This is a genomic window from Granulicella cerasi (genome assembly GCF_025685575.1).
Taxonomy (GTDB): domain Bacteria; phylum Acidobacteriota; class Terriglobia; order Terriglobales; family Acidobacteriaceae; genus Granulicella; species Granulicella cerasi.
In genome coordinates this window covers 286,757-344,427 of record NZ_JAGSYD010000004.1, presented here as the reverse complement: position 1 = coordinate 344,427, position 57,671 = coordinate 286,757, and the positions used below count along the sequence as shown (strand labels likewise).

Here is a 57,671-nt window from a genome sequence, read left to right as displayed (position 1 = left end):
ACTGCAGATGCTGCGCTTCCCTGGGATCAAGGTGTACCTTGCGGAACGCCTTCAACTCAAGTGCAGGACGCTTGATCGAAGCGCTCGGATCGCTGACGTAAACCTGCACGGCTTCGCCGCCGGAGTGTGTGCCGGTGTTCTTGACATCAACACTGACCTGCACGCCCTGCGGAGTCTTGTCGACGTGCAAGTGCGCGAAGGTAAAGCTCGTGTAGGAGAGTCCGAAGCCGAAGGGGAAGAGCGGCTTCACCCCGCTGGTCGCGTAGGCGCGATAGCCGAGCATGACGCCTTCGCTGAGAGTGATACGCGGCTGCGTCGGCGTCGATCCGGCACCGGGGAAGTAGCTGTCATGGGCCGGGTTCTCGGCGAAGCTATGTTCAATGCTGATGGGAAGATGACCCTCGGGCGACTGCTTGCCGCTGAGAATCTCAGCCAGCGCAGGGGCACCTTCTTCGCCACCGTACCAGAGATGCAGCACCGCAGGGACGCTCTCAATCCACGGCGTCATCGCAACGCCGCCGCCTGCGTTGATGGCGACGGTTGTCTTCTTGTTGAGCGCGCTCACCGCAGCGATCAACTCCTCCTGCCCGCCAGGAAGTTCGAAGCTGCGGTCGAAGCCTTCACCTTCCGTGCTGGCATCGAAGCCGACGTTCAGCAAGACTGCGTCGGCCTTTGCGGCGAGCGCGGTTGCGCTCTTGCTGACGAGCGTCTTGAGCGAAGTCACGCCCAGACCTATGCCGTCGGGTCCTTGTGTTACCTGCCCGGTGAGGTCGAGATGCAGCGTAGCGTTTGCGTCCAGATCGACGATCGCGCTGAGAACGGTATGGCCCTCCGGGGCACGCACGCGCAGCAGCTCTTTGCCATTGGCGATGAGAGTCAGATCATCCTGATAGCCGGCCTGCAGCACGACGAGCTGCTTGCCCGGCGTGGAGGGCTTGAAGTCCGCGACATAGTGCACGGAGTGAATGGGGGAACCCTTCTCCTGCTTCGCAAGGGGGACGAGGTGCTCAGCCGAGCTGCTCCTGGCAGTACCGCTTTCATCCTTGCTTGTGAACTGCTCGAGACGCACGCCGTGCACAAAGCTCGTCGAGGCGAAGACCTCTTTGCTGTCGGGCACGCCGGCCTCGTACTGCACGCCGGGGCAGTGATCGTGCGCGGGGAATGTTGCCCGCAAAGCCTCGACGAGACTTAGCGCTGCGGTCGGTTTGACGAGGGAACTGCCGCCGCCGCCAACCTGCGCCTCATTCGCGTGGGGGCCGATGACTGCGAGCGTGCAGATGCTCGCCGGATCCAGCGGAAGCAGGGCATCGCGGTTCTTCAACATCACCACGGACTCGAGCGCTGCGCGATGCGCCACGGCGCGACTTGCCGGATCGTCCGCGGGTGCACTCGAGGCTTGCTCATGATCGAGCCAGCCCATCTTCACGGCGACTCGCAGCAGGCGGCGAACCTTATCGTCGATGATCTCTTGCGAGACCTTGCCGTTCAGGTTTGCAGGGGACATGAACTTCGCCGAGGGCATCTCGAGATCCAGTCCGGCGTTTGCAGCGGCGACGCCGTCGTACGTCGAGTTCCAGTCCGACATGATGATGCCATCGAACTTCCAGTCATGCTTGGCCAGCTGGTTATTCAGGAAATTGCTCTGAGTGGCGTGCTCGCCGTTCACCAGGTTGTAAGAGTTCATGATGGCGGCGACGTGAGCTTCTTTCACCGCAGCCTCAAAGGCAGGCAGATAGATCTCGTGCAGGGTGCGCTCATCGACCACCGCGTTGATGCGGTGACGGTCATACTCTTCGTTGTTCAGCGCAAAGTGTTTGACGGTCGCGGCAACGCCCTGGGACTGCACGCCCTGGATGTATCCCACGGCAAGACGCGAGGCCAGGAACGGATCCTCGCCAAAGTATTCAAAATTGCGTCCGTTGAGCGGGGCGCGATAAATGTTGACGCCCGGCCCGAGGAGGAAGTGAACACCGCGCGATTTTGCGTCGCGGCCGAGCGCGGAACCCTCCGCGAAGGCGAGTTCGGCGTCAAAGGTCGCAGCGAGTGCGATGCCTGCGGGGTAGGCCGTGGATGGGCCCGGATTGCGGATGCCCATGGGGCCATCGGCCATGCGCAACGCAGGCAGGCCAATCGAAGGCTCCGCGTGCGTGTAGAAACCGTTCACACCACCCAGCAGTTCAAGCTTCTGCTCGGGTGTCAGCTTTGCGAGAAGCTGCGTAACGCGTGCTTCCAAAGCCTCATCGTTTGGCTTGGCGACGGCTTGCGCACGCAGGGTGGGAGCTGCAAGCAAGCAAAGAGGCAACAGAGCGGCAATGGTCGTACGGAGGGCAATACGCATGGATACCTTCAGATCGAAGAAGCACGCGGGACCATCGTGGTGGTCCCGCGTGCGGTTTACTGTTTGGCCAGTACGGTGAGGTTTACCGTGGCCGTCTTGGTCGCACCAGTCGCGGAGTCCTTCACCGTCACGGTGACCGCTGTCGTGCCCAGCGGCGTGTTGTAAACCGGGCTCTGCGAGTTGCCGCATCCGGTCATCGATGTGACCGTGAGGGCCATGAGGATCGCGATCGTCGCAGCACCAAGGCGCGATGCCAGACGCTTGCGGCGCAACAGGCCGAGGAGTGCGAGCGGAGTACCGAACAACCATGCGAGCACCGTGCTGCTATGTGACTTCGGCGCGGTCGAGGCAAGGTTCGGATCGATGCCGACGAAGAACTGGACCGGCAGTACCGCGCTCTGAGTGGTGCTGGAGAGCGTTACCGAGTTGATCGGCGTGTAGCGGCAGACAGCATTGGCTGGCAAGCCGGCGCACTGCGCCGTCAGCGTCCCGGTGTATCCGCCGTAGGAGCTCAGCACGAGGTTCGCGTAAGCCTGCGCACCTTGTGCCACGGAGAGATTGATGACGGGGTCGTTGATGTAGAAGTCCGTCGCAATGGTCACGGGCGAGGACGTCGAGGTGAGGTAGTTGCCATCTCCATTCGGCGTCGTGGTGGACGCCCCCGCGTAGACTGCGTAGAAGCTGGTGCTGGTTAGCGTGCTCTGCGCCACGGTGAGCGTGGCAACACCCGCAGCGTTGAGGATAGCCGCGCTCGTGCCCGAGGGAACCACTTTTGTGCCGCTGCTGGTGTAGAAGATCACGCTGCCCGTAGGTACCGGGCCCGAGCCCGAAGCCGCAGCCACGGTGGCCACCAGCGAGAGGTTCGAGGTCGTGGATCCTCCATTGACGCCGGTACCGGTAATGCTCGGGATGAGCGCAAGCGTCGTCACAGACGCGACGCGCAACGTTGAGAGTGTTCCTTGAGCGCTAGCGCTTGTCGCATAGTAGGCGTCGCCTGAGTAAACTGCGCTGAAAGTGTGGGAGCCATCCGCCGCAGGGAAGACGTTTACCGAAGCTTGACCGTTGGTGATCGCCACCGCAGCTTGCGCTTTGCCGTCCACGGTGAAGATCACGGTTCCAGAAGGCGCAGCAGTCGCCTGCGATGCGGCCGTGATGGTTGCAGTGACCGTGAGACCTGCACCGGTCTGAGCGCCCGTCACGACGGTCGACGTTGCGATGTGATTGAAGACGAAGATTTGCGTAGCCGTAGTCTGCGCCGTGTAAGCCGCATCGCCGCTATAGGCTGCGCTGTAGGCATGTGAGCCATCTGTCAGCGTTTTGGTGAAAACTGCCGTGCCACCTGTCAGATTCACCGCTGTGCTCGCGACGCCATCTACCGTGAACGTCACCGTTCCCGTCGGAGCCTGCGTGCTCGTTGTTGGAGTCACGGTGGCGGTGAAAGTATACGAGTTGTTCGTCGGCCCGTAGGCTGCCGTGGCACTCAGGGTGGCGGCGAGTCCTGTGACGGTGACAGTGGTCTGAGCGCTGGTTGCACCGTAGAGCGTGTCGCCGCTGTAGCTGACGCCGATGGTGTGCGTGCCCACCTTCAACGCTCCCGAGTTGAAGGTGAACGTGTAGGGGCCCGCGCCGGAAACGCTTTGAGTAGGCGTTTGCGCAACGCCATCGATGAGGAACGTAACCGTGCCCGTCGGCGTGCTTGCACCTGTTTGTGATGCTGCAAGCGTTGCGGTGAACGTCGCGCCGTTGTTGCCGTAGGTCAGCGTGGTGTTCGCGGGGGTGATGGCGATGGTGGACGTGGTGGAGATGAGATTGGTCGCGAGGCCGGTGAAGGTGATCGCTGCACTCTGCCCAGTCGTCGCGGCAAATGTCGTCGTGGAACTCTGCGTGCCCGTGACCGTTGGCGTAAAGGTGAAGCTGTCGACGCACGAAGCGCCGCCGCCAAGCGACTGCGCCGCTGCGCAGCCCGCGGTGCCGGAAATCGGGAACGCCGCGGATGTACCGCTCTGGCTGTACGGCGGCGTGGCGAGTGTGGCTGCCGCGTTGCCGAAGTTTGAAACTGTCACCGCTGTGGGGAGGCTCGATTGGCCCAGGTTCGTCGTGGGAAATGTGTAGCTGCTAGCGTTCGTGTTGTATGCCACCGCGGAGGTGGCGCCGCTGTCGCTCACGAAGAGATTGCCGGATGGGCCAACGGCGATGCCGGTCAGCGTGGTGAAGCCGCTGATGAGCGTCGTGGTGGCGCTGGCTCCAGCGGAAAGTGAGAGGACCGATTGCGTACCGCTGTCCGCGATGAACAAGGTGCCGGAGAGATCAGAGGCGACCGCCACAGGGGCAACGGATGTAGGCAAGGCAACTGCAGTTGCGGGGCCCGTGATGGGGAGTTCGACGAGCTTCGCCGTGCCTGCGTTCACGATGTAAACATCGCCCGCTGCATCGATGTAGAGACTCGAGGGGGAACTCAGCGCGACCAGTCCTGTCGAAACGGTCGACTGCGCGCCGTTCACCATGTTGAGGTACAGCAAGCGATTGTTGGCGGTGTCGGCGATGTAAAGGTTGTTGTAGCGATCGACGGCCACACCCTGCGGCGCGTTCAATCCCGTACCGAGTGTGACTTGCGCGCCACTCGCAGTGAGTTCGACCACGGCATTCTTGCTCGAGTCTGCAACGAAGAGGTTGCCAGCAGAATCCACCGCAGACTGACGTGGCGCGGTGAGGCCGGTGAGAACAGCGGTGCCTGCGCCGCCTGCCACGGTGCTGCGAAGTACTCGGCCGCCGGTCGCATCGGAAACGTAGACGTTGCCGAGCTTGTCGGTGCTGACACCGCTGGGCTTGATGTTCGTGCCGATCGTGGCCCTGGTACCAGGCATGATCGTAAGCAGGGGAGCGACGCCTACGCCGACGAGTGGTTCCGTCGCGACGGTTCCTGTAGCGTCCGTCAGCGTGTAGACGGCGGCGCGCGAGCCTGCTGTGCTGGGCTTGAACGTCACGCTATTCACGCAGACGATTGCGGCTGCGATGCTCGTGTTGACGGTGCAGTTGTCGGGTGTGGGGTTGGTGGTGAACTCCGTCGATGCACTACCGCCGCTCGTGATGCTCTTCGCCAGCAGCGTCGTACCCGCAGAGAGATAGAACGCCTGGTTCTGCGTGGTGCTGGAGCCGACCGCAGTAGACGGGAACACGTTGTTCCACGTCAGCTTGCGTATGACGTTGTTCATGCGGTCCGCGACGTATGCATTGCCTTGCGCATCGAACGCGACGGGGCCTTGCGGGGTGTTGAGGTTGCCGAGCGGGGCGGGGCAGCCATCACCGATGGCATTGGTCGATGTTAGACCTGCGCAGGTGTACGCAACAGTGCTGGTCGTGCCGCTGCCTGCAAGAATGAGCAGGCCGCCGGTCGTCGGATCGATGCGATAGATGTGATTGCCGCCGCTGCTGCCGCTGCGATACTCCGTCGCATACACGTAGCCCGCCTGATCGATTGCGACGCCATAGATGAACTGGAAGGTCGCCTTCTGCGCTGCAGTCGCGGTGCTCGCCGTACTTGCGCCACCCGCATAGGTGTAGATGTTTCCAACGACGGGGCTCGTGATGCCGGGGAGCGTTCCGCCTGCATAGACCACGCGAACTCGACCGGGAACTGTTGTTGAGCCGCCTTCTGCGATGAAGAGGTTGCCGTTGGAGTCGATCGCTACAGCGTAAGGCTGATAGATGTTGACCGACGCATCGGTTGCGGCTGCACCATCACCACTTGTTGCGGTAGCTGTACAGGTGATTGCGCCGCTCGTCGGGTTCTTTACCTGAATGCAATGACCAGCAATGGTGGATAGAACTCCGGTCGTTCCATCGATACGACGAACAACATTGTTGAGGTTATCTGCGAAGTAGACATTCTCACTTCCATCGATCACAAATCCGCGCGGCGTGTTGACGGATGCTGCACTCCCTATTGAACCATCGCCTGCGTAGCTGGACGAGGTCGTTCCAGCGATTGCATAAACATAACCAGCTTGCGGCGACGTTGCCTTCGCATTGCCATTCGTAATTAGTGTTTTGACAGCTGTTCCTGCGATGTAGACCACACGTACGGCTGAAGCACCTGCAACACTGCCGAAGAAAATATTGCCATCCGCATCGAGTCCAAGACCGCGAGGTTGAATGTATGCCTGAATGCCCGGGCAGCCATCGAGTGTGGAGTTGAGTCCAACTGCACCACTCGCGCCGTTGCAGTAGTAAGGCGATGCAGCGACTGCGGAACGGCTTCCGACGAGCGTATAGATGTTGCCCTTCGTCGGTGTAAGGCCTGTCGTCTGCACGTTCGCAGCAACGATGGCTGCAGCCATGTCTGTGCCACCGTTGTAGACCACGCGAATGGAGTTGTGCGTCTGGTCCGCAATGATGAGGTTGCCGTACTTGTCGACGAGCGTGCTGATCGGTGCAGAGAGTACGGCCTGCGTTGAAAGGCAACCATCGCCGTAGTTGCTGCCCGTGCCAGAGGTCGAGAAGACAGGAATCCCCGTTGTGCACGAGGACGAGATCGTTGAGGTTGACCCATTGCCCGCAGCCGTGGAGATGAAGGGGACGGGCGTGCCGTTGGTCTGCGCGGAGGCGGTCTGGATGCCGAGGCCTGTTACAAGCGCGAGTGCGATGCCGAAGAGTTTCATGATGCTATCCCGGGAAACGATAGAGGAACGGAGATGACGAGTTTGCATGAGATCGATCCTTTCCGTTCCGATTTAGAAGTACTGAATGAAGCCGAACTGAATGCGGCGTGAAGCGTTCTGGCCAGAGGCGTTGATCGAACCAAAGGTCGTGGCCTGTGCGGACGAAGCGCTGTAGGTCGCGCGTGGGTTGCCGAGATTCACCGTGTTGAAGAGATTGAAGACTTCAAGGCGAATCTGCGAGCGCATGCCCTTGCGGATGCCGTCTTCGCGAATGCTCTTCGCCAGTGACATCTGGATGTTCGTGTAGGCCGGACCCACCATCGAGTTGCGGCCGATGTTGCCAAACGTGAAAGCAGCGGGTTTGCTGAAGGCCGCAGTGTTGAACCACTGCTTGATCTTGTCCGCACGGTGACGGTTGCTCGGAAGGAAGGGGCTGACGCCCGGCGTGAGATACACACGCTGCGGCTGCTCGTCCGTACCCGACTCGTCACCACCGAAGGTGAGGTTGAACGGGTGTCCGCTGCGCAGGTTGTACATGCCGTTCAGCGACCAGTTATTCACGATGTTCTTCACCCATGCGGAGCCGCGACGCGCGTTCGGGAAGGTGAGGCGGTAGCCCACGTTGAGGATATGCGTGGCGTTCTGTGAGGACGGACCGTAATCGAATCCGATATTGTCCGGCTGCGAAAGCTGGTTGCTTGTGCCTAGCGTCGATGCAATATCCATCGTGCGCGAGTACGAGTAGTTCGCGGTGACGGTGAGATTCTTGAAGGTGCGCTGCTGATAGACCACCTGCAGTGCGTTGTAGTTCGATGTTGCCGCAGAGGTGAGTCGGACTACGCCTTGACCGCCGTAGTTAAATCCGGGGTAACGCGAACGCAGCGGATACTGCGCGGAAAGAATCGCCGTAGGGCAGTAGAGCGAGGGGTTCGACGCGTAGTACGAGCCGGAGCAGTCGATGATCGAAGGATTCTGATCTTCGGGGATAAGCAGCTTACGACCAAGGCGACCGATGTACAGCACCTCGATCGTGCTGCCGCTGCTGACCTGCTGCTGTACGCCGAGGTTGAACGCGTAGGTGTAACCGTTCTTGAAGTTCGGGTCAGGGTAGATGATGGATGCAAGACCCGGGAAGCTGGCGTTGCCCTTCGTGAAGTCCGCAGGGATAGCAGGCAGGCCCGCCAGTGGATTCGTGATGCTGCCAGCTGGGTTCTGGTAGAAAGCGCGGTAGGTGTAAGGCTGCGTGAGGCCGACCACGGTTGCGGGGATCGCGTCGTAGAAACTGCCAAAGCCTGCACGCACTGCGGTGCGACCGTTGCCGAAGACGTCGTATGCAATGCCGATACGCGGCGAGACGTTGCTGTAGTCCGTGCTGACCAGCGAGTCGGGCACTCCGCGATCGCCGACGAAGGCGATACCCGCCGGGGCGTTGGGGAAGACCTGCGATTGATAGCCGCGGATAAAGGTCGCCGATTCACCCTTCGGCTGACGCCACATGAAGGGCAGTTCGTAGCGGACGCCGAGCGACAGCGTGAGGCGCGGCAGGATGCGCCAGGTGTCCTGGCCGTATCCGTAGATCGCGTTCTGTACACCCGCGATCGTCTGTCCGTTGCCCACGCTCATCGAGTAGATGAGGCCCATCATGAAGTCGGCTGCCTGTGATCCCGTGTAGCCGGGATTGCCCTCGAAGGTGAAGCTGCCGACGTTGTCGCGATGGTTGAGGTACTGGAGGTAGAGGTAGTTGACGCCGAACTGGAAGTTATGGCGGCCCTTCTGCCAGGAGACATCGTCGCGGAACTCGGTGTTCTCGTTGACGCTTTGTGTGTAGGCGTTTTGCGAATTGCCGAGATGCACGCGTGTCTCGATGTTCATGTACGGCATGGAGTGATGTCCCGGGCGCGAGAAGAGCGAGCCGAAGGTTCCGAGGTCGCTCGAGTCAGCGGGCAGCACGCTGTAGTCGTAGCGCTTGTAGCCAAGCGTTGCAGTGTTGAGCAGGTTCGGGGTCACGATGAGCGTGTGGCTCACGGAGCCTGCCGTGATGATGGCTCCATTCTGGTCGCGCTCGTAGTTCGGCACGCCATACGAGCTGTCGTTGGCGCCGATCGAGGTGTAGTCCGAGTTCTCCGTGCGGTAGAAGCGGAAGACCATCTGCTGACGCGCGGAGAGGTTGTAATCCACACGCGCGAAGCCGCCGTACTCATGCTGCGGACGCGGAACGATAAGGCTCGAGTAAAGAAACTGCGATGTACCCAGCACGGTGTCGGGCAGGGGCATGTAGCCTGCCTTCAAGATGCGCTGGATGGTCGGATCCAGGCATTCCGAAGGAATCTGCGCGCCCGGCAGATAGCCTCCGATGGAGCTCGTCATCGCTTGGAGGATGCCGATGCAAGGGTTCGTTCCACTATTGCCTTGTGCCGCCCACGTCGAGTTCAACTGCGAGATCGCGGTCGTCGGGTTTGTGCCCACCGACGTGGTGGGGGACGTGTAGACCGGGTTCACGATGAGAGCGTTGACGTTACCGCCGCTCTTCACATCGCCGGAGAAATCCGCGCAGGTGTCGCCAGCTGGGATCCCTGTTGCAGGGGTGCAAAGGTGAGGTGTTCCGTCGACATTGAGGCCACGGTCCGCGAGCGAGAGCGTGGCGGCGTTGCCTTGCAGCGGGCTATTGCCCACGTAGCTTTGATATTCAAGCTCGTAGAAGAGCTTGTCGCGAATGATCGGTCCGCCGACCGCACCACCGAACTGATACGTCTCTTGTGGCGGACGCTTGTGCGAAAAGTAGTCCGACGCGTCGGTCACCGAGTTATGCACATGGAAAAAGAGTTCGCCATGGACGAGGTTGCCGCCGGACTTGGAGACAACGTTGAAGATCGAGCCTGCGTTACGGCCGTACTGCGCCGTGTAGTTGTTCAGCTGCACGCTGACCTGATTGAGCACCGCGTGGTTCGGGTAGTTCAGGCCGGTGTTCAGATAGAGGTTGTTCCAAAGAAGGCCGTCAAAGAGGTAGAGGTTTGAACCGCTGCGCGAACCGTTGGAGCTGTACGTCGCACCGCCGTTTTCATCGGTGAAGGTGGTCGGCGCGCTAACGTCCGTGACGCCGGGAAGCATGGCCGCGAGTCCGACAACATTGTTGCCGTCGAGCGGAAGGTTTTCGACGAGCTGGTTGTCGATGACCTGCTGCACGGTCGCTGATTGCGTATCCACGGCAACGGCGTCGGCATCGACCTGCACGGTGGCCTGTACGTCGCCGGGCTTGAGCTCGGCGTCCACGCGGAAGCGCGAGTCCGCGTCGATGGAGATGTGGTGCGACTCGAAGGCACTGAAGCCTTGCGCTGTCACGCGCAGCGTGTAGCTACCTACCAGGAGATCGTGGAACGCATATTGTCCCTGCGCGTTCGCCTTCGTAGTGAGCACGTTGCCCTTGTCTTCGTTCACGAGCTGCACGCTCGCGTTAGGCACGAGGGCATGGCCCTGGTCCGAGATATTGCCGCTAAGCTCGCCGGTATTCTGCGCCTGTGCGTGGAGCACCGAGGGCGCAGTGAAGGCCATCGTTGCCGTGAGGCAGAGAGCTACAGGAAGAAGGGAAAGCTTGCGACGAACGAGCCAGGTTGGGCGAAAGGGCATTGCGACTCCAGTGGTGCTAGTCAAGCGGTTGAATAATAACAATCTGTGGGACGGGAAACGTTGTAGCTATGCAGAGATAGAAATGTCAAGTGTCGAATGCGAACGCGCGAAGGCATGCAGCCTTTACGCAGGAAGAGAGGGCCTCAAGGGCCCTCTCTTATCGTTCTGACGAAGGCGTTACTGCGGGCGACCGGTCTTCACCATGGAGAGCGCCGGCCACGTTGGTGCGGCTGCGCCGATCATCTCGGTGAGATCATGGCTCGCACCCGCGACGACCCAGAGATCGCCTGAGCTGTCGATGGCGACACCACGCGGAGAGTAGATCGGTGTGGTGCTCGCCGTCGTACCGCAAACCTTGCTCACGACATAGCAGCCTTTGTAGGTGCCGAGTGCAAGTCCGTCCGCTGCATCGTAGACCGAGACGCCGCTGGCGTAGCCGCCATTGGCGTTGTCCGGGCCATAGATATAGCCGAGGCCGTCCGTCGACAGGAAGCGCGTGTAGATCGTGCTGAGCGCGGAGTTGGCGACAGGGATGGCGATCGTCGATCCAGCGCTGAGCGATGTGGAGCTGCCGCTGTTTGCCTTCGTCACCTTGTACCAGCCGTTCGTGGCGGCGGCGTAGGCGTTGTTGCTGCTGTCGACCACCAGTCCAAAGCTGCTGGCTGCCGCAGCGGCTGCCGTCACCGTCGTGCTTACGAAGGCGCTGGTATAGGCAGGCGCTGCGAAGGTGCCTGTGTTCACTGCGTAGTCGATCTTGAAACTGCTGCCAGAGGTCGACTCCTGCACATAGATGCCGAGGTTGGAGTCGAAACCGATCTGCAATGATCCACCCGGAGTGACGCCCGGTGTGAGAGCGGAGACGGTGTATGTGGGCGCTGACGGGGATCCGCTGTAGGCCGCACGACGCAAGCTGCCACCCGAAGCGTTCGAGACAAAGAATACGTTGTTGTACGGATCGACCGCCGTATTGACCGGGGTGTCGGTGGCCGTCGAGACCGACGCCACGAGCGCGCCGGCTGTCGTGCTGTTCAGGCCTGTGCCGTACACCATCAGAAAGTTTGTTGCGGCCGTCTTCGTGGTGGCGTTCGTGCCCATCACGTGACCGATGGTGTCCGTCGAGATCTGGCGAATCTGGCTGTGTGTGGAATCGTTCGCGGTCGCAAAGAGCGGCGTGCCGTCGAAGGCGAAGCCGTCGATATTGGTGAAGGTCGGCGTGCTGGAGTCTGTGTTGAGCACATAGACGTTGTCGGCGTAGTCCGTCGCCACATGGTAGGCGTAGTTGATGCCACCGCAGGTAGAGCCCGAAGCGCATCCCGTACCCACTCCATAGCCCTGCGGATAGACCACCGCAAGCGTCCAGTCCGGCGGAGCGGATGTGAGCGCGCCCACGTAGGCGCCCGAAGCGGCCGCGAGGTTGAAGAGGCAGTTCGTTGCCGTCGTCGTGCCGGACGCCGCAGCGGTGCAGGTGCTGTTCCAGGTGTTCACGGACGGGTTCGGGAAGTGAACAAGATTCAGCATCGCAGCGAGCGTGTTGGTCGGCGTTGCCGCACCTGTGGACGGAGGCGTGGTCATGCTGAAGAGCTTTCCGCAGGGGGAGCCATCATTCGCGGTGGCGGTGTTTGTGCCGGTCACGCCGTTGGAGTTGACGCAGGCCTGCAGGATGTTGCCGAGGAGATAGATTTCCGCGTCAGGGATCACTCCACCAGCGGAGCGGTTGGCGTAGTTTGCGTACGGCTGGCCGGTCGAGTTGTTGAACAGGTTCAGCGCATTGGCGAAGGCGTGAGACAGGCCTGCAGCCGATGCCGTCGTGGTCGATGCTGTCGCCGTATTGTTGGCAGGAGCACCGATGTTGACCGTGCCCCCTGTGACGGACATGAATCCACTCAGCGCATAGGCAGACATGGCGGTCGTCAGCTCATCGATCCAGAGGCCAGGGCCGTTGTAGGTGTTGACGTAGGTCGTCACGTTGTTGGCGTCCGTGCTGGCAACGGTCGTGTAATTCGCATCGCAGCTTCCGACGGGAACCATCAGCAGCGAGTTCGGGTTCGAGCTGCCCGAGCCGGTCGAACCGCTGTAGGCCGTCACGTAAGCGAACTTGCCGCTGGGGCAGGCTGCGCTCGTGGAGGGGAGCGCGAAATTGAAGAAGCCGTTGGAGTCGGTCGTCGTTGTTGAGATCACCGTAGCGGACGCGCCGTAGTCGCTGCCCGTGGTGTACAGCGTCATGGTGGCGCCGATGACCGGGTTCGGTCCGCCGTGAAGAATGCCGCTCATCAGATGGGAGCCGCTCGCGGGGCTGGAGAGGTTGGCTGCTCCGCCGAAGGCTGAACTTGCGCCACAACCAGAGAGGAGAAAACTAGATGCCACTGCCGAAAGAGCGACTGAAGCCGCTAAAAGTGCTTGCCGAGCAAACATGGGTATGTCCCTTTCACGAACGATGTGTCGTCGCGATATTCAAGCGATTGAACAGGCTTGTTTTGTTGCGACTAGCACCATCGCGTGTAAGCGGATGTTTTGTCAAGCACTTATCGAAAACCGCAGGAGCGCTACTGAAAACTCGGGGCGTTTTCATCGCGTCTGACGAACAATAGCGCGAGCAGCGAAGCCAGCGCGAGTGCAGCGGCGCACTCGAAGGTGCGCGAAAATCCGATCCGCTCGAGCATCCAGCCGGAGACCGCCGTTGTGATCGCCAAAGAGAGTTCGATGAACGCGGTGAAGACGCTCACGGCAGAAGCCTGGTTCGCCGGATCGACGGACTGTATCGCGAGCACGCAAAGCGCAGGGAAGACCAGCGAGAATCCCGAGCCGATGAGGCCCGCAGCGATCAGACCCGGAAGCGGCGATCCTGCCTGCGAAAGCAGTAGCAGACCAACGATCTGCAGTGTGAGCGAGGCAGTCGCTGTGCGGATAGGGCCGACGTTCTTCGAGAGTGGCGACGCGAAGAGTCGCATGGCAACAAAGCAGATGCCGTAGACCGTGAGTGGCAGTCCCGGATGAGCCCAGTGCCGCGAGGTGAACACGATGGTGATCAGCGAAAGGAAGCAGCCGAAGCCGGAAGCGGCGAGCGCCAGCATTCCGCCGAAGGGGAAGACGCGGCCAAAGACAGCGGCGAAGCGGAGACGCGCTCCCTGTGTCTGCGGTGCGGCCTCGACGCGCATAGAAAGCAGTGCCGCGACCGCGACAACAATCCCTGAGACGAGACCCAGCGCCAGCAGGCCGTATCGCTGCGCCAGCATCAGTCCCAGCGGTGAGCCGAGAGCGAGCGAACCGTAGGACGCGACGCCGCTCCAGGCGACGACTTGTGCGGTGTGCGACGGGCCGACGCGAGCGATGCCCCAGACTGTTCCGGCTACCGGCACCCAGCTCATCGCGAAGCCGAGGATCAATCGGCTGATGAGGATGACTCCGTAGACGGCAAGAGGGTGCCCACGCAGTAAGCCAGCTACAGCGAGTAACGCGGAACTGACGAGGCAGAGCAGCAGGCCGCCGAACATGGCTCGCTGCGGTCTAAGGCGGTCAACCGTTGCGCCGGCGAACGGGCGATTGAGCAGCGTCGCCACAAACTGCGCGCTCACCGCGATGCCCGCCCACTGAACACTCAACCCCAAACGCTGGTGCACGAAAACGGGCAATGCTGCGGCCTCCAGGCCGATCACTGCATATCCGGCGAAGATCAGCGCCGTGGTCGGGATCAGTGCGCGGTGGGGCGAAGTTTCGTGTTGAGACTTGCGTAGGGAAGGCTGTTGCACGTTGTCGAGCTTACCGCAGCGGAAAAACATCGCGCAGGAAGTCGCCTGTGGCTGCTATTCTCAGTCGCGAAGCTATTGCCGTCATGAAATCGAAGTCTGAAACATCGAGCCGCAAGCCCATTAGCCAGAAGGCGCTGGCGGAGTATCTGAAGTTGTCGCCCAGCACCGTCTCTCTGGTGATGAACGACGCGCCGCGTGCGCAACTCATCCCGGAGGCGACACGGCGACGGATTCTCGATGCGGCCGCTGAGTTCGACTATAGGCCAGACTTCTATGCGCGCTACCTCTACTCGAAGCGCAGTTACACGGTGGCGGTGGTCTTGCCCTCCGTCGGCGAGCAGTGGGCCGCCGCGATCCTCGCCGGTGTCGACCGCAAGCTGAATGAGGCTGGGTATCTTTATTTCACGGCGAACCATCATGGCGACACCAAGCTGATTCACGATCTGCCGCGCCGTCTGCTGGAGCGCGCGGTCGAAGGCTTCCTCTTCATCAACACCGATGTGGACAGCAACGTAGGCAAGCCCGCGATGATGATCGGCAGCCAGGCGAGCGGTGACGGAACGCCACGTCTTGCTCTGAACAACCGCCGAGGCGGTGAGCTGGCCTTTGAACATCTTTACGAACTTGGACATCGCAAGATCGCCGTCGTGAAGGGACACCCCTGGCGCAATGCAGCGATGGATCGCTTCGAGGGCATCCAGAACGCGGCCTCGCGGCTTGGTGCGAAGATTCGCCCGGAACTGGTCCGCGAGCTTCGCAGCGGAAACTCTCCGCAAGAGCCGACAGCGCATGAAGAAGGCTATGCGTGTGCGAAATCGCTCATCGATTCAGGCGAAAGCTTCACGGCCTTGATCTGCTTCAACGACTCCACCGCGTTGGGTGCGATGCGAGCGTTTCAGGAGCAGGGCCGCAAGATCCCGGACGATATCTCCATCGTTGGCTTCGATGATGTGGAGAGCGCGGCGTACGTTATGCCGAGCCTGTCCACGCTTCGTCAGCCCTTCATGGAGATGGGCGAAGCTGCGGCAGCGGGTCTGCTCGACCTCATCGAGGGCCGCGAGGCACCGCCAGCCGATCGCCGGCTCGATCCTGTGCTGATCCAGCGTGAATCGACGCGTGCGCCGAAGCGCTAAGTAGATTGTCTCAAGGGAGTTTATGGCGGACAGACAGGGATTCGAACCCTGGATACCTTGCGGTATACACGCTTTCCAAGCGTGCGCCTTCAGCCACTCGGCCATCTGTCCGCACGTACGGGCCACGCACTGACGCAAGGCAACCGACTTACTGAGAGTACCACAACTAACGGTGCTGACCGGGTGGTTGCACGCGCGCCTCTGCGGAAATCAGAGGCGCTTCAGATACTCTCGCGCCAGATCGAGTTCGGGGAAGAGTCGCTCATCGGCCTGGAACTCGCGCGAGTGCACGCAACGCCGTCCAGCCCGCACGCTCACCGGATGCTTGAGGTGCAGCATCTCGTGATACAGCAGGTATTCGATCGCGTAACGCGGCGTGCCAGGACGATCGAAGATGCGGCTGATCATGATCGTGTTGTGCGCCGCGTCATAGTGTCCCAACATGCGGCGCGCGGCATGTTCACTCCACGTCAGCGTGGGGCGCCCGAGCAGGCCATGAAAGAACTGTCGGTTGATCGTCTCGAAGACTTCATCGAGGTCCCAAACATGACCTTTGGAAGTGGTGATGCGCTTGCGCCCACGCGTCTGGCGAATGTGTTCCGCTTGCCTGGAGACCGCGTCCGATTGCGTGTAGCGACGATAGCGGTCTGACGCAGCCGCAGAAATCGGCTTACGGTAGAGCTTTGCGAGCAGGATGTGCGCGATCGACGTCAGTACACTCTCCGGCGCATAGATCAGGAGGTCAGAAAGCCGCACATGCAGCTTGCCCTCACGCAGGCGGATCGTGGTGTTAAGGCTGGTGAAGCGACGAAATTTGATCTCGATCGGCGGCACTGGCGTGCGCGGACGAAGCTCGCGGAACTCACGCTCAAACGTTGCGATCAATTCAGCCGACGCAGTCGGCAAAGGTGTCACAGCCACAGTCTTTCCAGTGTATCGCTCAAGGCCGTGAATCGCCCGCTAGCGTTCGTGCTGCAGCGCGACGAGACGATGACGCGCCTGAAATTCTTCAGTCGGATACTTGCCGTTCGCCACCGCAAGAAACGCCTTATAAAGCCTCACCGCATCATCCCGCTTGTGTAGAGAATCGTTGGCAGTCGCGGAGAGGAACAACGTGGACGCCGTGTCCGGCAGAATGGTGCCGCGCGCTGCCAGAGCCTGCAGTGTGAGCTGGGGATGGTTGTTGCGCGAAGCCGCAAACGCGAGATGCGTCGCCGCCTCGGCCCACAGCTTGTCGTCGTGAAAAGCCGCGCGCTCGCTGGCGGCTTTCGCCAGCAGACTTTCTGCTTCAGCGAACTTCGCCTGGCGCACGAGGCTCGATCCCAGCGCATCGAGCAGAATAGGATCACTCGGATGCTGCGCCAGCTGACTGCGATACAACGCCTCAGCTTTCGCGGGCTGATCGCTGGCGTCGTAGAGATGTGCAAGCATGTTCGCCAGTGTGGCATCTTGCGCAGCTTGCGGGTTCGCCGCACGCAGTTGCTCCAGCAGCGGAATGGCCTCGGCGGCTTTATCTTCAGCAAGCAACACCGATGCAAGCTGTGTGATCAAGCGAAGATCATCGGGCTGTGACTTCAGGCCGGTGCGAAGAACATCTTCAGCTTCGCTGCTTCGACCCTGCTGCTTCATCGCATGAGCGAGACCCACTCGCGCATCGATGCTTTCGGGATTTGCCGCCAGGGCCTTCACGTAGGACTGCTCCGCATGTGGCAAATCACCACTGCGCTCCGCGAGTTCTCCTGTGAGTTGCAGGTCGGCGGGGTGCTCGCCGTCGAGGTCGATGGCCTTCAACAACTCATCGCTTGCGTCTGCAGGGTGATCTTCAGCATCAAGTTGCGCCAGCGCGCGATAGGCCTTTGCACGCAGCTTCGGCGGCGCTGTCGGTATGTCCGCTGCAGCTGCGAGCGATGCATGAGCTGCGATGCTCTGACCGCTACGAGCTTGCAGCAGTCCCAGAGCGATGCGAGGCTCAGCCATCTTCGCGTCAGCTTTCGCTGCTGCCGCATAGGAGTTTGCTGCAGCGTCGTCTTTGCCGTTACGCTCCTGCGCGAAGCCGAGATCGTAAAGCACCTGCGCGTTTGCGGGTTGTTGCTGCGAGAGCGGAAGGAGCAGAGTCTCGGCAGTGGCAAAGTCGCCCTTCTCGAGCGCAGCTTCCGCGTCTTTCATCGATGCCGTTTGCGCTTGAGCAAACGAGCAGGGCGCTGCGAGCAACGCGGCGGCTAGCGCGATGGTCTTCATCGTTCGCATGGCTAAACCTTGCCTTCGAGCACCGGAGCGAGCCAGTGGCCGGTATGCGATGCCGTCGTTGCGGCGATCTCTTCGGGCGTTCCGACGGCGACCACTTGCCCTCCGCCAGAACCACCCTCGGGACCCATGTCGATGATCCAGTCCGCGCACTTGATCACGTCGAGGTTATGTTCGATCACGAGCAGAGAGCCGCCGCCATCGATCAGCTTATTGAACGCAGCCAGTAGCTTGGCCACGTCTTCGAAGTGGAGACCGGTGGTTGGCTCGTCGAGGATGTACAGCACGCGACTCGCTGCACGCTTCGCCTCGCCGCGTACGCCGCCCGCTCCGCCGGAAGATCCGCTGCGTGCCTGTGCGAGATGCATGGCGAGCTTGACGCGCTGCGCTTCGCCGCCTGAAAGCGTCGTCGCGCTTTGGCCGAGACGGACATAGCCGAGGCCCACTTCATCCAGCACGGCCAGACGATCCACGATCTTCGAATGTCCCGCGAAGTACACGAGCGCTTCACGCACCGTCATGCCAAGCACCTCGTGGATGCTGCGGCCCTTGTACTTCACTTCGAGCACCTGCGTCTTGTAGCGCGTGCCGTTGCATTCCTCGCACGGCAACTCGACGTCGGCGAGGAACTGCATCTCGACCGTGACTGTGCCATCGCCTTCGCAGGTGTCGCAGCGCCCGCCGGGGATGTTGAACGAGAACGAACCCGCAGTGAGTCCGCGGCGTTTCGCATCCGGCTGCGACGAGAACAGCTCGCGGATCGGGTCGAATGCTTTGATGTAGGTGACAGGGTTCGAGCGCGGCGTGCGACCGATCGGCGATTGATCAACGAGCACGACATCGTTGAGGTGTTGCGCGCCAGAAAGCTCTCGATAGAGATGAGCCGGATCGGAGCCTTCGCTCTGACCGAGCGACTGCATCAGCGCCTTGTAGAGCACCTGATGCACCATCGTTGACTTGCCCGAGCCACTGACACCGGTGACGCAGCAGAGCAGGCCGAGCGGAATCGTTACATCCACGCCCTTGAGGTTATGAATGCGAGCGCCCTTCAGCACCAGCTTCTCGCGGCCCGGTTCGCGACGATGCTTCGGCACAACGATCTGCGAGCGCCCGCTCAGATAGCGCCCGGTGAGGGAGTTCGGGTTCTCCTTCACCTCGTCGATTGTGCCCGCGGCAAGCAGCTTGCCACCGAGTTCGCCCGCGCCCGGTCCAAGATCGAGCAGGCGGTCAGCTGCTCGAATGACATCGGGATCATGCTCTACGACGAGGATCGTATTGCCGAGGTCGCGCAGCTCTTTCATGATGCGAATCAGCTTCGCGGTGTCGCGTGTATGCAGACCGATCGACGGCTCATCGAGCACATAGAGCGCGCCTACAAGACGCGAACCCAGCGAGGTTGCCAACTGAATACGCTGTGATTCGCCGCCGCTCAACGTTGCGCTCAGACGATCAAGCGTCAGGTACTCCAGGCCCACTTCGAGCAGAAAGCCGACACGCTGGCGGACCTCTTCAAGCACCTTGCCGGCGACCTCCGCCTGCGCAGGCGAGAGCTCAAGGCCGTTGAGGAAACTGCGCGCATCGGTGATCGTCAGCGCACAGGTCTCGCAGATGTTTCTGCCATTCAACAGCACCGCACGGGCCTCAGCGCGCAGACGCTGACCGCGGCAATCGGGACAGGTCGCATAGCCGCGATAGCGTGAAAGAAACACGCGGACATGCAGCTTGTACTTCTTGCGCTCGAGTTCGTTGAAGAAGCCGCGAATGCCTACCCATGTGCCGCGTCCTTCCCAGATGAACTCCTGCTGCGCTTCGGTGAGATCGAACCAAGGCACATTCGTCGGGATGCCCTCAGACTTCGCCGCACGCTTCATTTCGGCATGCCACGGCGAGCGGTACTTCGGCTTCGTCCACGGATCGATCGCACCATCATCGAGCGACTTGGAGCGGTCGGGGATGATCAACCCGGGGTCGAAGTCAATCGTGTTGCCGAAGCCCTGGCAACGGGGACATGCGCCGAACGGATTGTTGAAGGAGAAGAGCCGTGGCTCCGGCTCGCGATACGCGCGGTGGCAGTTCTCACATTCAAACGCTGCGGAGAATCGCTGCTCGACAGCGGCTTCATGTTCTTCACGAGGGACGGTGCGGAAGAGGATCTCGCCAGCCTCGCGGTAGCCCGTCTCGATCGCATCGACAAGACGCGATCGCACGTCAGCCGACAGAGCAAGGCGATCTGCGAGAACGAAGATCGGCTCGGAAAAATCGAGTTCAAGCAGCGATTCGGGTGTCGAAAATTCGACGATCTTCCCGGCAGCTCCATCGTCCTGCCAAAGGCGGTTGTAGCCACGACCGCGAAGCTCTCCAAGCCGTGCTTTCAGCGCATCGCTCGCCGCTTCGATGGAGGCCTTTGCGGCCTTTGCGGAGACCTTCTTTGCCGCGACTTTCTTCGCAGGCTTGGCCGTTTCTTCACTGACGGCTTCCGTCATCGACTCCAGCTTGATCTCGCGGCGCATCGTGGGGAACAGCGCGTAGACGCGGGTTCCTTCAGGCTGCGAGAGCACGCGTGTAACGATTTCATCGACCGTGTCGTGACGCACCACGCCGCCGCAATGCAGACACGTTACCGTGCCGCAGCGGGCATAGAGCAGGCGGAGGTAATCGTAGATCTCCGTGGCGGTCGCAACGGTCGAACGAGGATTACGCGTTTGGTTCTTCTGCTTGATCGCAATCGCGGGCGCGAGTCCGTCCATGTGGTCGACGTCCGGCTTTTCGATGCGCTCAAGAAACTGCCGCGCATACGCGGAGAGCGACTCCACGTATCGACGTTGCCCCTCGGCATAGACCGTATCGAACGCGAGCGAACTCTTGCCCGAGCCAGACACGCCGCTCACGACGGTCAGCTTGCCGTGAGGGATGTCGACATCAATGCCCTTGAGGTTATGAGTGCGCGCGCCGCGAATTGTGATCTGGTCGTTCATGCTCTTGTCTGATGCGTGGGCCTAGCGAGAGTTCTTCTGCGGCAAAAATGCTTCGAGCAGCAGAAGGCACGCTCCGACGACGATGGCCGAGTCGGCGATGTTGAAGTCCGGCCAGTGGTATGAGCCGATATGAACTTCGAGGAAGTCAACGACATGCTGCAGTCGGATGCGGTCGTAGAGGTTGCCGATGGCACCACCGAGAATCAATGCCAGCGAGAAGCTCGTCAGCGAAAAGCGCTTTCCCCAGCGGAGAATCAGAACCAACACCACGAGGCAGGCAAGCGTCGAGAATGCGATGAGCATGTTGCGTACAACGTTCGGCGAAGTGGATTCCGCAAACATGCTGAAGGCCGCGCCGAAGTTGAGCACATGCGTGAGACGGAAGACGTGCGGAATGATGGTGATCGCCGACCCGGCCTTGATGTGGGCCACAACCCACAGCTTCGACCAGCGATCCACCACGATGACGACGATCGCAAGCAGGAAGCAGATCCAGCGAGCATCGCGCAGAGAACCACGAACGGCGGCCATTTATGCAGCCTCCGTCGGTGCGTAACCGATGGCTTCGAGCGCATCCGCGCAGCGCGCGCAGACTTCAGGCCAGCGAGCATCGCTGCCGGTGTCCGGCACGACGCGCCAGCAACGTCCGCACTTGGTTCCTTCCGCAACGGAGGCTTCGATGAGCGCAATCTGCTCGCTCTTCGTATCGCCCACGACCTGTACGCTGGCTTGCGAAACGTTGAGGAACTCCGCCAGCGAGCCTTCGTACTTCTTCAGCACAAGGGCCTCCTCCGAAGCTTCGGTGGTGATCACGCGAACGCTCGCTTCGAGTGCCTTACCGATCTGCTTGGCGTTACGCAGCGCTTCGAGTTCGATGTTTACGAGCGTGCGCACGGCGAAGAGCTTCTCCCACTCCGCGATCAGGCGCGAAACATCACCCGGAACGATGTCCGCGAGGTCAGGGAAGAGTGCTAGGTGCACGCTCGCCGGACGGTCTTCAATCTTCGGCAGATGCTGCCACACTTCTTCGGCCGTGAAGCTGAGGATCGGGGCGATCAGACGCGTGATGGCCTCTGCGATGCGCCACATCGCAGTCTGCGCAGAGCGACGCTCGATCGACTCCGGTGCCAGCGTATACAGACGATCCTTCACCACATCGGAGTAAAGCGCCGAGAGATCGGTGTTCGTGAACGCATTGAGCGCCTGGTACGCGCGGTGGAACTCGAAGTCGTCGTAGGCCTGGCGAATCGTCGCATCGAGCTCTGCGGTGCGCGCGAGGATGTACTGGTCGAGCGGTTGCAACTCGCCCCAGCTCACAGCGTGCTCCGCAGGCACGAAGCCGTCGAGGTTCGAGAGCAGGAATCGCAGTGTGTTGCGCAGCTTGCGATAGTTTTCGCTCACGCGCGACATCAGGTTTTCGCTGGCGGCGACATCCTCGCGGAAGTCGACCGAGGCTACCCACAGGCGCACGATTTCGCCGCCGAGACGGTTCGCCACATCGACGGGATCGACGCCGTTCCCGAGGGACTTCGAGAACGCGCGGCCCTGCTCATCGAGCGTCCAACCGCTCGTCGCAACCATTCGATACGGCGCTTCATCCTTCAGCGCAACGGACGTCAGCAGAGAAGTGTGGAACCAGCCGCGATGCTGATCGCCGCCCTCGGTGTAGAGGTCAGCGGGGAAGCTGAGTTCGGGTTCCTGCTGCACCACAGCGTGCCAGCTTGCGCCGGAGTCGAACCACACGTCGAGGATGTCCATCTCTTTGCGGAAGTGCTCGCCTTCGCAGTTTGGGCACTTGGTGTCCTTCGGCAGAAGCATCGACACATCGCGCTTGTACCAGGCATCCGCGCCTTCCTGCTTGAAGATCTCCACGATCGACTTGTTGACGGCTGCATTGTTCAGCGGTTCATGGCACTTCTCGCAGAGGAATACCGCGATCGGAACGCCCCACAAACGTTGGCGCGAGATGCACCAATCCGGACGCGTCGCGATCATGTTCGAGATGCGCTCCTGGCCCCAGCTCGGGTCCCATGTCACGCGAGCAATCTCCGCCAGCGCACGCTCGCGGAAGGTGCCGTTGCCCTTCGGCGAAAGGACCGGGGTTTCCATCGAGATGAACCACTGCTCGGTCGCGCGGAAGATCAGCGGCTTGTGGCAGCGCCAGCAGTGCGGGTAGCTGTGCTCGATCTTCTGCTCGCCCATCAGCGCTTCGCGCGTCTTCAGCAGCTCGATGATCGGGCCGTTCGCCTTATGGATGAACATGCCGTCGTACTCCGGCAGGCCATTGCGAATCTTGCCCTGCGCATCGACATCACAGGTCAGCTTCAATCCATAGCGAACACCAGTCGCAAAGTCGTCCGGGCCATGGGCAGGAGCCGTGTGCACCGCGCCTGTACCTGCGTCGGTCGTGACGTAATCAGCGTTCACACCCAGTACTTCGCGGTCGAGGAACGGATGCTGGAAGGTCACGCGATCGAGCTTGTCGCCCGTGAACGATGCGATCGGCTCACCCTTCAACGTGGTCGCGGCCTTCACCTGCTCGAGCAGCGCTTCAGCGACGATGTACACGTCGTCGCCATCTTCCACGGCAACGTAGGTGATCTCCGGATTGAATGCGATCGCGACCGATGCCGGCAGCGTCCACGGCGTGGTCGTCCAGATGATCGTCCAAACGTTCCTGCCGTTCAGCTTTGGCGAAATCTCGTCCGCCTTCGAGGTCAACTTGTAGCGCACATAGACGCTTGGCGAGGTGTGCTGCTCGTACTCAACCTCCGCCTCAGCAAGCGCCGTGTGATCGTGCGAGCACCAGTAAACAGGCTTCAGTCCCTTGTAGACGAAGCCCTTCTCAAAGAAGCCGTAAAACAGCTCGAGCGTGCTGGCTTCGTAGCCAAAGTTCATCGTGAGGTACGGTTGTTCCCAGCGGCCGAAGACGCCCAGGCGCTTGAACTGCGAGCGCTGCAGGTTGATGAACTTCTCCGCGTACGCGCGGCAGGCCGAACGCACGGAGACAGGGTCCATCTCCAGCTTCTTGCCGCCAAGCTGCTCGTCTACCTTGATTTCGATCGGCAGGCCGTGGCAATCCCAGCCCGGTATATATGGTGCGTCGAAGCCCGCCATCGTCTTCGTCTTCACGACGAAGTCCTTGATGCACTTGTTCAGCGCGTGGCCGAGGTGAATCGCTCCGTTGGCATACGGAGGGCCGTCATGCAGGGTGTACTTCGGCGCGCCCTCGCGCGTAGCGCGAATCTGCTCATACAGCCCGGACTCTTCCCATGCGGCGAGTCGTGCGGGTTCATTCTGCGGCAGATTCGCCTTCATGGCGAAATCCGTCTTCGGCAGGTTGAGCGTATCTTTCAGCTTCTTCGGAGCAACTGCGTCGGCCATTCCCATCCTCATCTGCGCCGCAATTTGCGTGGTCCAGGCGTCTCAACGCCCGAAACGTGCGGCCAAACCCTTATTGTATCCGGCATGGCTGGGTATTTCCTGCGGTTCCGGCCTGAGAGAAACATCCACACCCTTGTGTGCGTCTAATACACTCAGGCGCGAAGCTAAAGCGACTAAAGTGGTAGCAAGTTTGTAGAATGTGCCATGACGTTCACGACGCTGCGGCAGCGTGACCTAAACGTACGCGACAGGAAGAGCACTCTCAGCACCCAATGCCAGATTTCCTCCCACCTGAAATCGATTCGAATCGGCCCGCACCGTCGACTCATGCCGTAAACGCCGCACCGACCCTCTCCGAGGTGAAGGAGAGCGGCGGTCCGTTCGCTTCGCTGATCTCGAACTTCCGCGACGCCTTCTTCCCGGAGAAGCTTCCGCCACTCGTGCTCGAGTCCAAGCCGATCGCTGTGCCGGATCGTATGCAGACGAAGATGAGCAAGAAGTCTCTGGCGGCTTCGACGACGTTTTACGCGCTGCTTATTCTGCTTTTCGCCATTCTGCTGAAGAGCCAGGTGCACCTCGCTGCGCCTGCGCCGAAGGTGGCAGCGCATCTGATCGACGCTCCGACGCCTCCTCCGCCTCCGGCCCCGCCGAAGTCCGTCCAGATGGGCGGTGGTGGTGGACAGAAGGGGCCGACGCCTGTCACGCAGGGACATCTGCCGAAGTTCTCTACGGAACAGATCATGCCGCCAAAGGCTCCGCCGACTGTCGCTCCAAAGCTTGCAGTTGAGCCTACGGTCGTCATGCAGCCGAACCTGAAGATCGCCGACAGCAAGCTGCCGGACCTGGGCTCGCCGAACTCGAACCTCAAGGGCTTCTCGCTCGGCAACGGCTCGGGAACGGGTATTGGCTCGGGTAACGGCGCTGGTGTTGGCCCTGGTTCGGGCGGAAACATGGGCGGTGGCGTCTACAAGGTCGGTGGATCGGTGCGTGCACCGGTGCTCACCTATCAGGTGGATCCGGAGTTCTCCGAAGAAGCGCGCAAGGCGAAGTTCTCAGGCAATGTACTGGTCGGCCTGATCGTGGACGAGAACGGACACCCTGAAAACGTGCACGTGCTGCGCGACGTCGGCATGGGACTTGGTCAGAAGGCCGTTGATGCCGTGAAGCAGTACAAGTTCAAGGCCGCGATGAAGGATGGCAAGCCGGTCAAGGTGCAGATGGCCGTCGAGGTAAATTTCCAGATCTTCTAAGAAGACCGGAACACGCAAAGCCCGCCGTGATGGCGGGCTTTTGCTGTCAGTGACGAGCTTTCTTACGGGCTGCTTCCAATGCGGGTGCAAGCCCGAGCAGGTCGAGCAGCCATGCGGGCAAGCGCCGTGGGCGTTGCTTCGAACCGGATGGGTGTTTAGGGAAACTCACCAGCATTCCGCCGCGATCCATCCGCGTCGGCAGGGCCTTGGTTCGAACAGCAGGGAAATGGACGACATTGCTCGCACTCATGATGACCCTATCGGCGGCAATCACTCGAGCATCAGTGCAGATCTGGAAATGAACGCGCAGCGCGGAAATTAACCCGCAGCGACGACTCCGGCTTCGTCGAAGGTAAGGTTTTCTGCGGCGCTTCCGCTCTGCTTCTTCCACTCCAGAAAGAGCGCCCCGTAGCTTGCCGTGGACGACGTGGCGGGATCTACTCCAAGCTTCTCGAGCATCGCGTCGATCCACTCGGGCTGGCCCTCAAGCTCTGCCCAAACGCCGATCGGCGTCTCGTCCAGCACCAGATGTCCACCTTCGAGATCCCACTCGGTGCGAAACTTCTCATAGCGGAAGACGGGCCCGTAGCCCATGCGCGTAAATACCTCCGCAAGCGCCTCGCCATCGCTGACGGTCGTCTCCGTCTCGACGCGCGTCTTGAAACGCGCCGTGGGGTCGTTGTGCTCGGGGAGCCGCTTGTGCGTCAGCGTCCAGCGCTCGCCGTACTGGCGAATGCGCACCAGTTCCGTGCGTTGCCGCAGTTGGCGGTCAGCCGTGTCGTAGAGCGTATTGCTCTCGAACGTGCGGGGAGTGACCAGCTGAAAGCCGGTAGATTCTGCGCGCCGGATGAGAGACTCCATCTCGGCAACTGGGAACTTGAGTTCGATCTCCGCAGCCATGCCGCGAGTATATGCCGAAGCCGCAATGCAGCTACGATGGAAAACGAAATGAGTTTGACCACCCTGCAACTGAATGCCGAGAACCCTGCCGACCTGCTCCGCGCTGCCGAACTGCTGCGCCGCGGCAAGCTCGTCGCCTTTCCCACCGAGACCGTTTACGGCTTGGGCGCGAACGCGCTGGACGCCGAAGCTGTCGCAGCCATCTTTGAGGCGAAGCAGCGACCGTCGTGGGACCCGTTGATCGTGCATCTCGGCACCATTGGCCAGCTCAAGCAGGTCGCTGAAGTTCCGCAGGAACTGAAAGGCCGCGTCGCGCGCCTGCTGCTCCGCTTCTGGCCTGGTCCGTTGACCCTGCTGCTGCCGAAGAAGGCTTCGATACCCGATGCAGTCACCGCCGGTCGACCGCTCGTCGGTGTGCGTGTGCCCGCGCTGAATCACATTCGCTATCTCATCGAACATGCCGGCGTGCCCATTGCCGCTCCCAGTGCGAACCGCTTTGGCCACACAAGCCCGACGATCGCGGCGCACGTGTTGGCGGACCTCGACGGCCGCATCGACGCGCTGCTCGATGGCGGTGCCACCTCGGTGGGCGTGGAGTCTACCGTGCTCGATCCCACGCAAACGCCGATGGTGCTTTACCGCCCCGGTGCCATCACCGCGGCGGAGATTGAGGCTGTTGCGGGAGTGCCTGTCGTCGTGTACGAGCCGCCCGCCACAGTAGCGGCACCCGAGTCTCTGCCGTCTCCAGGCGTTGGCATTCGCCATTACGCGCCGAACGCAAAGGTCATTCTTGTTGAAGACGGGGAAGCCACGAAGCACCTCCGTGGCACAAGCGGAGTGATGCTTCCGACCGGCTGGACCGCCGAAGCGCAGGCCACCGTCTTTCCCTGGGGAGACTGGGACAAGCCAGAAGAGCTCGCGCAGAAGCTCTTCGCTGGTCTGCGTGGCCTGGATGATCTGGGAGTTACTGAGATTGTGGTGCCGCTGCCCGCTCCAGGCGGAGTGCGGGATGCACTTCGCGATCGCCTGCTGAAAGCCGCGAAAGAGAAGTAGCGGCTACTTCATGATCGCGTGCTGCTGCGCGTCCGAGGTCTTGTACAGGTACTTGATGCAGCTCTTGTAGATCATGACGCGCTGGCGACCGACCCGCAGCTTCACCACACACTTGTCGAACCACTGGATGACGCCTTGCAACTCTTCGCCATCGTCCATGACGATGGTCATCTCGGTCTGCTGCTGAATCTGCTTCTGGAAGTAGAAGACCTCAGCGTGCGAGCTCTCCGGGACACCGTGGTTGTCCGAGAGCGTGGCGTGCGAGAGCGGATCTTCAGTGACGCCGGGGTCGCGACGACGCTGCAGCGAAAGTCCCGCGAGCGAAGGCCGGATCAGTTTCCGGGTTCCGTTGAATGTTTCCTTTTCGGGTTGTTTTGTCGGAGCCACAGCAGTTCACCTCAAGAGCAGCGACGAGCAGAAAACGTGGCCCGGCGCAAAAAGTAAGTCAACGAGACGTACAAGATAGGATGCTTTGACGCTATCACAGGTAGCGTCGTGGCCGGATATTTTCACCGAATCCGCTAGAGTGCCGATTCCTCGAGTTCCATCGCAAAGGCGTCAAGACTGACGTTGCGCAACAGATTACGGCGCATACCGCTCTGGACTCCGTCAAGCCCCTTTACGGCTCGCTCGATCCACTCGAACGAGAACGCACTCGCCATGCGCTCGAGTTCATTGCGCAAATCGACATTGCGGATGCGGTCGCCCGCGCCCGCCTGCAACAGCAGAACGTCTTCGAGCAGCGCAGCCATGGCGCGCAGCAGGGCCGTGGTCTTCTCCTGACCGTCGGCGCCAGCACGGTAGGTCTCCGTCGCCTTGAACATCACCGCGTGTTCGCCGCTGCGCTCGGCGGTGCGCAGAATGAGCAGTGCATCCGCGCGTGCAGCTGTGTAGGCCGCAAGATCAAAGCTGAGCGCGCGCCCGATAGCGCCTTCGCTCAGGCGGGCAATCAGCTCACGTTCCTTCGACGAGCCAAGCTTGCGATCGTTGAGCAGCGCAGCGATCTCTTCCGCAGGCAAGGCTCCGAGTCGTGAAACGCCGCAGCGCGAGCGAATCGTCGGGAGCAACTCACCGATATTCTCCGCGAGAAGGATCAGATGCGCGTACGCCGGCGGCTCTTCGAGCAGCTTCAGCAGCGAGTTTGCAGCTTCCTTCATGAACGCCGACGAGGTCAGCATGAAGACCTTCCGTGGCGCCTCTACAGGAAGATACGCAGCTCGATGGATCATCGTGCGCACCTGGCCCAGTTTGATCAGTAACTGCGGCGGATCGGGCGGAATTACCAGCACGTCAGGATGCGTCTGCACGAGAACGCGCGTTTCCTTCTTGTCCGTCTCGCGCATCTCTTCACGCGCTGCAATCGCTTCGGCGATGCGGTCATCGAGCGCTGCGCTTTCGGCAATGCGCGTGCAGTTGGCGCAGACCCCGCAGAAGTTCGCCAGTTCTCGCCCATCTGCGGAGATCTCGCGCGGCTGCTCGCGGCACTCGAGCGCCATCGTCAGCATCAGAGCCAACGTGTATTTGCCCGCACCCCGCGGGCCCGCGATGATCAGCGAATGCGGGAAGCGTCCTGCCGCGATCGCTGCGCGCAGATTCTCCACCACATGCGTGTTGCCGAGGAACTCTGCGAAGCTGGACGGGAAAGCCATCCCCTGAAGGCTACCAAAGCTGCATGTGGAGCCGCTGACTCACCGCGTCTCGACGCGCATCATCATCGGAAACTTCGGTCGCAGCGTGATCTTCGCTTCCGCCTCAACCGGATAGCGCGGCACAAACTCCAGCCGCCACTTCTGCGCGATGGTCGCCAGGCACAGCACGCCTTCCATCCACGCAAAGTTCTCGCCGATACACTGCCTGCGTCCGCCGCCGAAGGGGAAGTAGACGAACTTCTGCCGCGCGGCTTTGGCCTCGGGCGTATGGCGCTCCGGGCGGAACTCCAGCGGCGCGTCCCAGTACTCCTCGGAGCGATGCATGACGTATTGGCTGAAGAAGAAGTGCGCGCCTGCGGGAATGCGGTACGGTCCAAGCTGCACCGTTTGCGTCGAGCGGCGGCCCATCGCCCATGCCGGCGGATAGAGCCGCATGGACTCCGCAAAGACCTGCTCGGTAAACGGCAGCTGCGGGAAGTCTTCGAGCGCTGCATCGCGCCCGCCCAGCACGCGATCCACTTCGGCGAACATCTTCTCGCGCGCTTCAGGATTCTGGCTCAACAAGTACTGCGTCCACGTCAGCGCATTCGCGACAGTCTCATACCCGGCGAGGAAGATCGTCAGCGTCTCATCGCGCAACTGCTCGTCATCCATGCCGCTGCCATCGCCTTCGTCGCGCGCCGCGACGAGCATCGACAGAAGATCATGTCGTCGCTCAAGCTCCTCACGCGGGAGTTGGCGACGCTCGGTGATCATGCGGGCCACGATAGCGTCCAACCGTGCGCGAGAGCGCCGGAAGCGCGACAGGTAGGGCAACGGCCAGTGCAGGTAACTCTCCAGCTTCGGCAACGCCACCAGCAGGTTGTAGATGCCCATGATGGAGTTCACTTCGTCCGCCACGCTCAGGACCTCGGGCGTCACTTCCTGATCGAAGAGCGTGCGCGCAATGATCTTCAGACTGAGCAGCATGAACTCCGCCGCCGCATCGACCTCCTGCCCATCGTGCCAGCCTTCGCGCGTCGCCTTGGCGTTCGCTACGATCTCACCCGCATAGCCCGCGATGCGTTGACGATGAAACGCCGGAGCAGCGATGCGACGTTGTCGCATGTGGATCGGATCGTCGCTGGTGATCAGTCCTTCACCGAGCAGGATTTTCATCCGCTTCAGCGTGCGTTCTTTGATGAAGCTCGTCGACTGGTCGACGAGGATCTGCTGAATCCACTCCGGCTCATTCACGAAGACGATCAGGTTGCCGAGGAAGTTGTAATGCGCGATGGGGCCGAAGGTCTTGTGCAGGTGCTCGAAGAGCGGGATCGGCTTGCCGAAGCGCACCCACGCGCGCCGCGCGTAGAGATACAGCGATTGCCGCAGTCCCGGGGGAAGGTAGAACTCACCCTCTTGCCGCGCTTCGATGTAGTCAGAGGGCTTTGCCATAGGGTGTTGGACGCTGTCGCGGCCCTTCGCGTTCGTCTGCTTTTGACTAGCTGGCCTTCGCGTCGAGACGACGCTGCGTTTCCGCAAGAATCTTGTCCGCGATCACCTCGATAGGCGCTTCGTCGGCGACGAGGAACACCCGCTGCGCATCGCGCCGGGCAATCGTCTCGTACTGCTCGTACACGCGGCGATAGAAGCCATCGCCTTCGCGCTCGAAACGTCCTTCGTCCGTGCCTTTCATGCGGGCATTCCGCTCATTGCGACGTCGTGCTCGCGCCAACGAAGACTCCAGCGGCGGCAAGAGCAACACTGTCAGCTCCGGCCAGAAGCCCCCGCAAACAGCTTCGTGCATCGCAAGAATTCTCTCCGGCCCAAGCTCGCGGCCCGCGCCCTGGTAAGCCTCCGACGAATCGGTATACCGATCGCAAAGCACCACCGATCGTGCTTCGAGCGCAGGACGAATCACCTGCGCGAGACTCTGCGCGCGGTCGGCAAACATGAGGGCCATCTCCGCAGAGGCATCGATCGCGCCGACCTCAGCCTCGCTGCGCGAGCTCACCAGCAGGTTGCGCACGCGGTCTCCGAGCGGTGTTCCGCCCGGCTGACGCGTCGAAACGACGTGCCTTCCAGCGGCCTCCAGCGATGCCTGCAAGCGACGCAGTTGCGTGGTTTTGCCCGACCCGTCGAGGCCTTCAAATGTGATGAAAAATCCTTGGCGCACCCCAAGAGTCTACTGCACGAAGAAGCGGCATCCTACCTCTCTGTAGAGGCGATCTCTCCCATCGCGGAGTTCACCGCCTCAGGAGGGAACCATGATTACCTTCTTGCTTCTCGGCTTCTTCATCGTCCTGGGCCTCGGCTTCGGGCTGGTCGCCTACACGTCCAACAACCGCAAACGCGCTGGTATGAAGGGCACTCCGTCCACGCCGCCGACAGGCCATAGCGGCGAACCCGCCGGACATACTCGCTAACCCTGCGACTTCAGCTTGCGGAGCAACTCTGGCAGTCGGTTTACCGCTGCCACCGTTCGTAGCCAGGTGCGGTTGTCCATGGCGGGATAGCCGCTGACCACCGCACCGGGCGCTACATCGTTGGGGATACCTGACTGTGCGGTCGCTACGGCGCCATCACCGATAGTGAGGTGTCCGGCAACGCCAACCTGGCCGGCCAGGATCACGTTCCTGCCAACTACCGTCGACCCGGCCAAACCCACTTGTGAGCAAAGCAGCGTATTCTCGCCCACGGTTGATCCGTGGCCTACCTGCACGAGGTTGTCGACCTTCGCACCCGCCTTGATGCGCGTCTCGCCGATGCTTGCTCGGTCGATGCAGGCGTTCGACTGCACCTCAACGCGGTCCTCTAAAACTGTCGGGCCGCTCTGCAGAATCTTTCGCCACCCCTCGGCGGTTTTCGCGAAACCGAAGCCGTCGCCGCCGATGATCGCTCCATTTTGCAGCACCACGTCGTCACCCAGAAGGCAGCCTTCCCGCACCACCGCGTGGGCGTGTGCGAAGAAACGCTGGCCGACCTTCACGCCGGGGTAGAGAACGACATGCGGTAGCAGCACTGCGTCATCGCCGACCACGCAGTTTTCGCCCACAACGACGTAAGCTCCAAGATGCGCACGCTCGCCGATGGTCGCCGTCGAATGCACGACAGCCGTGGCGTGAACGCCCTCCGCATACACCGGGGCTGGGTGGAAGACCTCGATCGCCTGCGCGAAAGCCAGGTAGGGATTCTGAACGCGAAGCGTGGGGACGGGTGTCTCCGGGAAGCTCGGCTCAACGAGAATCGCGCCCGCGTTCGTCGTCTTCGCCAGCCCGGCGTACTTTGGGTTTGCCACGAAGGTAAGGTGGTGCGCTTGGGCCTCCTCGATGCCGGCCACGTCCGTGATCTCGCGCGCGCCTGCGTCCGCAGGCACGAGTTCTGCGCCCAAATGTCTTGCCAGTTCCGACAGCTTCATGGTCGCGATTTTATCCCGCTACCGCTCAAAGAGCACAGGCTGATCCTCCGCCACGCTGCGCTTTGGCGCCGACGGCTTCGCGGTCGTTGTGATCCAGCCCAAGACCTCGATCGACACGATGCGGTGGCGTGGAAGGAAGAGGCGCAGCGTATTGCTGCGACCGTCGGGTGGCGTAAGCATCAGTCCGCCGTCCTCTAGCAGGCTGTTCATCATCGTCACGTCGAACTCGGTCATCCCCTCGAGCAAGTCGTTTCCGGGCAGATGCAGCCGCACCCAAAGCCCGGGTGACCGGGGTCGCCCTTGGAACTGTCGGCGCCCAAGCCGTTCGGGCTCAGACTTGTCGTTCAGGTTGAAGTCCCGCACGAATGCAATTGACTGGACCTCCATCAGATCGACCGACTCTGCCTTGCCCTCCACGAGCATGAGAGTGACCTGGCCGGACGCTACGAAACCCTGGGACGGAAGGTATCCCCAGAGGAGCCGATCGTCCGCGAGTCGTACGATCGCTTTCTTTTGCCCAGTGGCCACGAGGCGATTTTCCCACGAAGCGGTGGAAAACTGCTCAAATGTGTAGCCAAAAAGGTGCAATTCGCGTATAGTTTGTACGGACGAAGTGCATCTCGGCCTTCAATAAGTCGTTTGTTTTTAGCAGGTTAGCTGGCTCCCCAACACCCCGCCGCGAACCGGAAAGAGCACCGCCCGAAAATATGGCCGATTACATTTACCTGCTGGCGAACCGCCTCACCCCCGCACAATTTGCCGCTTTGAACGTCGTTCGTGAGGTCGCTCGCGAGCGCGGCAACACGGTATTCCTCGTCGGTGGCTCGGTGCGTGACCTGACAGCGGGTTTCTCGATTCGCGACCTGAACTTCGCGGTTCAGGGCAACGCGCTCAAGCTCAAGAAGGACTTCCAGAAGGCCGGTTTTACCCTGACGGGCGAACATGAGCCGCTGCAGACGCTCTTCTTCTCGGCACCCGGTGGTGTCCGCCTCGAAGTCGGCTCCACGCTGACGGCGAGCTACCCGAAGCCCGGAAAGCCGGTCTATCGCGCGGCTTCGATCCTCGACGATCTGCGCCGCCGCGACTTCACCGCGAACGCCATGGCGATCTCGCTGAACGAGGGCTCCTACGGTCTGTTGATGGATCCGCTGAACGGCGTTGCGGACATCGAAAACATGGAGCTGCGCCTGGTCTCCAACTACGGCTTCATCGAAGACCCTGCCCGCATGATCCGCGCAGCGCGCCTGGGCGCTCGCCTGGGGTGGCAGATGGAAGACCGGACTCGCCAGCGCTATGACAACGGCAAGGACGAGAACTATATTGCGGCGCTTTCGAACTGGCAGCGAGGGTACGAACTCGAGGCGATCGTTCATGAAGAAGATCCCATCCGCGTCCTCGGTCGTCTCGAATCCGAAGGCTGGATGAAGTTCCTCCTGCCTTCGTGGACCACCGCAAAGGCGAACGAGAACGAGCTGAACAAGCTTCGCGACGTGCAGGGACAGCTCCAGACTGCGGGCATCCACCCGGACCCGTCGGCAGCCTACTTCCCGCTGCTTACGGCGAAGCTCGCACCGAAGGATGTGGCAGAGCTCAAGTCGCTCTTCCCGCGCCCCGGTTTCGTCGAGCAGATCGAGAACCTCGACGCGGCAACGAAGGCTTTTGCGACTGAGTTCTCGGGCAAGGCAGCGTCAGTTCCTTCTGATGCCTGGCGCATGATCTATGCGGCGGTCCCGGAGCAGTTGTTGTGGCTGGCGTACACGTCGAAGTCGGCTCCTGTGCAGGCCCGCTTCAAGGCGTTCTTCCAGGATTGGCCGGCGGCGAAGGCGCGCATTCCGTACGCGATCATGCAGGAAATGCGCATCACTCCTGACCTTCCGGTCTACGCGGAGTTGATCGACAAGCTCGGCTTCGCGCTGATGGACGGCCTGCTTGAGACGCCGGAAGCTCTGAAGGCATTCCTCGAGCCGTACTCGCCTCCGGCTCCGCCGGTGGTGAATCTGCGCCGCCGTCCGTTGAAGCGTGAGACGAAGGCCAGCAAGAAGAAGGCTGCAAAGGCCGTGGTTGCAGTGGATGACGAGGGCGAAGAAGACTCCGCAGCGGCTCCCGCTTTGGCTGCTGAAGCGGCCCCGGTGGCGCCTGTCGAGGAAGCTGCGCCGAAGAAGGCGAAACCTGCAAAGGCTGAGCCTGTAGCTGCGCCGAAGCCTGCCGCACCGGCTAAGACCGTCGCGAAGAAGGTGGTTGCTCCTCCGGCGAAGGCCGCGAAGAAGGCTGCGCCCGCACCGGTCAAGACGGCCAAGAAGGCCGTTCCGGTAAAGGCTGCTAAGCCAGTCGCGAAGAAGGCCGCGCCTGCCAAGGTCGTTGCCAAGAAAGCGGCAAAGCCCGTCGCCAAGAAGGTCGTGGCGAAAAAGGCGGTCGTGGTGAAGAAGGCGGCAGCGAAGAAGGTCGTCGCCAAGAAAGTAGTGGCGAAGAAGGCCGCTCCTGCCAAGAAGCCGGTAGCGAAGAAGGCCGTAAAGAAAGTCGCCAAGAAGCGTTAGGTTTCCGCGATGCAAAGAGTGAGGCGCCCTGCGGGGCGCCTCTTTTCTTGCGGTTTGCTTCTAGTCTCGGTTCCGTTTCCGGACTTCGATATTGAGGCGCTTGATCTTCTGGTTCAACGTCGAAAGTGGGATGCGGAAGTACTCCGACGCTTCCGTCTGATTCCAGTTGCAGCGCTCCAGGCGGTCGGCGATGATGCGGCGCTCGATGTCCTCTATCACGTCGAAGAGGGAAGCATCCGCGCGCTGCTCGAGCATCGTCGTGGAGTAGGTGGTGCCACGTAGCTGCGTGGGCAGCAGATCCGGCGTGATCAGAGGCGAAGTAGCCAACACAACGCTGCGCTCCATCGCGTTTTCAAGCTCACGCACGTTGCCCGGCCAGTCGTAATCCATCATCACGCGCAGCGCATCGCTGGTGAGCTCCGGCGTCTGGAAGCCGTTCTCGAGCGCGTAGTGATGCAGGTAATGCAGCGCGAGAAGGGGAATATCTTCCTTGCGATTGCGCAGCGGCGGAAGCTCGACCGCAATGACGTTGAGGCGGTAGAAGAGATCTTCGCGGAAGCGGCCATCCTTGACGGCCTGCGCCAACGGGACGTTGGTCGCCGCGATGATGCGAACGTCCACCTGCATCTCCTGTGTGCCGCCGAGGCGCATGAAGCGACGATCCTGCAGGACGCGCAGAATCTTGGCCTGCATATCCATCGTCATCGTGCCAATTTCGTCGAGAAAGAGCGTGCCCTGGTCGGCGACTTCGAAGAGGCCTTTCTTCGATGCTACGGCCGAGGTGAAGGCCCCGCGTTCGTGACCGAAGAGCGTGGACTCCAGCAGATCGCTCGGCACCGCGCCGGTGTTTACAGGGATGAACGGCTTATCGCGGCGCGGCGAATTCGCATGAATCGCGCGTGCGATGAGCTCTTTACCCGTACCGCTCTCGCCCTGAATGAGCACTGTTGAGCGGGACGGCGCGATCTGCGCCACGGTGTCGAAGAGACGGAGCATCGGCTCGCTCTTACCCACGATATTCTCGAAGCTAGAGCGCTGCTTCAGCGCACGCTTGAGGTGAACGACCTCTTGCTCAGCCTCGCTGCGGCCAATGGCGGCGCGGATATCGGCGAGCAGCTTCTCGTTGTCCCACGGCTTCTGGATGAAGTTCGCCGCACCTGCACTCATCGCGTCGACGACGTTGCCGACCGTGCCGTAGGCGGTGATCATGATGACCGGCAGTTCGGGTGCAAGCGCTTTGATGCGAGGCAGCAGCTCGATACCGCTTTCGCCGGGAAGGGACAGGTCCAGCAGCAACAGGTCGTAGACATTGGAGGTCAGCAGGTTGAGGCCTGCGACTCCTTCCGGAGCCATGTCTACGTCAAATCCTTCGAGCCCGAGGAGCGTTTCCAGCGAATCGCGGATGCCCGCCTCGTCATCGATGATGAGAATGCGCTGCTGCTTCGCCTTCGCTGCTCCGTTACGACCTGATTCGCGCTCGCCGAGCGCTGTACTACTAGACATTCACTTCAATCCCTTCTTGCTTTGCGCTCGCCTTTTTCTGGCGACCGTCGGGTGTTTCTGCCGGGAACTCCAGCCGGAACGTGGTGCCTTCTCCTACGACACTCGATACCTCGATGATGCCGTGATGCTCCTGGATGATGCCGTAAGTGACGGAGAGGCCAAGCCCCGTTCCTTTCCGCTGGCCTTCCTTCGGCGTGCTCTTCGTGGTGAAGAATGGGTCGAAGATGCGAGCCACGACCTCGGGAGGCATACCGCCTCCGTTGTCTTCGACGAGTAGCTCGGCCGCACCGGATTCAGTGCGGCGCGTGGTGATCTTGACCTGGCCGGAACCCTTGTCCTGCAGGGCGTCCTTCGCGTTCAGCACGAGATTGACGAGAACCTGCTGGAGCTTGCCGCGGTTGCCCGAGATGATGGGCGTGTCGCCGGAAAGATCGGTCAGCACGGCGACTCCGCCCGAACGCATCTGGTGCTCGAGAAGCAGGGTCGTTTCGCGCACAACGGCATTCAGCTCGGTGGAGGCAAAGTCCACCGTGCCCATGCGCGAGAAGTTCAGCAACCCGCTGGCGATCTCGCTTGCGCGGAAGGTCTGCTGGATGATCTTGTCGAGCACCGGCTGCAGGCGTGCCTGGCTGGCGTCATCCGCGCGGAGCTGCTTGCCGAGCATCTGCGCGTAGCTGCTGATGACCGCAAGCGGAGTGTTGACCTCATGAGCGACGCCTGCGGCGAGCAAGCCAATCGACGAGAGCTTCTCTGACTGTGAGAGCTGCGCTTCCATGTTTACGCGGTCGGTGATGTCGTCCACGAGGATGATGCGGCCCACCGCTTCAAAGTCCTTGTTGAGCAGCGGAGCAACAGTGATGTTTGCCGTGCGGGCTTCGCCGGCAGGAGTATGGAGGCGGAACTTGTAGAGCGTGACCACGCCCTGCTCGGAGCGGATGCGATCAAACTCCTGCACGAACTCCGCAGGGAAGACCTCGCTGATCGTCTTGCGCAGAGCCTCTGCACGCGGCGTGGCGTACATCACTTCCATCTGCGCGTTCCAGCTTTCCACGCGGTCGTCGAGATCGAGCGCGAAGACGCCGATATTGATGGACTCGACGATATTTTCATTGAAGTCGCGGAGGCGTTCGAACTCGAGGGCCTTGCGTGTGAGGCGCTCGTAGAGCTGCGCGTTCTGGATGGCGATACCAATGTAGCCTGCAAGCGACTCGAGAAGCACCATGTCTTCCGAAGAGAGGAAGTCGCCTTCGCCCGTTCGGCCAAGGCCGAGCACTGCGACCGTGGATTTGCCACGGCCTTCATGCCGTGCGGCGCGACACGGAACGTAGTAGTTCAGGTCTAGCGAGATCGCTGTTTCGCGCTGGCCGTCGGGTAGGCGTAGCAGCGCGTGCGGGCCTTCGAAGTAGATATGAGAGTCTTCTCCGTTGCGCGAGAAGTCGAGGAAGCCGAGATCCAGCGGGCGGTTGCGAACGTTGTCCCCAAGACCGTGCGAGGCGACCAGATTGAAGCGTCCGAAATCGTCCGCGAGGAATACGGCGACGCGCGTCAGCAACATGGTTTGCGGCAGGCGCTCGACGATGCTGCCGACGAGCGTCCGGAGATCGGTCTGCGCGTTGAGTTCCTTGCCGAAGTCGATCAGCGTCTCGCGGTAGTCGAATCGCTTGCGGTCGAAGATGCGATCGACGCGTCCTTGAATCATGCGCTTCAGCGGGTCGAAGAGCAGGCCGGCAACGATGACCGCTGCGACAAGGCCCCAGGAGCGCAGTCCCGGAAGATTGTTGTGGACGAACTCGGCAGTGACGGCAATGACGCCGAAGTAGACGCCCACGAGCGCGGCCGTCGCAAGCGTATAAGTGACGCCGCGCTTGAAGATGAGGTCGACGTCCATCAGACGATAGCGCACGATGGCCCAGGAGAAGGTCAGCGGCAACAGGATCAGGCTGAGGATGGCGATCTTCGTGAGAATCCCGGGGGTGTTCCAGTCCGCAAGGAAGGGGATCACATAGAAGGCGGTGAAGGGCGCCACGGTGAGCAGCGTGCCGCGTGTCAGCCACTTGAGCTGCTGGCGCTCCAGCGGCTTGGACTCACTGCGATAGCGAGCCCAGAAGATGATCGCCGCAAGTACGTAAAAGCCCGCGAGGTAGGCGTAGTCAAACTGGTCGAGCCGATGCTGCAGTCGCTCGGTCGGCGCCCAGAGACGTAGCGAGGCAAATCGCAGGCTGGCCAGGACGAGAGCCGGCAGGTAAACCAGTACGCCGAGCCCGCGGAGTTCCCGGCGCGTCGCTTCGCCGTCGAAGGTCATGGCGAAGTGCAGGAACATGGCGGGCTGCAATAATAGCGCAGCCTCGTTCAGCCAGAAGGTCGTTTGGTCCAACCCATCGAGCGTGCCGGTGTAGTGGAAGGCGTACAGGACGAACGATGTGAGGCAGAAGACGAAGAAGTGGATCGACTTCGGTGCGCCCCAGCGACGGAAGAGCACATACAGGCCGATCGCGAGGTAGACCAGCGCGATCATGCGCTTCACCTGATAGTCGGTGCGGTCTGACGGCTCGAGAATAAGGCCGATATCGAGGCTAGTCATCCGGTGCGTCGAGGTCTGGCGCTCGATGGTGTACGTGGCGTGCTGCCAGGTGCCGATCGCTTCCATCTGGCGTTCGAGCGACGCTATGCGCTTCACTCTGACACTGCTCGCCGCAGGAAGATTGCCTTGCTTGATGACGCTATGGTTCGTCGGATTCGTTGCCGAGTCCGGTGATGCGGTGAAGCCCTTAAGGCCGCTGTCGACCTCAGACCAATGAACGCTGTCGGCGGGTTGAAGATTGGCGCCCGTCACGGCGCTGAGAACGTCGCCACGCTTGATTCCGGCGCGGCCGCCTGGGGTGTCGGCGGGGACGATGTAGGCTTTGAGGCCGCCGTCGACCTCCGACCAGCGGATACCATCGGTCGGCGGGTTGAAGGCCGCCTCCTGCATCAGATTGGCGACGCCGAGTGCCATGGCCGCCAGCGTCAGTACCGCCAGCAACACAGCAAGCAACCGGGTTTGCGAGGCGCTCTTCATGGACCGGGAAACCGTCGCCGAAACCTTCCGCTATAGATAAGCACGTTCACAGCCAAATACGTTTCCGCTGGAAAGAGCAGAATTACAGGCCGAGGTTCTCCTCAGAATACAGAAAAAGGAAGTGCAATACAGGTTCTGGGATTCCATCTCGGGGGCTTTCAGAATGCACCGTGCGCGGTTCAACCATCTTGAGTGGCCCGCGCGGGCAGAATTAACATTCGATGAATTGTTTCGGACTTATCATGAAAGCAGCGCGATCCCCGCGAACAAATCCATGCAGCCGACCCGCCGCCATCTCAACATCGATGGCCTGGAGCTTTCGTTTCTCGAACAGGGAAAGGCGGTTCCGGGAACGCCGTCGCTTGTCCTTTTGCATGGCCTGATGGGATGCGCCGACACCTTCCGTCGTCTGCTTGCGGAGCTATCGGAGGCGCAGCATGTGATCGCGCTGGATTTCCCCGGCGCGGGTGCCTCGGAACGCCGAGAAGGACTCGATGCGACGCTGAAGTACACCTCGAATCTCACCGCGCGGGTGCTGGAGAAGCTCATGATTCGGAACGCCTGCGTCGTCGGCCACTCCCACGGCGGAGCGGTCGCCATGACGCTGGCGCAGACCGTGCCTGAGCGCGTCGGTTCGCTCGTGCTGCTCGCGCCTGCGCATCCTCATTTCGACGAAGGTGACCCTGTCATCCGTTTTTATATCTCGCTGCCGGGGCGCCTGTTTGCGTACTCGCTGCCGTGGTTTCCGCAGTGGATGCAGCGCATCGGCCTGCGTCGTATGTCCGGCCAGGAGCGCGCGGACACGCTCGAATACCTGCAGCCTTATCGCGAAAACCTCCGCACACCCGGCACGATTCGGCATCTGCTTTCGCTCCTGCGCACCTGGCACAAAGACATGGCGCGTCTACAGCGGAAGCTGTCGAAGGGTGTCACGCAGCCGACGCTCATGCTTTGGGGAGACAGCGATCGCGCCGTGCCGCATACCTCAGCCGATGAACTGCTAAAGCACTTCCGCCAGGTGAAGCTGCGCATCCTGCCAGGTGTGGGCCATCGCCCCGCAGAAGAGTGCGCCGAACGAGTTGCCGCGCACATCACGAGCTTCCTCGCGCGGGTGCAGGACGAGCGCCTGACTCAGAGCCCGAAGCTCGCCGAAAGCCACGTCCGCACCGCTTCGCTCATGACGCCCAGCTTCGGCTCCGGCGACTGAGGCGTCCCGGCGAAGAAGTGGTCCGCGCCCTTCACCCATACGGTGCGTTTCGGATCGGTGGCCTTCGCGAGTTCGCGCTCCAGCTGCTCGCGCGGAGCGTACGCGTCCTCTGAGCCGATGACGAAGAGTTTCGGGATCGGCCCACACGAAGGCAGGAAGTCGTAGTGGTACTCGCGCCCTTCCGCATTGATTGGCAGTCCCAGCCCGACGAGGCCTGCGATGCGACGGTCGCCGCAGCAGGCGCGAAAGCCGATGTTCGATCCAAACGAGAAGCCTGCGAAGAGGATGGGCAGACGGAACTCACGGTCCATCCAGTCAACGGCGGCGCGCACGTCGTCGATCTCACCGCTGCCGTTGGCGTGTTCGCCTTCGCTTAGACCTACGCCACGAAAGTTGAAGCGCAGCGTCGGCAGACCAAAACTATTGAAGGCCTTGGCCGCGTGGTAGACGACCTTGTTGTGCATGGTGCCGCCGTAGAGCGGATGCGGATGAGCGACGACGGCCGCATAGAGTGCGTCCTGTGTGCCGGTGTTCATCACGGCTTCGAGGCGACCGGCGGGGCCGCGGAGATCTTCAATGGTTCGTACTTGTCCGCTCATCTTCAACAGGATAGCTGGCGGCTCGGGTTATCCTGAAGCCGCATGGCAAACCTTGACCCGATCGCGCTGACCAAGCAGCTTGTCGACATTGAATCCACCACGTATCACGAAGGTGTGTGCGGCGAATTTCTCGCGGCCTACCTTGCTGAGATTGGCTGGGAAGTCTCGCGTCAGACGGTGGAGCAACCGGACAAGGCGAAGTCGCCCGGCGCGGGTGACGGGCCACGCTTCAACGTGATCGCGACGAAGCAAGGCGTCGAGCCGAAGCTGTTCTTCTCGACACACTTCGACACCGTGCCGCCGTTCCTCGGCCCATGCCGCGAAGATGAGACGCACCTCTACGGTCGCGGCGTTTGCGATGCGAAGGGCATCCTCGCCGCACAGGTTGCCGCTGCTCAGCGACTCGCAGCAGAAGGCCTGCCGGTCGGCATGTTATTTGTGGTCGGCGAAGAGCGCGACTCCGCTGGCGCGAAGGTGGCCAATCAGCATCCGGTGAAGTCATCACGCTTTCTCATCAATGGTGAGCCCACAGAGAACAAGCTGGCGCTCGCGTCCAAGGGCTGCCTGCGCGTCGAACTTTACGCGCGGGGCAAGGCCGCGCACTCGGCTTACCCGGAGCTCGGTGACTCGGCGATCGACAAGCTCGTCGCCGCGCTCGCGAAGATTCAGGAGCTGCAGCTGCCGGTCGTCGAAGGCATCGGCGACACCACGCTGAACGTCGGTCTACTCTCCGGTGGCCGTGCGCCGAACGTCATCGCCGACAAAGCCGAAGCGCACCTGCTCGTTCGCCTCGTCGGCCCGAGTGAGCCGATTCGCGAAGGCATCCTCGCTTGCTGCGAAGGTCTCTGCGAGGTGGAGTTCTCGCTTGAGCTGCCGTTCGTGCAAATGCGCGCGCTCGATGGCTTCGAGACGATGGTCGCAAAGTACACCACCGATATCCCGTCGCTGACGAACTGGGGCGAGCCGTTCCTGCTCGGTCCCGGCACGATCCTCGTCGCGCACACGCCGGACGAGGTGATCGCCAAGCAGGAGATTCTCGACTGCGTGGAACTCTACGTAAAGCTCGCACGCCAGTTGCTCACCACCTAGCACCGGAGGCAGGCCATGATGATGCTGAAGCTCTTCGCCGCGCTGCTGTTTGTCCTGCCGACGACAATCCCCGATGCTGCTCCAGCAGGCGTAACGCCTGAGGTATGGGCGAGCTACAGGGCGATCCCGACGCATAACACTGAGGCGAAGCACTTCGACGCGATCATCGTGCTCGGCGTGCCGACGATGCCCGACGGCTCTGCCTCGCCCGAAGAGATTTCGCGCATGGACGAGGGCATCGCCGAGTGGAAGCGCGGCGTCGCGCCGGTGATCATCCCGACAGGCGGCAAAGCGCACAACAAGTTCTTCGAAGCGCACGCGATGAAGCTCTACGCCATGTCGAAGGGCGTCCCCGCCGAAGCCATCATCGAGGAAGGCCAGGCAACGAACACCGTCGAGAACCTCTGGTACTCGTACAAGATCATGGAAGAGCACGGCTGGAAGTCGGCCGAAGTGGTGAGTGCGCCGTATCATCTGCCGCGCACCGGCTTGATCCTCGAACATTACAAGGGTCTGCAATGGCGCACCCACGCCTCCGGCTGGCCGCCCGAATACGACGAAGCCCACATCGAAAAGGCCTTCGGCAACGAAGCGAACTACTGCTGGAAGCTCATGCACGAGGGTTTCAAGCCGACGCCGTTTTTGCCGAGCGACGCAACTGCCGAGCCGATTGCGAGTCACTAAAACGCTTGCTTTTCCTCAGCGACGGAGCCAGTAACCGAGCAGTAAACTAGCCCTATGGCCGCCGAGTTTACGCATCTCCATCTCCACACTGATTACTCGCTCCTCGATGGAGCCTGCGACGTCGACAAGCTCGCCAAGCATCTGAAAAAGATCGGCCAGACCTCGGCCGCGATGACCGATCACGGCAACATCTTCGGCGCCGTGCACTTCTTCGATGCGATGAAGAAGAAGGACCTCAAGCCGATCCTCGGTACCGAGCTCTATATCTGCAAAGAAGAGGACCATCGCCGCGAGTTCGCGGACCCGCAGTCGAAGTACAACCACCTTTTGCTGCTTGCCGAAAACGAAGTTGGCTATCGCAACCTCGTGCGCCTTACCTCGGAGGCCGCGCTGCATGGCTTCTACAAGAAGCCGCGCGTCTCGAAGAACTTCCTCGCCAAGCACACAGAAGGTTTGATCTGCCTGTCGGGCTGCCTCGCAGGTGAACTGCAACAGAACCTGATGGCAGGGGATTACGAAGGCGCCAAACGCGTTGCCGGCGAGTACGAAACGATGTTCGGCCGCGGCAACTTCTTCCTCGAAACGCAGGACCACAACCTCGACGTGGACGCGAATGTCGTCAAGCAGATGTTCCAGCTTGAGAAGGAGCTGGACATTCCGCTCATCGCGACCAACGACGCGCATTACATCGAAGACGCCGACTCGCGCGCGCACGAAATTCTGCTCTGCGTGCAAACCGCAGGCAGCATGAACGACCCCAAGCGTTTCAAGTTCGACACGCAGGAGTTCTACATCAAGACGGCGGAGGAGATGCACAAGCTCTTCGCCGAGCGCCCCGAGGTCTGCACGCGCACCATGCAGTTCCCCGAGCGCTGCAACCTCAAGCTCAAGCCGGTCGACAACCCGTTCCCGCACTTCGACTGCCCCGATGGCATGGACCTCGATGCGTACTTCGAGGACGTCTGCCGCAAGGGCTGGGCGATGCGCCGCGCGACCGCCGTGCGCCATCTCGAAGAGACCGGCAAGATTCGCCACACCATCGCCGAGTACGAAGAGCGCCTCACGCGCGAAATCGAGTGCATCAAGGCGATGAAGTTCCCCGGCTACTTCATGATCGTGTGGGACTTCATTCGCTACGCCAAAGAGCAGGGTATTCCCGTTGGACCGGGCCGTGGTTCGGCTGCGGGCTCGCTTGTTGCGTACGTGATGGAGATCACGGACGTCGATCCGATCCAGAACAATCTCCTCTTCGAGCGCTTCCTGAACCCCGAACGTATCTCCATGCCCGATATCGATATCGACTTCGAGCCGGAACGTCGCGGCAAGGTCATCGACTATGTGAAGGAGAAGTACGGCGTCGATCAGGTCGCACAGATCATCACCTTCAACACGATGGCCGCGAAGGCTGCGATCAAGGACGTGGGTCGCGCGCTCGACACGCCGTACGGCGAGGTCGATCGCATCGCCAAGCTCATTCCGCCGACGATCGGCATCACGCTTGAGCAGGCGCTGAAGGAGAGCGACCAGCTCGCGCAGGCTTACGACAGCGACCCCAAGGTGAAGGAAATCATTGACACGGCGCTGCGCCTCGAAGGTCTTGTGCGCGGCGCAGGTGTCCACGCTGCAGGCGTCGTGATCGCGCCGAAGCCGCTCACCGAGCTTGTCCCCGTCACGCGCACTAAAGACGAAGCCATCGTCACCAGCTACGACATGAAGGCCGTCGAAAAGATGGGCCTGCTGAAGATGGACTTCCTTGGCCTGACGACGCTGACGGTCATCTACGAATGCCTCGACCTCATCAAGAAGAACCGTGGTGAAGTGATCGATCTCGCGAAGATCGACCTCGAAGATCAGGTCACCTACGAGCGCGTCTTCCACCGCGCGCTCACGTCGGGCGTCTTCCAGTTCGAGTCCGGCGGCATGCGTGATGTACTTCGCCGTTATAAGCCCACCTCCATCGAAGATCTCACCGCGTTGAACGCACTCTATCGCCCCGGCCCGATTCAGGGCGGCATGATCGATGACTTCATCGAGCGCAAGTGGGGACGTCGTGCGGTGGAGTATCCATTCCCGGAAGTGGAACCGATCCTGAAGGAGACGCTCGGCGTCATCGTGTATCAGGAGCAGGTGATGCAGATTTCATCGGCGGTCGGCGGATACTCGCTCGGCGGTGCTGACTTGCTGCGTCGCGCGATGGGTAAGAAGATCGCCGAAGAGATGGCCAAGCAGCGCGTGACCTTCATGGAAGGCGCGGCGAAGCTTAAGTTCGATAAGGCCAAGGCTGGCGCACTCTTTGATCTCATGGAGCAGTTCGCAGGGTACGGCTTCAACAAATCGCACTCGGCGGCTTATGCGCTGCTGGCGTATCAAACAGCGTGGTTGAAGACGCATTATCCGGTCGAGTTCATGGCCGCTCTGCTGACTTCGGAAACATCGAATCCGCAGAACGTCGTCAAGTACATCCAGGAGTGCCGCGAACTCGGCATCGCTGTTCGCCCACCGGATGTTCAGTTGTCAGACGCGAGCTTCACGCCTTCGGGCGACACCATCGTCTTCGGCATGGCCGCTATCAAGAACGTCGGCCAGAACGCCATTCAGTCGATCATTGAAGCGCGTGAAGCGCTGAAGGCGGAGGGTAAGCCGGGCTTCACCACCATGTGGGAGTTCTGCGAAAAGGTCGATCTGCGCCTGATGAACAAGCGCGTGCTCGAATCGCTCTGCAAGGCCGGTGCGCTCGACGAACTCGGGAACCGTGCTCAGGTCTTTGCCGCGCTCGACAAGTGCATTGAACGCGCGCAGAAGTCGCAGCGTGATGCGGCGAGCGGGCAGTCGGGCCTCTTCGGCATGTTCGCCGACGACAGTGCACCAGCCGCGAAGGAAAGCGATGCGTTGCCGTCCGCGCCGGAGTGGAACGAGCACGAGCGTCTGCAGAACGAGAAGGAAGTGCTCGGCTTCTTCGTGTCGGGCCATCCGATGGATCGCTACCGCGAGAAGCTGCGCAACATGAAGGTGCTCGACACCGCGACAGCGTGCGAAATGAAGCCTGAGCCGGTCGTCTTCACGCGCGGCAAGGCGGAGGCTCAGAACGAGATCTCGATCGCAGGCGTCATCACTGGTCTGAAGGTTGCGAAGTCCAAGCGCTCCGGCGAAATGTACGCGTCGGCCACGCTTGAAGACACTGTCGGCAAGATCGACTTGATCGCGTTTCCGGCAAGTTATCTGAAGCTTGCCGAGAAGCTCAAGATCGAGGTTCCGGTCGTTGTCCGTGGCTCGCTGCGCGGTGAAGAAGACTCTGCGCCGAAGCTTGCGATCTCGGGCATCACGGCGCTCGAAGATGTGCAGATCAAGCTGCCGGAAGCGCTCCGCGTGAAGGTGCCGTTACATAGCCCCGATGCAGAACTGCTGCAGAAGCTCGATGCGATCTTCAAGTCTGCGCCGGGTGGAGGCAAGGTGATGCTTCGCCTTGAGGAACCAGACCAGTTCGCGGTGGATCTCGACCCACAGGGCTTGCGCGTGGCGTGCGACGTGCAGTTCATCGAACGGGTCGAAGCTCTGCTCGGCAAGGGCGGCGTGCAGGTGATTCAGTAGATCAACGTCACAGGGTGGCAAAGCAAGAGGCCGATGCGATATCGCATCGGCCTCTTACTTGGGGGTAATCGAACGCTACGGGCGAACGCCGAGTTGGTTGTTCTTCACGGCAGCTGCGAGCGGTGTGACCACCGGAGCAGCTGCGCCGATCACCTGATACACCGTGCTGGTCGTGCTCTCAGGAATCCACACATTGCCCGACGGATCGATCGCCGGAGCGTAGGGAAGCGCGCCGAGCGTGCCTTGCATGTAGCCGGTCGTCGGCGAAACCCCTGCGCCGACACTGGAAATTACGGAGAGGCGAGCCTTGGTCGTTGTCGGCGGCGAGGTCGAGTCGCCATTCGTCACCCAAACGTTGCCGATGCCATCGATCGCGAGACCCGTCGGGTTGAAAATGCCGCCGCTCGTGTAGCCCGCTGAGCTCGTGATCGCCGTACCGGTGCTTGTGAATTCGCTGATCACACCAGCCTTATTCACCGAGAGCGCGCCGTTCGTGCTCGGCACCCAGACATTGCCAGAGTGGTCGAACGCGATGCCGCCGTAGGTGTTGTACGCCATGCCGCCACCGTTGAAACCCGCCGTTCCCGAGAGCACGTTACCACTCTTGTCGAACTCTGCGAGGCAGGTCGAGTTCTGTCCGCCCATCCAGACATTGCTGCTGGTGTCGATCGCCACCGCGTTCGTGTACTGCAGGCACGAGGTCGCGTATCCGGTCGCGGGCGAGATGACCTTCGCGGCGTTGCTCAACTCAAAGAGGTTGTTGGCTGTGTACTTGTTCGCGATCCAGATATTGTTGCTCGGGTCGACGGCGATGGAGCTGGGCGAAGGAATGTTCTGCACGACCTGCGTCTGCACGACACTGCCCGTGCTGCTGAATTCGGAGATGTCCGATTGCCCATCGATCGTCCACACGTTGCCGGAGAGATCAATCGCAAGGCGCGTCGCATTATTCACCGGCCCGGAGTATCCACCGGGGCCGGTGAGAGGGGAAACCGGCGAACCAATTGGGCTGATCTCCACGAGGGCGTTGCTGTTGTAGTTCACGATCCAGGCGTTACCGGAGGCGTCGATAGCCACCTGCTGTGGTGTCGAAATGCCCGGCACGGTCGTCGTCGTGTATGCGATCGAAAGCGTCCAGTCGTTCGGCTGCGCGGCCAATGCGCTCGTGTACGCGCTGGCGTTCTTGCTCAAGGTGTAGAGCGCGGCCACTTGGTTGCCGGGGTAGTGTGCGAGATTCAGCGCCGCCTGAAAGGTGTTCGACGGCGCGGTCACACCTGCGGGAGTCGCCGCGGCAAAAAGAGCCGCACACGCGGTACTCGTCGCTCCTGAGGTGCTTGCACAGGTGTTCAGTAGATTTGCCAGGCTCGCCATCGCGGTTTGCGGGATCGCACCAATGCTGGAGCCGGTGGAAGCATTGGACGCGCCGGTTGAGAGCGTTACGAGGACAGGGATCAGGTTGAACGCATTCGTGATGCCGGTCGTCACGGTGCCGGATGCGATCTGCTGCGCGTTTGTGGTGAACTGAGCAAGGGCATAGGCCGTGGCAACGGTCGTCATCTCGTTGATCACGGCGGTCGCGCGGACCGTATTGTTGCTCAGCGGAGCGCAGGAACCGAGGCCAGCCACGAAGGTGATGCCCGTGTTGTTCGTCCCCGTCGCCTGGCCGGGATTGCCGCCGGTCGCGACGAGGTAGATCTGTGAGGTCGCGGTGGGGCAGTTGTAGTCGCCAGCAAGCGCGTACGAGCCATCGCTGCCGGCCGTCACGTAGCCGTTCGCGTTGGAGTCAGCTGTGACGCCGCTCTGGCCCGTGCTGAGCAGGCTCGTGGACGTCGTGCCGTAGCCACCGGTTCCTGCCGCGAAGAGATACACATGCGCTCCAGCAACGGGCGTGGAGCCAGCCATCACTTTGCCGGAGATCTGCGCGCCGAGCAATGGGGTCGTTGTCTTGGTCGTAATCGTGCCGTCGTCGGCACATCCGCCTAAGATGGCGGGCAAAAGCGCACCGGAAAGCGCAAGAAAAGTGACTTTCGAGAGTTTCATCTCGTCTCCTGTAATGATTGCGACCAGGGTTGAAGCGGATGTAGGGGTACGGTTTGCAGTGTACCTGCATCGCATATGGAAACATCGCGTTTCGCGCAGAAGGTCCGAGGAGAATCTTGAACATGGACACAGCACCCACGACGACAGAACACCGACTCAGCTATGCGCTGCTGCGCAGCTTCCTCGGACTGGATTTCTTCGGCCACGGCTACGCACGCATCTTCACCGGGACGTATCTCTCCGGCTTTGCCACGGGGATGCAGAAGGGAATGGCCAGCGCGCCGCTTGACCCTACACTGGTGCTGTATCTCGGGTATGTCATCCCTTGTGTCGAGCTCCTGCTCGGCCTGTTGCTGCTCGTCGGGCTTTTCACGCGCTGGACGCTCTACGCGGCCTTCGGCTTGATGTTCGTCCTTATGTTCGGCGTCACCATGAAGCAGGACTGGACCGCAGCAGGGCAGCAGCTCTTCTATGGCTTTCTGCTGGCTGTGTTGATCTTCGGCCGCGAGCGTTTTGACCGCACCTGGTGGGGCATTCGCCGCGCCTGATCGCAAACTCCTGCAGACCCACCGCCTGCTCCGATACAATGACGAGCGATGGCTGCAGAAATGGATTCACGCACGCAGGCCCCCACCGCTGCCGACGCAACACCCGAGGCATGGAAGCGCACGGAAGTCGCACGACATCCGCAGCGCCCTTATCCGATGGACTACATCGAAGCGCTCTTTACGGATTTCAGCGAGATTCACGGCGACCGCCAGTTTGCGGACGACGCCGCAATGTCCGCTGGCATGGCGCGCTTTGGCGGCACGCCGGTCATGGTCATCGGCAACCTGAAGGGCCGCACCCTGAAGGAGCGCGTCGAGCGGAAGTTCGGCTCACCCGACCCCGAAGGCTACCGCAAGGCTCTTCGCTGTATGAAGATCGCCGAGAAGTTCGGCCACCCTATCTTCACCTTCATCGACCTCGCCGGCGCGAACCCCGGCCTGGGTGCGGAGGAGCGTGGACAAGGTGAGGCGATCGCGCGCAACCTGCTCGAGATGTCGCGCCTCCGCGTGCCGACCATCGCGACGATCACCGGCGAAGGCGGCTCTGGCGGCGCTCTTGCGCTGGCCGTCACCGACCGCGTGCTGATGCTCGAAAACGCGATCTACTCGGTGATTTCGCCGGAAGGCTGCGCGTCGATCATGTGGAAGGACGCGGCCAAGCGCCAGAAGGCGGCGGAAGCGCTGCGTTACACCGCCATCGACGTCAAGCGTCTTGGCTGTGTGGACGACGTGATCCCCGAGCCGGAAGGCGGCGCGCATACCGACCCTGCCGCGATGATGCAGATCATGAACGAGCACCTGACACGCCAGTTCGCGGAGTTGCAGGCCAAGTCGCTCGACCAGCTTCTCGCCGAGCGTTATGAGAAGTTCCGCAACCTGGCACAGTTCTACACCGTCGCCTAGGCGCGGTTGACGGCGGTGTCGCGTCCTTCGTCTGACACTATGGAAGGCGTTTGCTCTCACACGAGGCGGGCGCCCTTCCGATGGAGCTTTCGAGAACCTTGACGCCTAACGCCCCCAAGCCATCACAGACGCGCACCCTGGAGTTCGCCCTCTTCCTCATCGGGCTGCTCTGGATCTTCGCCGCAAATGGCATCGCTGAGCGCGCCGCCGCCGGCCTCACCGCGCACCTTTCCCTCAGCATCTTTGAGCGCCTGCTCCGCGCTTGCTTTGAGCTTCTGCTGCTCGCTTTTGGCTTCTGGCTGATCGAGAGCATTGTCACGAAGAACGGCAGTCTCCGCGGCAGCAACAGCCTGCCCGCCCGTGCTACCGCCGGCAAAGAGTTCCGCATGGGGCTTGCGCTGGGTTGGGGCATGGTCGTCGTCACGGCGCTTGCGCTGATGGCACTCGGCCAACTGCATCCGCAGTTCTCGCTCGGCGGTCGCGCGTGGGGAATCGCGATTCTTTCGATCCTCGCCATAGCTGCGGGCTCGCTCGCCACCGAGGTCGCCCTGCGTGGATTCCTCTTCCGCACACTGAGCCGCGCCCTCGGTTCTGCGAGCGCTACGCTCGTGCTTGCGGTCCTGATCGTGCTGTCGTCGGTCTTCCGCGACAATGCCAGCGCCTGGAGCATGTGGGGAACCTTCGTCTTCGCGATCCTCTATTCGATCGCGTACCTCCGCACCCGCGCCCTTTGGCTCGGCTGGGGGCTGCACTTCGGCTGGTCAGTTTTCGCGGCCGTGCTCTTTGGTTTCCCAATCGGCGGTGATGCGAACTACTCAAGCCTCATCTCCTCGAACGTCTCTGGACCGGAGTGGTGGACCGGCGGCGCGTATGGCCCCGAAGGCTCCGTACTGGCAGTGATCGTTGCGCTGCTCGCGATGATCGTGCTCTACCGCATGACCCGCGATCTGGCCTGGGAGTACACCTTCGAGGCCCCGGAAGCGGCTGGCTACGAGATGGAAGCGCCGCCGCCGGCTGCGCACACCGCTATGGAGCGGAGTTTCGCTCCGCCGCCTGCGCCCAAGCCGCTGGTGCAGATCCTCACGGCCACACCGCAGGCTTCCTCCACGGTGGAGGCCATCGACAAACACCTCCGCGGTGAAGGTGAAGAGAGTTGAGCGGTACCAGATAAGGTTCCGCAGCCGCAGGGAAGAGTGCTAAGATAAAACCTGCGCTTCCGCCCGGGCGACACTGTCGTCGAAGGCATTTCCTGACTAACCCTGCAACCGCAGGGTACGCAGCCCCTCCATGAGAGGGAAGCGAAGCAAACCTAAGGATTACGGAGACATACCCCAATGGCTAAGATTGCCAAGACCGGTGATCGTAAGAAGATCATGGACACCCAGAAGAGCACTGATTGCCCGAAGTGCGCAAAGCCCACCCGCATCGTAAAGCGTGTGAAGGACCGTGAACGCGGTATCCCCGGCGGCGTGTACATCTCGTGCTCGGCGTGCGAGTTCTTCGAGAAGCTCTAAGCTTCCGATCAACCCTAAAGATAGTCGATAAATTTCCGTAAAAGGCCCACCGCGAGGTGGGCTTTTTCGCGTTCTCCGGCGTCATACTAAGGTCGCCAAGGGAGGGTTCTGCTCCGGGTATAAAAATCGGTTCGTCGCACTTGACGATCGTCCCGCGAGAGAGGCAGACTCCCATGGTTTCGTAGGAGAGTAGTTCAGATGTCGACTAGCATTACCGTTACACCCGTTGCAGATTCGTTCCTCGCCTCCCCGCAGCTCAAGCGCCCGACGTTCCTCATGTGTCCGCCGGAGTTCTACAACCTCGAGTACGCCATCAACCCCTGGATGGCAGGCAACGTTCACAACACCAACCGCGATCTCGCCTTTGCCCAATGGAAGGGTATTCATAACGTCCTGCGTGGCGTGGCTGACGTGCGCCTACTGCATCCCGAAGCAGGCTGCCCGGACATGGTCTTCCTCGGCCACGGCGCGCTCGTGCACCACGGAATCGCTGCGGTCTCCAGCTTCAGCCCCGCGCAGCGTCAGGCGGAGTCGAAGTACCTCCGCCAGTGGCTCATCGGTCAGGGCTTCCTGCTCTGGGACACGCCGCAGCAGACCGCCTTCGAGGGAGAAGGTGACGTCACCTTCAACGCCGAGGGCACCGAACTGTGGGCCGCTCACGGCGTTCGTACCTGCCGCGGAGCGCATCACCATGTGGCTGACGCCTGGAACGTCCCGGTGCACTCACTGCACCTCGTCGACCCTCGCTTCTATCACTTGGACACCTGCTTCACGCCGCTGACCGATGGCTACGTGCTCTACTACCCGGGCGCCTTCGACTCAGCCTCGCGAGCCGAGATCGAGCAACAGTTTCCGGCGGAGAAGCGCATCGCCGTCAGCGAAGCAGATGCCACGCGTATGGCCTGCTGTGCTCTGAACATCGGGCGCAGTATCTTTACCGGCGAAGTCTCCAAGGACCTGGCCAAGCGCCTCTTCGATGCAGGCTTCGACGTCGTGCAGCTTGAGCTCTCGGAGTTCATCAAGGGCGGCGGTGGCGCCAAGTCGCTCGCGCTTCGCTTGAGCGATCTCCCGTTCACGCACGGCAAGCTCAGCTAACGCCGTACAGAGACAGAAAAGCCCAGCCGAAAGGCTGGGCTTTTCTCGTTGGCAAGGTGCGAGCTATTACTCGTCAATCCTGCCGGATTTTTCCGGAGTCAACTGGGCGACTTCCTGCAAGATGCGACCGTACTTATCGACCGGTTCGATCTTGACCTTCGCGGTTCCGTTGAAGCCCAGCTTCTGGGCGGCGGCGTGCGAGAGGTCGAGCATGGCATTGTTCACCCACGGTCCACGGTCCGTCACACGGACGACCATGGAACGCTTGTTCCTCAGGTTGGTTACCCGGATCAGACTTCCCAAGGGAAGCGTCCGGTGAGCAGCGGTGAATTCCGTCGAATCGAAGGTCTCACCGTTTGCCGTTTTACGGCCGTCAAATTCCTCGCCGTACCAGGTAGCTTTTCCAACTTCGAACCAATGACGCTTCGCCGGCTTGGACTGCGCTTCGGGTTTCGCCGCAGAAGCCGCCAAGACATGCGAGGTCGTCGGAGCTGCCGAGACCGATGCCGACACGCCGAGCGCCATGACGAGCATGGTCGCGCGAGCCTGCTGGCTTCGATTCCGTGCCGAGCTCACAGCCGCGCCGGCCAAAGCCTGCGTGCGTGAGATCAGCGTCCGGGTTCGATTCCGTCTTTGTTCGCTCATAGCTATATTGTCCTTGCCTGAATTCGCTAAGTCAATCATTGCCAACGGGTTAGCGACACTTCGGGCTTGCAATTCACTCTGGATTGTGGTAGACAATAGGTAAGAAATTCCTTGACATTCGAAAGCCGTTTTTCGCGGTTTCCGAGGCCCAGATGCCGTCCCTTCGACCTGCCAAACCGCCAGTTGCACTCACGGTGGCGGGCTTCGACCCGTCGTCGGGCGCAGGGATCACCGCGGATTTAGCGGCTTTTGCCGCCCATGGACTCTTTGGGACGTCGGCGATTACCGTTTTGACGGTACAGTCGACGCTTGGCGTTGCGGCGACCGAAGCTCTCCGTCCGACGCTTCTGGAGCAAACGCTCGCCCATCTGGCAAAAGATATTTTGCCCCAGGGAATCAAGATCGGGGCTCTCGGAACCCCGGACCTCGCCGAAAAACTATTTTTCTTCCTCGGCGAACATCCTGGGATTCCGGTCGTTTTCGACCCTGTTTTCGTCTCCAGCTCAGGAAAAGCTCTCTTTCCGGTAGAGGCGATGGAGCCGCTTCACGAAGGGCTGATGAGACGAGTGAGCTGGATCACGCCCAACTGGAGGGAGCTGGCACTGCTTTCCGAAGAGGTCGTTCGATCGCTGGACGATGCGGGGTCAGCAGCCGAGAAGCTCTCGTCTCGCCATCCGCATTTGAATATCGTGGCTACCGGCGGTGACCAGGAGGCTCCGGTTGATTTCGTCAGATTTGCCGACGGCCGAGTCGAAGTTTTCGAAGGGCAGCACATCGTTTCCAATAATACCCACGGAACGGGCTGCGCCTTTTCTTCGGCGCTGCTTTCCCGGCTCGTGCTCGGTTACGAGCCTGCCGAGTCCGTAAAGCTTGCCAAAGAATATGTGGCGGAGGCGATTCGAAGGGCTCCGGGAATTGGGAACGGGAAGGGGCCGCTCAATTTGATGTGGCCTCTGCGTCGGACATAGCCTATCGACGCTGAAACTCCGGCGAGCCCAGAACCAACCCGGTGGCGAGCGCGGCTGGAAGATCGAGGCTTCCATCCGAAAGCATGCCGCCGTTTCTGAAGTTGCCGACTGCTCCTCGCATCGCATTCTTGCCTTTACCGAATCGGATCTGCGCTCGGATGGGGGCGACCTGACGAAGCTGGGCGCGTTGGTCATCGGCCGAGGCGTTGACCTCCCGAGAGATCAGAGCTTCCGTCTTCGGCGAGACCTCTGTGTGCAGAAGGCGGGCCTCAATCAAATCCTGTTTCTGTTTCCCTGACAGATTGAGGTAGTCAGGGCCGAGGATCTGGGAAAGCTCGAGCGTGACCCCTTGGACGCGGTTTGAGGCAAGTGCCACGGAGAAGTTCATGCGACTCACGAGCGCGGTCGTCGAGTTCCACGCATCAGAGCTCATCGAATATCCGTCCGGCGTCTGGTGTCCAAAGATCGGCTGTCCGAGGTTCGCAATCGCTGTCGCTAGCGAAGCGGGGTTCTGCACATCGGCATCCGTAGCGCGAACCGCAGAAATGACGAAGTCTTGTGGTGTCTTTACTTTCGACCGATAGCTTGAGGATTGGAAGAACTCTGGAGAATTGATCATGGCGATCAGAACCCGTCGAATGTCTCCATGGGTCTCAAGGAAGGTAGCGCTCATGCGAGAGACCATCGCCTGCGGTGGATTGTCCCCGGCGAAGCGTACCGCGATCTTATTCGAGATGAAGTGAGCGCACTGCGGGCTTGCCGCCAGACGCTTTAGGACCTGGACTCCTTCCTGCACGCCACCATCCTGGACCGTTTCGCCGAGAACGACCTTCTTGCCCGGTTCATGCTTGCTCTCGTCGAATACGGGGCGCGTGGGATCGCCGCGTAAGAATCCGCGGTCGATCGTCCATCCAGTCAGCACTTTGGCAAGCTCGGTGACATCCTTCTGTGTGTATCCGCCGTTGACCCCAATGGTGTGCAGCTCCATCACTTCACGGGCGTAATTCTCATTCAGCCCCTGAGCGCGATTGTTTCGAATCCTGTCTACGCGGGAGGAATCTGAGTGCGGCCCCACGGATTCGTACTGGTCAAGATACTCCAGCATCGCTGGGCTTTGAGCGACTGCCAGCACGAGATTGGTGAAGTTTCCCAGCGCGTAGGGGCGAATCGAGTTGCTCTGATAACTGCTGATGTAATAGGCAGATGAATCAGCTTTCTTCATGTAAACATTGAAGTGGTTCAACCAGAAATCTGTCATCACCTCTTGCAGCTGACGCTCTGAATAGACGTCGCGCAGGATCTTCGTCTCCACCACCTCTGAGGCGACGAATTCGCGAGGGTTGTCATAGGCCTCGAGCGTTTCGATTTGTGATGGAGAGAGGCGCTCGACGAGCTGCTGTCGCTGTTCGTCATTCAGGTTCCGCCGTACGGCATCCATCTCGGGCACGGTCAGCTTGCAGAGAGCCTTAAAGCGCTCCTGAGGGGGCATGGCGAGCAGGCGCTCAATCGGTACAGGAGGAGCGGCATCTGCACCCGGCGCACCTGCTCGCGTCTGCTGATTTCCGGACCTCTTCACGTCGTACTTTTCCTCCAGTACCTCGCGTCGGGCGCGAAAGAGCGCTCGTCCAGAGGCATCGCCGACGTTACCGTCTCGCTTTCCATCGCTCCGAATGGCGGTCCGAACCATTTCGTTGGAGGGGAACTCGGCGAAGAGTCGCTCCAGAGGGAGCCTCATGGCCGGGTATTCGTTCAGGCGTTCCTGCAAGGCGCGATCGTCGATGAGCTCAGGATTCAGCTGCCGATGAAACCACTCCTGAATCCCGATCTCGCGAACGCGCTCGATATCTCCTGGCCGGGGCCCGTAGGTGAAACGGTTCAGAATCATCAGGATGCGGGCGTCACCCGTAAGTTTGTCGGCGCCGGCGGGGAGCGTTACCAGCTCGGACGCTATAGCCGCCGAACTGGCGTCGGGGGCGACGGAGATGGGTTGCCCTGATGTGGCATCCTGAGTGACGGTAGCTGGCTGCTGCTGCATCTGGGCGATGCAGCCTAGAGAAGCGCTGACCAACAGCACGGCAAGTGACGCGCGCCGGGCCGCAGAGACCTGATTCATCGACATAAAATTCCCCTGAGGCGAACCGCTCTCAGCATAGACCCGGGAAGACGCGCGGTGTCGCTTCCGGGCCGGACTTTCGGCAATTCTCACACGCTGCTACGCTTGGAGTGGCAAGAGTGCGGTGAAAATCCGCGGAAAGCAAGAGAAGTCAGCTATGGAAGGCAGCACATTGCAGCTTACGGTCAATGGTCACCGTCGAGAGCTCTCGGTCGAGACGCCGCAAATCTCCGAAGTTCTGAAACATCTCGACGTGCGGCCTGACCGAATTGCGTTGGAAGTGAACGGGGAGGTCGTGCCTCGGAGCTCGTGGTCCGAAACGATAGTCCAGAGCGGTGACCGCCTCGAAATTGTGCATTTCGTGGGCGGGGGAAGCTATCTGTTAGATTGAGTATTGTCGGTATCAATCAGATTTTGGAGCACTTCGACCCATTTATCGCCATAGTCTTTCCATCCGCCTAGCGTAGCGACTCGACGGAGGCCGGCCTCCCGCATCTCGGACCACAGGATGCGATCCTGAGCTAAACGATCCATGCGATCTACGAGTGAGTTCACATCGCGAATGGGCACGATGAAGCCTTCTCGGCCGTCCTGAACCAGGTCGGGGCCGCCGGTATTCTGTGAACAGAGGATGGGGCAGCCGCAGGCGAGAGCCTGCGCCAGAACCATGCCGAATCCGTCTTCAATGCTGGGCAACACGAGAAGGTGGCTGCGTTGCATCCAGCTGATGAGCTCGCCCTGCGGAAGCGGACCCAAGAATTCCACCCCGTCCGTGGGCAACGTGGGGAGGATAGCTTTCATCTCTTCCGATACGCTTCCTGCAAGCCTCAATTTCTTATGAGGATAGGGAAGTTTCTGAAAGGCTTGGAGGAGGTATGGGATGCCTTTGCGGATGCCAAGCGAGCCTGCGTAGAGGATGTTGAATTCCTGGCTCGGAGGAGCGGTTGCCGGTTTGAAGCGTTCCAGATTGACGCCGTACGGGATGCAGTACAGCTTCTCCGGGGGGATACCCATGTCCACGTAAGTCTGGGCCGCAAAGCTGGACGGAACGGAGATGGCGTCGGCCACGGCGTAGATTTCTTCTTCGCGGACAACGTTGCGGATGTCCACGGGCTCCTGCGGTGCGCCCCAGCGGCGGAACTCGTCCGAGACGAGTTCCATCTGAAAGCGGTGATGGCTTGAGCCGCGATCGCAGATGAACTTGCCGCCGTGCTGCTGCAGCCATAGTCCGG

40 protein-coding genes and 1 tRNA gene (2 of these 41 running past the window's edge) are annotated in these 57,671 nt (G+C 61.2%); 16 read left to right on the top strand and 25 right to left on the bottom strand.

The features are described 5' to 3' along the window. From OHL11_RS15090 to OHL11_RS15070, 5 genes are all read right to left on the bottom strand, one after another. Nucleotides 1-2,338 carry the 5' portion of a beta-glucosidase gene (locus OHL11_RS15090; RefSeq protein WP_263372359.1) on the bottom strand. 1,568 nt of this gene lie to the left of the window's left edge, so 2,338 of the gene's 3,906 nt are visible here — the first part of the coding sequence; the start codon lies at nt 2,336-2,338; the stop codon falls past the left edge of the window. A gap of 56 nt (nt 2,339-2,394) precedes the next feature. Continuing rightward, nucleotides 2,395-6,996: an Ig-like domain repeat protein gene (locus tag OHL11_RS15085; protein WP_263372358.1), complete on the bottom strand. Its 4,602-nt coding sequence runs from the start codon at nt 6,994-6,996 to the stop codon at nt 2,395-2,397. Nucleotides 6,997-7,068: 72 nt separating this feature from the next. Further along, nucleotides 7,069-10,620, bottom strand: coding sequence for a TonB-dependent receptor (locus OHL11_RS15080; protein WP_263372357.1), 3,552 nt, complete (start codon nt 10,618-10,620; stop codon nt 7,069-7,071). Nucleotides 10,621-10,797: 177 nt separating this feature from the next. Continuing rightward, on the bottom strand, nt 10,798-12,891 hold the full coding sequence (locus tag OHL11_RS15075) for an NHL repeat-containing protein (protein WP_263372356.1): 2,094 nt from the start codon (nt 12,889-12,891) through the stop codon (nt 10,798-10,800). A 272-nt stretch (nt 12,892-13,163) separates the two neighbouring features. After that, complete coding sequence (locus OHL11_RS15070) at nt 13,164-14,396, bottom strand: MFS transporter (RefSeq protein WP_263372355.1); 1,233 nt, start codon at nt 14,394-14,396, stop codon at nt 13,164-13,166. A 53-nt stretch (nt 14,397-14,449) separates the two neighbouring features. On the opposite strand from OHL11_RS15070, the gene OHL11_RS15065 reads away from it, so the two are divergent. Next, entirely contained in the window at nt 14,450-15,499 is a 1,050-nt protein-coding gene (locus OHL11_RS15065) for a LacI family DNA-binding transcriptional regulator (RefSeq protein WP_263372354.1), read from the top strand. Between the two features lie 23 nt (nt 15,500-15,522). Here the strand turns inward: OHL11_RS15065 and OHL11_RS15060 are convergent. From OHL11_RS15060 to ileS, 6 genes are all read right to left on the bottom strand, one after another. Then, nucleotides 15,523-15,610 (bottom strand) — tRNA-Ser (locus OHL11_RS15060). 99 nt (nt 15,611-15,709) lie between these two features. Beyond that, a complete protein-coding gene (locus OHL11_RS15055) occupies nt 15,710-16,420 on the bottom strand; it encodes a M48 family metalloprotease (protein WP_263372353.1) in 711 nt (236 codons plus the stop codon). A 39-nt stretch (nt 16,421-16,459) separates the two neighbouring features. Continuing rightward, on the bottom strand, nt 16,460-17,746 hold the full coding sequence (locus OHL11_RS15050; RefSeq protein ID WP_263372352.1) for a tetratricopeptide repeat protein: 1,287 nt from the start codon (nt 17,744-17,746) through the stop codon (nt 16,460-16,462). Between the two features lie 2 nt (nt 17,747-17,748). Next, a complete protein-coding gene (gene uvrA / locus OHL11_RS15045) occupies nt 17,749-20,718 on the bottom strand; it encodes an excinuclease ABC subunit UvrA (RefSeq protein ID WP_263372351.1) in 2,970 nt (989 codons plus the stop codon). 21 nt (nt 20,719-20,739) lie between these two features. Next, complete coding sequence (gene lspA / locus OHL11_RS15040; RefSeq protein WP_263372350.1) at nt 20,740-21,249, bottom strand: signal peptidase II; 510 nt, start codon at nt 21,247-21,249, stop codon at nt 20,740-20,742. Beyond that, nucleotides 21,250-24,102, bottom strand: a complete 2,853-nt coding sequence (gene ileS / locus OHL11_RS15035; RefSeq protein ID WP_263372349.1) for an isoleucine--tRNA ligase — start codon at nt 24,100-24,102, stop codon at nt 21,250-21,252. 272 nt (nt 24,103-24,374) lie between these two features. On the opposite strand from ileS, the gene OHL11_RS15030 reads away from it, so the two are divergent. Continuing rightward, a complete protein-coding gene (locus tag OHL11_RS15030; RefSeq protein WP_263372348.1) occupies nt 24,375-25,352 on the top strand; it encodes an energy transducer TonB in 978 nt (325 codons plus the stop codon). Nucleotides 25,353-25,670: 318 nt separating this feature from the next. Here the strand turns inward: OHL11_RS15030 and OHL11_RS15025 are convergent, their stop codons facing one another. After that, nucleotides 25,671-26,252 carry a class IV adenylate cyclase gene (locus OHL11_RS15025; RefSeq protein ID WP_263372347.1) on the bottom strand — a complete coding sequence of 194 codons (582 nt, stop codon included), beginning with the start codon at nt 26,250-26,252 and terminating at the stop codon, nt 25,671-25,673. A gap of 48 nt (nt 26,253-26,300) precedes the next feature. On the opposite strand from OHL11_RS15025, the gene OHL11_RS15020 reads away from it, so the two are divergent. Continuing rightward, entirely contained in the window at nt 26,301-27,305 is a 1,005-nt protein-coding gene (locus OHL11_RS15020; protein WP_263372346.1) for an L-threonylcarbamoyladenylate synthase, read from the top strand. 3 nt (nt 27,306-27,308) lie between these two features. Here the strand turns inward: OHL11_RS15020 and OHL11_RS15015 are convergent, their stop codons facing one another. From OHL11_RS15015 to tmk, 4 genes are all read right to left on the bottom strand, one after another. After that, entirely contained in the window at nt 27,309-27,692 is a 384-nt protein-coding gene (locus tag OHL11_RS15015; protein ID WP_263372345.1) for an RNA chaperone Hfq, read from the bottom strand. A gap of 134 nt (nt 27,693-27,826) precedes the next feature. Further along, complete coding sequence (locus OHL11_RS15010) at nt 27,827-28,954, bottom strand: DNA polymerase III subunit (protein ID WP_263372344.1); 1,128 nt, start codon at nt 28,952-28,954, stop codon at nt 27,827-27,829. A 39-nt stretch (nt 28,955-28,993) separates the two neighbouring features. Beyond that, a complete protein-coding gene (locus tag OHL11_RS15005) occupies nt 28,994-30,388 on the bottom strand; it encodes a cytochrome P450 (RefSeq protein ID WP_263372343.1) in 1,395 nt (464 codons plus the stop codon). 46 nt (nt 30,389-30,434) lie between these two features. After that, on the bottom strand, nt 30,435-31,109 hold the full coding sequence (tmk, locus tag OHL11_RS15000; RefSeq protein ID WP_263372342.1) for a dTMP kinase: 675 nt from the start codon (nt 31,107-31,109) through the stop codon (nt 30,435-30,437). Between the two features lie 91 nt (nt 31,110-31,200). Here tmk and OHL11_RS14995 point away from each other — a divergent pair, with 91 nt between their 5' ends. After that, the gene (locus OHL11_RS14995; protein WP_263372341.1) at nt 31,201-31,359 is read left to right on the top strand and encodes a hypothetical protein; all 159 of its coding nucleotides are present in this window, start codon (nt 31,201-31,203) and stop codon (nt 31,357-31,359) included. Here OHL11_RS14995 and lpxD read toward each other — a convergent pair. Together lpxD and OHL11_RS14985 are read right to left on the bottom strand one after the other, a co-directional pair. Then, entirely contained in the window at nt 31,356-32,351 is a 996-nt protein-coding gene (lpxD, locus tag OHL11_RS14990) for a UDP-3-O-(3-hydroxymyristoyl)glucosamine N-acyltransferase (protein WP_263372340.1), read from the bottom strand. The two genes, OHL11_RS14995 and lpxD, sit on opposite strands and share 4 nt — an antisense overlap. A gap of 18 nt (nt 32,352-32,369) precedes the next feature. Further along, nucleotides 32,370-32,879, bottom strand: a complete 510-nt coding sequence (locus OHL11_RS14985; RefSeq protein ID WP_390233660.1) for a DUF6982 domain-containing protein — start codon at nt 32,877-32,879, stop codon at nt 32,370-32,372. A gap of 179 nt (nt 32,880-33,058) precedes the next feature. On the opposite strand from OHL11_RS14985, the gene OHL11_RS14980 reads away from it, so the two are divergent. Then, a complete protein-coding gene (locus OHL11_RS14980; protein ID WP_263372338.1) occupies nt 33,059-34,885 on the top strand; it encodes a tRNA nucleotidyltransferase/poly(A) polymerase family protein in 1,827 nt (608 codons plus the stop codon). A gap of 60 nt (nt 34,886-34,945) precedes the next feature. Here OHL11_RS14980 and OHL11_RS14975 read toward each other — a convergent pair whose 3' ends face one another. Together OHL11_RS14975 and OHL11_RS14970 are read right to left on the bottom strand one after the other, a co-directional pair. Further along, entirely contained in the window at nt 34,946-36,388 is a 1,443-nt protein-coding gene (locus OHL11_RS14975; protein ID WP_263372337.1) for a sigma-54-dependent transcriptional regulator, read from the bottom strand. Beyond that, nucleotides 36,381-39,446, bottom strand: a complete 3,066-nt coding sequence (locus tag OHL11_RS14970; RefSeq protein ID WP_263372336.1) for an ATP-binding protein — start codon at nt 39,444-39,446, stop codon at nt 36,381-36,383. Before OHL11_RS14970 ends, OHL11_RS14975 begins: the two co-directional genes overlap by 8 nt. Before the next feature lie 274 nt (nt 39,447-39,720). On the opposite strand from OHL11_RS14970, the gene OHL11_RS14965 reads away from it, so the two are divergent. After that, nucleotides 39,721-40,653: an alpha/beta fold hydrolase gene (locus OHL11_RS14965; protein WP_263372335.1), complete on the top strand. Its 933-nt coding sequence runs from the start codon at nt 39,721-39,723 to the stop codon at nt 40,651-40,653. Here OHL11_RS14965 and OHL11_RS14960 read toward each other — a convergent pair. Continuing rightward, complete coding sequence (locus OHL11_RS14960) at nt 40,578-41,252, bottom strand: alpha/beta hydrolase (RefSeq protein ID WP_263372334.1); 675 nt, start codon at nt 41,250-41,252, stop codon at nt 40,578-40,580. The two genes, OHL11_RS14965 and OHL11_RS14960, sit on opposite strands and share 76 nt — an antisense overlap. Nucleotides 41,253-41,294: 42 nt before the next feature. Here OHL11_RS14960 and OHL11_RS14955 point away from each other — a divergent pair, with 42 nt between their 5' ends. From OHL11_RS14955 to dnaE, 3 genes are read left to right on the top strand one after another with little or no spacing between them, the layout of a single operon-like run. Then, entirely contained in the window at nt 41,295-42,341 is a 1,047-nt protein-coding gene (locus tag OHL11_RS14955) for a M20/M25/M40 family metallo-hydrolase (RefSeq protein WP_263372333.1), read from the top strand. A 15-nt stretch (nt 42,342-42,356) separates the two neighbouring features. Further along, nucleotides 42,357-43,025 (top strand): YdcF family protein, encoded by a 669-nt coding sequence (locus OHL11_RS14950; protein ID WP_263372332.1) that lies wholly within the window; start codon nt 42,357-42,359, stop codon nt 43,023-43,025. A gap of 54 nt (nt 43,026-43,079) precedes the next feature. Beyond that, the gene (dnaE, locus tag OHL11_RS14945) at nt 43,080-46,613 is read left to right on the top strand and encodes a DNA polymerase III subunit alpha (RefSeq protein ID WP_263372331.1); all 3,534 of its coding nucleotides are present in this window, start codon (nt 43,080-43,082) and stop codon (nt 46,611-46,613) included. Between the two features lie 75 nt (nt 46,614-46,688). Here the strand turns inward: dnaE and OHL11_RS14940 are convergent, their stop codons facing one another. Next, a complete protein-coding gene (locus OHL11_RS14940; protein ID WP_263372330.1) occupies nt 46,689-48,653 on the bottom strand; it encodes an NHL repeat-containing protein in 1,965 nt (654 codons plus the stop codon). 122 nt (nt 48,654-48,775) lie between these two features. On the opposite strand from OHL11_RS14940, the gene OHL11_RS14935 reads away from it, so the two are divergent. The 5 genes from OHL11_RS14935 to OHL11_RS14915 all read left to right on the top strand — a co-directional run bounded on the left by OHL11_RS14935 (nt 48,776) and on the right by OHL11_RS14915 (nt 52,713). After that, complete coding sequence (locus tag OHL11_RS14935; RefSeq protein WP_263372329.1) at nt 48,776-49,201, top strand: DoxX family membrane protein; 426 nt, start codon at nt 48,776-48,778, stop codon at nt 49,199-49,201. A 48-nt stretch (nt 49,202-49,249) separates the two neighbouring features. Next, the gene (locus tag OHL11_RS14930; protein ID WP_263372328.1) at nt 49,250-50,104 is read left to right on the top strand and encodes an acetyl-CoA carboxylase carboxyltransferase subunit alpha; all 855 of its coding nucleotides are present in this window, start codon (nt 49,250-49,252) and stop codon (nt 50,102-50,104) included. Nucleotides 50,105-50,202: 98 nt separating this feature from the next. Continuing rightward, nucleotides 50,203-51,261, top strand: a complete 1,059-nt coding sequence (locus OHL11_RS14925; protein ID WP_263372327.1) for a CPBP family intramembrane glutamic endopeptidase — start codon at nt 50,203-50,205, stop codon at nt 51,259-51,261. 177 nt (nt 51,262-51,438) lie between these two features. Continuing rightward, the gene (locus tag OHL11_RS14920) at nt 51,439-51,618 is read left to right on the top strand and encodes a hypothetical protein (protein WP_263372326.1); all 180 of its coding nucleotides are present in this window, start codon (nt 51,439-51,441) and stop codon (nt 51,616-51,618) included. Between the two features lie 198 nt (nt 51,619-51,816). After that, complete coding sequence (locus OHL11_RS14915; protein ID WP_263372325.1) at nt 51,817-52,713, top strand: dimethylarginine dimethylaminohydrolase family protein; 897 nt, start codon at nt 51,817-51,819, stop codon at nt 52,711-52,713. Between the two features lie 66 nt (nt 52,714-52,779). Here OHL11_RS14915 and OHL11_RS14910 read toward each other — a convergent pair whose 3' ends face one another. Next, nucleotides 52,780-53,454 carry a septal ring lytic transglycosylase RlpA family protein gene (locus OHL11_RS14910; RefSeq protein ID WP_263372324.1) on the bottom strand — a complete coding sequence of 225 codons (675 nt, stop codon included), beginning with the start codon at nt 53,452-53,454 and terminating at the stop codon, nt 52,780-52,782. A 56-nt stretch (nt 53,455-53,510) separates the two neighbouring features. On the opposite strand from OHL11_RS14910, the gene thiD reads away from it, so the two are divergent. After that, nucleotides 53,511-54,326, top strand: a complete 816-nt coding sequence (gene thiD / locus OHL11_RS14905; RefSeq protein WP_263372323.1) for a bifunctional hydroxymethylpyrimidine kinase/phosphomethylpyrimidine kinase — start codon at nt 53,511-53,513, stop codon at nt 54,324-54,326. 1 nt (nt 54,327) lies between these two features. Here the strand turns inward: thiD and OHL11_RS14900 are convergent, their stop codons facing one another. After that, on the bottom strand, nt 54,328-56,445 hold the full coding sequence (locus tag OHL11_RS14900; protein WP_263372322.1) for a DUF1800 domain-containing protein: 2,118 nt from the start codon (nt 56,443-56,445) through the stop codon (nt 54,328-54,330). 151 nt (nt 56,446-56,596) lie between these two features. Between OHL11_RS14900 and thiS the strand changes: the two genes are divergently transcribed. Then, entirely contained in the window at nt 56,597-56,830 is a 234-nt protein-coding gene (gene thiS / locus OHL11_RS14895; RefSeq protein ID WP_263372321.1) for a sulfur carrier protein ThiS, read from the top strand. Here thiS and OHL11_RS14890 read toward each other — a convergent pair. Further along, nucleotides 56,815-57,671, bottom strand: partial view of a glycosyltransferase family 4 protein gene (locus tag OHL11_RS14890; protein ID WP_263372320.1) — the 3' portion only. It continues 343 nt past the right edge of the window; 857 of the gene's 1,200 nt are visible here — the last part of the coding sequence; its start codon lies off the right edge, out of view — the gene reads right to left on this strand; it ends in the stop codon at nt 56,815-56,817. The two genes, thiS and OHL11_RS14890, sit on opposite strands and share 16 nt — an antisense overlap.

Excerpts from the sequence above, each read along its gene's own strand:
- OHL11_RS15030 (WP_263372348.1), top strand. The coding sequence starts at position 24,375 with ATGCCAGATTTCCTCCCACCTGAAATCGATTCGAATCGGCCCGCACCG.
- OHL11_RS15085 (WP_263372358.1), bottom strand. The coding sequence starts at position 6,996 with ATGAAACTCTTCGGCATCGCACTCGCGCTTGTAACAGGCCTCGGCATC.
- thiD (WP_263372323.1), top strand. The coding sequence starts at position 53,511 with ATGCCGTCCCTTCGACCTGCCAAACCGCCAGTTGCACTCACGGTGGCG.
- thiS (WP_263372321.1), top strand. The coding sequence starts at position 56,597 with ATGGAAGGCAGCACATTGCAGCTTACGGTCAATGGTCACCGTCGAGAG.
- dnaE (WP_263372331.1), top strand. The coding sequence starts at position 43,080 with ATGGCCGCCGAGTTTACGCATCTCCATCTCCACACTGATTACTCGCTC.
- OHL11_RS14930 (WP_263372328.1), top strand. The coding sequence starts at position 49,250 with ATGGCTGCAGAAATGGATTCACGCACGCAGGCCCCCACCGCTGCCGAC.
- OHL11_RS14975 (WP_263372337.1), bottom strand. The coding sequence starts at position 36,388 with ATGTCTAGTAGTACAGCGCTCGGCGAGCGCGAATCAGGTCGTAACGGA.
- OHL11_RS15020 (WP_263372346.1), top strand. The coding sequence starts at position 26,301 with ATGAGTTTGACCACCCTGCAACTGAATGCCGAGAACCCTGCCGACCTG.
- OHL11_RS15075 (WP_263372356.1), bottom strand. The coding sequence starts at position 12,891 with ATGAGCGGCATTCTTCACGGCGGACCGAACCCGGTCATCGGCGCCACC.
- OHL11_RS14935 (WP_263372329.1), top strand. The coding sequence starts at position 48,776 with ATGGACACAGCACCCACGACGACAGAACACCGACTCAGCTATGCGCTG.
- OHL11_RS14965 (WP_263372335.1), top strand. The coding sequence starts at position 39,721 with ATGCAGCCGACCCGCCGCCATCTCAACATCGATGGCCTGGAGCTTTCG.
- OHL11_RS14920 (WP_263372326.1), top strand. The coding sequence starts at position 51,439 with ATGGCTAAGATTGCCAAGACCGGTGATCGTAAGAAGATCATGGACACC.
- OHL11_RS15050 (WP_263372352.1), bottom strand. The coding sequence starts at position 17,746 with ATGCGAACGATGAAGACCATCGCGCTAGCCGCCGCGTTGCTCGCAGCG.
- OHL11_RS14980 (WP_263372338.1), top strand. The coding sequence starts at position 33,059 with ATGGCCGATTACATTTACCTGCTGGCGAACCGCCTCACCCCCGCACAA.
- OHL11_RS14995 (WP_263372341.1), top strand. The coding sequence starts at position 31,201 with ATGATTACCTTCTTGCTTCTCGGCTTCTTCATCGTCCTGGGCCTCGGC.
- OHL11_RS14940 (WP_263372330.1), bottom strand. The coding sequence starts at position 48,653 with ATGAAACTCTCGAAAGTCACTTTTCTTGCGCTTTCCGGTGCGCTTTTG.
- OHL11_RS15070 (WP_263372355.1), bottom strand. The coding sequence starts at position 14,396 with ATGTTTTTCCGCTGCGGTAAGCTCGACAACGTGCAACAGCCTTCCCTA.
- OHL11_RS14950 (WP_263372332.1), top strand. The coding sequence starts at position 42,357 with ATGATGATGCTGAAGCTCTTCGCCGCGCTGCTGTTTGTCCTGCCGACG.
- OHL11_RS14900 (WP_263372322.1), bottom strand. The coding sequence starts at position 56,445 with ATGTCGATGAATCAGGTCTCTGCGGCCCGGCGCGCGTCACTTGCCGTG.
- ileS (WP_263372349.1), bottom strand. The coding sequence starts at position 24,102 with ATGGCCGACGCAGTTGCTCCGAAGAAGCTGAAAGATACGCTCAACCTG.
- uvrA (WP_263372351.1), bottom strand. The coding sequence starts at position 20,718 with ATGAACGACCAGATCACAATTCGCGGCGCGCGCACTCATAACCTCAAG.
- OHL11_RS15065 (WP_263372354.1), top strand. The coding sequence starts at position 14,450 with ATGAAATCGAAGTCTGAAACATCGAGCCGCAAGCCCATTAGCCAGAAG.
- OHL11_RS15010 (WP_263372344.1), bottom strand. The coding sequence starts at position 28,954 with ATGGCTTTCCCGTCCAGCTTCGCAGAGTTCCTCGGCAACACGCATGTG.
- OHL11_RS14960 (WP_263372334.1), bottom strand. The coding sequence starts at position 41,252 with ATGAGCGGACAAGTACGAACCATTGAAGATCTCCGCGGCCCCGCCGGT.
- lpxD (WP_263372340.1), bottom strand. The coding sequence starts at position 32,351 with ATGAAGCTGTCGGAACTGGCAAGACATTTGGGCGCAGAACTCGTGCCT.
- OHL11_RS14955 (WP_263372333.1), top strand. The coding sequence starts at position 41,295 with ATGGCAAACCTTGACCCGATCGCGCTGACCAAGCAGCTTGTCGACATT.
- OHL11_RS15080 (WP_263372357.1), bottom strand. The coding sequence starts at position 10,620 with ATGCCCTTTCGCCCAACCTGGCTCGTTCGTCGCAAGCTTTCCCTTCTT.
- OHL11_RS15005 (WP_263372343.1), bottom strand. The coding sequence starts at position 30,388 with ATGGCAAAGCCCTCTGACTACATCGAAGCGCGGCAAGAGGGTGAGTTC.
- OHL11_RS14970 (WP_263372336.1), bottom strand. The coding sequence starts at position 39,446 with ATGAAGAGCGCCTCGCAAACCCGGTTGCTTGCTGTGTTGCTGGCGGTA.
- OHL11_RS14915 (WP_263372325.1), top strand. The coding sequence starts at position 51,817 with ATGTCGACTAGCATTACCGTTACACCCGTTGCAGATTCGTTCCTCGCC.
- OHL11_RS15025 (WP_263372347.1), bottom strand. The coding sequence starts at position 26,252 with ATGGCTGCGGAGATCGAACTCAAGTTCCCAGTTGCCGAGATGGAGTCT.
- lspA (WP_263372350.1), bottom strand. The coding sequence starts at position 21,249 with ATGGCCGCCGTTCGTGGTTCTCTGCGCGATGCTCGCTGGATCTGCTTC.